Origin of the sequence: Gemmatimonas sp., assembly GCF_027531815.1 — a bacterium.
Classification (GTDB): domain Bacteria; phylum Gemmatimonadota; class Gemmatimonadetes; order Gemmatimonadales; family Gemmatimonadaceae; genus Gemmatimonas.
The window spans coordinates 1-57,671 of the sequence record NZ_JAPZSK010000014.1; the positions used below are offsets into that span (position 1 = coordinate 1).

A 57,671-nucleotide genomic window follows, 5' to 3' on the forward strand; every position below is an offset into this window, starting at 1 on the left:
TCAACACCCGCCGCATTCTCGAGCCCTTGGGATATGTTTCCCCTGCGGAGTTCGAGGATCAGTATTACCGCACCCAAGCGGCTCCTGCGGAGCGCTTGGCACTCAACTAACCGAGTCTCCACGAAAGCCGGTGCGGTTCAGAATGACGGAAGCTGTACGGGGCGTAATCTAGAACGCCCGGGAAGTCATCTCCCGGGACAGGTTGCGACCATGGTGCAAGTGTAGCCGCACCCCCTGTGGATCGTCACTATTCGCAGACTCTCCGCCACTTCGGCGAACGCCGATCATCCCGTGACCACGCCCGCACAGTTCCATCACGACGCCGCCCCCGACACCGCCGTTCCCGCACTCCCGGGTGACGGGGGCATGTGGGTGCGCCCGGTACTCACGCGGCTGGCGATGGCACTCGGCCGACGGCGCGCGTACGGTCCCGCCCACCCGATGGTCGTGGAGGCGGAAACGGCCCTCGCCGACGAGCTCACCACCCTCGTACACACCGGCCGCAGCATTGCCCTTGGCGTGGCGTACCGCGAGCTCCTCGTCGACGGCGCCCCGCTCACCTCCGCGGGAGCGCTGGGACGGGACCTCGCGGAACGGCTCTACCGGCGCGGCATCGGCGCCGTCACGATCCAGCGCGGCGTCACCGCCGACGGCGTGCGCACCATGTTGGGGTGGATCGCCCAGGAGGGCGACGCCGACCGCGAGGAACCGCCGCCAGAGGTCGTCGGCTTTTCGGTGGGGCGCGTGGCCTACGATCGCCTGGCCCTCTCCGATGACGAGACCGTCAAGGCGGAGGTGGACGCACTGTGGCGCGCCCTGGCCGAAGTCGCCTTCGACAACGACCGCTCCTGGCAACAGCAGCACCGGAAGCTGGAAGACGCCACGCCGGAGGAGGTCGCCGACTCCATCCGGCGGCACCTGCGTCGGCGCGGCTATGCCGAACGGGTGGGGTTCGTGCTGGGCAACATGGCCGGGCAGGTCGGCCGCGCCGTGCCGGCCGTGCGCGATGAAGTGGGAGCGCGCCTGCAGGGGCTCATGCGCCGCTTGGGCGGACAGTCGATCGCTACCGTCCTGCACGCCGTGGGGAATGGCCGCGAGCAACGCCACTTCATCAAGAACATGGCCGACGCATTGCCGGTGAAGGCGGTCGTGGAGTGGATGGAAATGGCTGCCCTGGCCAGCGACCAGGAGCTGTCGCACCACCTGCTCCGCATCCTCAGCAAGCTGTCGGTGCACGGGGGAAACCGTCGCGGGCGTCCGGGCGCACCCGACGTCTTTCTCGATTTCACCCGGGATCTGGTGGACGGATGGGAGCTCGGCGATCCCAACCCGGAGGAGCACCTGGCGCTGCTCGACCAGATCGCCATGATTGGCGCGGCCGTGCCCCGGGCCCTTCCGGCGGGGAGCGCCACCATGGGCGAGGCGAGTCTCGTCGGCAGCGCCGCCGAAGCTGCACGCCTCGTGCAGATGGCCTGTGAAATCGATGAGGCGGGCGCGGACGCACTCGCGGCCGTCGAAGCCCTGGTGGCGGCCCGGCACACGCAGCGCGTGCTCGCCTGGCTGGCTGTGGCCCCCGGACCCGCAGCGGCCACGGCGCTGCGGGCGCACCTGCTGAGTCCTGCCGCCATCATGGGCATCCTGCTGTGCGATCCCCTCGATACCACCGCCGCGCGCCTGGTGCTCGACGAGGTGGATTCCAGCAGCGCACCGACGTTGCTCGACGCACTGCAGGCGGCGTCCTCCCGCGTCGCCCGCCGCATGATTTACGAGCGGCTGCGGACCGAGGGCACGGCACTCTTCCCCGAGCTACGACGCCGGCTCAATGGCGCCCCGCCCTGGTACTTCGTGCGCAACCTGCTGGCCCTCATGCGCGACATCGGCGTGCGCCTGGGTGGCGCCGACGGCGGGTTGTGGATCTCCGATGTGGCCGCGTTCCAGAGCCATCCGCGCGAACAGGTGCGCATGGAAGCGCTGCGCATGCTGGTGCACGACCTGCGATCGCGCGAAGCGGCCATCTGTCGAGCCCTCGACGATGACAGCCCCAGGATCGTGACCGCCGCCGTCGACGCGGCGGTCGCCATGGTGCAGGGCACCACCGGCCCCCATGAACCACACGCCACCGGCGAAGTGCCGTCGCGGGTGGTGCTCACCCGCGACATCGCCACCCGGCTCATGCGGGTGGTGGACCGGGCGGATGACGATGCCCTGGTGCAGGTACGCGCCATCCGCGCGCTGGCGGCCGCCAACGGTCCCACCGTGCGCAGCTGGTTGCTGCAGCGCGTGACCAAGCGCTCGCGCCTCCTGCGGCGCCTCAAGCTGGCCAGGCCCTCGCAAGCGGGATTCACCGCCGTCGACATCCTGCGCGCCCAGTATGCCGATCACCCCGAGGTGCGCCGCGTACTGACGCTCGTGGAGGAGCAGTGGGCCCCTCGTCGTGCCCGCGGCGATGGCCGCCCGGTGCCACGCCCTGCGGGCAACAGCACGTGGGAGTGACGTGACCCCCACCGCGCGCTTCCTCGTGGCCGTGGGGCAGGCACTCGCAGCCATGGCACTCTACGCCATGGGGCATCCCGCGCGCACCCGCGCGCGCGAACGGCTGCGCGACGCCCTGCTGCACGCCATTGCCGAACACGGAGCCGTCCGCCTGTCGTTCATGGAGCACGACGTGATCTCCTTCACTGGGGTGCTGTCGGAACTGCGAGGCTGGGACTGGACGGGCCGGTTCATGGGCGCCGGAATTGGCCGCCTCGAAGTGGATGCCGTGCCGGTGCCCACCGACGACGATCTCGAGATGCTACTCGAGGCGCTGCACGCACGTCTCACCGCACCGGCGGGTGCCGAATTCGCCCCTTTTGCCGAGCGCGGCGTGAGAATCGGCCCCCTTGGCGTCATCGCAGTAATTGACGACGCGGAGCAGGTCGATCTGGTGGACGCCCTCGCTGCAGCCACGCTCTCCCCGGAGACGGACTGCGTGCGCTGGATTCACGATCAGGTGGCACGCCAGAGTATCGTGCCCATGGCCGAGGTCGAGGCGGTGATTCACGGGCTGGCCGTGGCCATGCACCACGATCAGCGCATCGTGCTCCCGCTGCTCGAACTCAAGACCCAGGACCAGTACACCACCACGCACTCGTGCAACGTGGCCATGCTGACCATGGGTCTCGCGGAGGAAGTGGGGTTGAGCAGCGGTGATGTGCGCGCGATCGGTACGGCCGCGCTGCTGCACGACATCGGCAAGGTGCGCGTATCGCTGGACGTGCTGGTCAAACCCGGCAAGCTCACCGACGACGAGTATGCCGAGATGAAACGGCATACGGTAGAAGGCGCGCGCATCCTCTCCGCGCGCGGGCGCGGGCATGCCCTGGCCGCCATCGTTGCCTACGAACATCACGTGTGGGAGAATGGACAGGGTGGCTACCCCGTCTTCCGCTACCAGCGCCAGTGTCATTACGCGAGCCGCCTCGTGCATGTCTGCGACCTGTACGACGCCCTCAGTACCGATCGTCCCTATCGCAAGGCGTGGGCGCGCCACCGCACCCTCGACATGCTGCGTGGCCAGTCTGGAGTGGAAGTGGATAGTGAGCTGGTGGACGCCTTCATCCGGCTCGTGGAACGCACCGGTGAACAGCGACAGCCCCTATCGGAAACACCGCAGGATGACTGGAATGCTGCGCTCAAGCGTACCGCCCAGGACCTCACTGCCCCCGGCACGCCGGTCGCCTGAGCCCGTTCGGCGCGGCGCCTTGGGTCCGTTGGCGCTGACCGGCCCCCCCGCCGTCAGGATCGACCGCCGTTTGCGTTGCAGATTCGCCGGAATGGCGTCGATATAGCAGAGACCAGCCATGTCGTCCGCTTCATCTTCCGCTCCAGTCGCTGCGCCGCTCACCACGACGCTGTCGCGCCTCATGCTCGCCATTGCCCGACGTCGAGCATACAGTGACGGGCACCCCATGGTGACCGAAGCCGACGCGCTGGTGGCCGACACCCTCGGTCCGTATCTCGAGGCGCACGGGTCGCTGTCGCTGGCCGTGGCCAGCCGCGAGCTGCTGGTAGACGGTAAGCCGGCCCCGGCCGGCGCGGTGGCGAAGGAGCTGGCAATCCGGCTCCATCAGCTCAACATCGGGGCGGTGCGCATGCACCCGGGGATGTCACGTGAGGCCATCTCCACCTTCGTAGCGCTGCTCGCCCGGCGCGCGGCCGACGTCCGCCCGCACGACCCGTTTCCCGACATGCCCGGTATTGCCGTGGGGCGCCTCGATTTCGACGCCCTTGGCCTCGCCGACCAAGCATCGGTCCAGACCGCCAGCACGCAACTCTGGCGGACACTCGCCCAGCGCGTGCTCGCTGCCATGGGCGCCGACGCCGGCTCCGGGGCGGACGCCGAGGGCAGTACCCCCACCACATTGGGCGCCGCGCTGTCCCACGCGTCCGCCAATGACGGAGCGGCCCGGCAGGCCTTCGAAGCGCTGAACGGCATGGCAGAGCAGGTCCGCATGGCCCCGCGCCGCGTCCAGCACGAGATCGGCGACCAGCTCCAGGCGCTGCTCTCGGCCACCGAACAGAGCGCCATGGTCTCCGCACTGCGCGCCGGCTCCGGTGACTCACGCGCCCGCCTGGTGGCCAACATGGTGGACGTGCTGCCGGCGGCGGCGGTCGTACAGTGGCTCAACTCCGCGGCCAAGGCGTCGGGCAGGGACCTGTCGCCGCACCTGCTGCGGCTGCTGTCCAAGATGTCGGTGCACTTCCGCGGGCGTCGCCCGGACGTGGCAGCCGAGGAACTGCGCGCGGCCGCCCGTGAGCTGGTCGAAGACTGGAATCTGGCCGAGCCCAATCCCGCGGAACACGCCCTGTTTCTCGACACCCTGGCCCTATGGAGCGCGCACGGCGAAGGCCACGCAGGGTCCGGTCGAGACGCCACCCTCGACCCGCGCACAGCGGAGGCGAGTCGCCTCGTGCAGATGGCCATCGAGATCGACGTCGTGTCGGAGGACCTGTCGTTGGCCGTGCAACGGCTTGCCGACGACGGCCATACCGCCGCCGTGCTGTCATGGATCGAGCACAGTGCCTCTCCCGCGCTGCGGCACCGCTTGCGCTCGCTCATGCTCACACCGGCCTCCATGCTGCAGGTGCTGCTGGCTACCCCGTTCGATGCGGTCGAAGCCCAGCGACTGCTCGATGCCACGCCGGCCGACGCATGCGATGTGCTCCTGGAGGCGCTCGAACGGTGCGAGTCGCGCACCGGGCGCCGCCTCATCTTCGACCGGCTGCGTACCATGCCGTCGAGTATCGCCACGGACGTGTGCGCGCGGCTCAGCCGCCCCACGCCGTGGTTCTTGGCGCGCAATCTGCTGGCCCTGCTGCGCGATCTGTCTCTGGCGGATCCCGAAGTGGTGGAGCGTCTCACGCCAGGACCACTCCTGTCCTTCCAGCGACACGAGCGGGCCGCCGTGCGCCGCGAGGCGGTGCGGCTGCTGGTGCAGTTCCCTGCGGCCCGGGCGGCCGCCTTGCGCCGCGCGCTGGACGACGCGACCCCGGATGTGCAGCATACCGCCATTGACGCTGCGTATGCGTGGCGCTCGCAGCCCTGGGCGCCCGACGTGGCGCAGCGGCTGCTCGGGCTGGCCGCCAATGACGCGCTCGACGTGGCCTTGCGTGAGAAGGCGCTGCGCGCCGTGGGCGCGACCGTGATCCCCGAGGTGCGTAGCTGGCTGCTGGCGCACGTGAGTCGCCGATCGGCGTTACGCAGCGCCGCCAAGCTGGCCGCCATCACCCCCACCGTGCGCGCGGCGCTCCAGCTGTTGGCCAGCCGCTGGAACAACGATGCCGAGGCGCAGCCGGTGCTCACCCTGGCCCGCAAGGCGAATCTTGTGGGAGGGGAGGCATGACCACCGCCGCACCGTCCGACACCCGCCCGGTGGTGGAGTGGCTGCTCAGCTTGGGGCAGGCGCTGTCGGCGCTGGCTTTGTATGGCAGCGACCATCCTTCACAGACGGCCAGCTGTGCGCGAGCGCACGAGAAGCTCCAGGCGGCGCTGGCGGTGTGGCCCGGCATGCGCATCACCCTGCTCGACGACGACCTGGTCGTGGGGCGACAGGTACTCATCGAGATGCGGCGGTGGGAGCTGGGTGGACGGCTCTCGCGTGCCGGCGTCCAGCGCATTGAAGTCAACGGCCCCCTCGTATCCGCGACGAGCTTCACGCTCTTTCTCGACCACCTGCACCGGGCGCTTCTACCGGCGGCCGCGCCGCTGGCGCAAGCCATCGTGCTTGACGGCCTGCAGTTCGGCCCGGTGGCGCTGCTGGCCACCACTGAAGCGGACACCCTTTCCTCGCTCGCCGCGGCACAGGACGACGCGGACGCCCCCCAGCTCGCGCAATGGCTGGAAGACGGACTGGTCGAGGAGCTCGACACCTTCAGCTGGATCTCGGCGGAGGTCGCCGCCACCCGCCGCGTCCCCATGCGGGAGGTGGAAACGGTCATCCGCAGCCTGTCGCTGGCCATGCAGACCGAGCAGGATGCATTGTTGCCCCTGGTGAAGCTGAAGTCGGTGGACCAGTACACCACCGTGCACGCCTGCAACGTGGCCATGCTGAGCATGGGCTTGGCCGAGTCGTTGGGGTTCGGGTCCAGGGAGGTGCGCGCGGTAGGAACGGCAGCGCTCCTGCACGATATCGGCAAGGTGCGGCTCCCCGCCGAGCTGCTGTCGCACCCGGGGGCACTCAGCACGAGGGAGCAGGAAATCATGCGCACGCATCCGGTGGAAGGGGCCCGTCTGCTGGGTGAGCGTGGCGCGGGGAACGCCCTCGCGGCCATCGTGGCCTATGAGCATCACATCTGGGCCAACGGCGAAGGCGGGTACCCGGGGTACACCTTTCCGCGGCGCCCGCACTTCGTGAGCCGGCTGGTGCAGGTGTGTGATGTCTACGATGCGCTGTCCACAGAGCGGCCGTACCGCGCCGCCTGGCCGCGCGCCCGCACGCTGCAGCACATGCGGCTCCAGGCAGGACGTGAGCTCGACTACGAGCTGCTGCTGGCGTTCTTCGACCTCATCGACCGCGCCGAACAGCGACGGGGTAGTACCGACTAGGCCGCGGCGTCTGGGAACGCTATCCCCGGGCGCGCCGTATTGTGGGCGATGGCCCTTCTCCAGATCGCCGACGTCACGGCTCAGCTTTCCGGCAGCCCCGCTGCCGCCCTTCCGCTCCTGTTCGGCGCGGGGGTTCTCACGAGCCTCACGCCGTGCGTGTACCCCATGATTCCCATCACCGCTGCCATTGTCGGCGGACAGTCATCATCGGAGCAGCTTGGCGTCACTACCGCGTCAAAGTGGCGACCGCTTGGCCTTTCGATGGTGTACGTGGTGGGACTCGCCAGCGTCTACGCCGGGCTCGGCCTGCTCGCCGGCCTCACCGGCACCATGTTCGGCACCGTGTCGGCCAATCCGTGGGCGTACTTCACCATGGCCAACCTGCTGCTCATTGCCGGCCTGTCCATGCTCGACGTCATCCCCGTGCGTGTGCCCACCGCGCTCATGCAGCGCGCCGCCAACGCCGGTACCGGCGGACGGGTCGCGGGCGCCTTCATCATGGGGGCCGCCTCCGGTCTCGTGGCAGCCCCCTGCTCCGCCCCCGTCATGGCCGCCGTGCTCACCTGGGTCTCCACGACCCGCTCGGCGCTGCTCGGCTTCACCTACCTCTTCACCTTCTCCCTCGGGATGTGCACGCTCCTCGTGCTCGTGGGGATCTCTGCCGGCACACTGTCGCGATTACCGCGCGCTGGTGCGTGGATGCTGACAATCAAGAAGCTGTTTGCCTTCGTCATGATCGCCATGGCCGAGTACTATTTGGTGAAGATGGGGCAGGTGTACTTCTAGGCCGCCCCTGCGGCACAGCCGACCAGTGCTGGGTTATGAGTTCGAGTGTCGGGTTTCGAGCTTTACACCCGGAACGCACAACCCGAACCCAGAACCCATGACGACTCTGTTTCGCACCGTGCGCCACGCCGCCATCCTCGTGGCCGTGGCCGCCGCCCCTGCTCTGGCCCAGGATCTGGGCATCGCCGTGGGCGAACAGGCCCCGGGCGGCCCGCTCGAGACGCTCGCCGGTCAGGCCGTCGATCTGTCCACGTTCCTCGGCAAGCAACAGCCCACCGTGATCGAGTTCTGGGCCACCTGGTGCGGCAACTGCAAGCAACTCGAGCCCGCCATGCGGGCCGCGCACGCCGCGTACGGCAAGACCGTGCGCTTCGTCACGGTGGCCGTGTCGGTCAACCAGTCGGTCGAACGCGTCAGGGCCTGGCAAGCTGCCAACAAGATGCCCGGTGAACTGCTGTACGATCGCAAGGGCACCGTGAGCGGTGCCTATGACGTGCCTGCCACGAGCTACGTGGTCATTGCCGACAAGAACGGCAAGATCGTGTACACCGGCGTGGGCGGTACGCAGAATCTGACGGCGGCGATCAAGAAGGCCATGTAACGCCGCCGCACGACGCCCACGCACATCGCTGTAACGTGTTACATTTTGGGGGATTGGAAATCCAGTCCGAACCGGCAGTTGAGGCGCGGTGCCTCCTCCCGGCTTCCCGCCTCCCTCCTGCTGTGAGACCCGTGTGAGTACTCCTCAGACGCCCACCATTCGCGACGTCGCCAAGGCAGCCGGTGTGTCCATCGCCACCGTGTCCCGCGTCCTCAACGACGCCGCCCGCGTCACCGAAGACACCCGGCACCGGGTGCGGGCAGTCGTCGACAAGATGGGCTATGCCCCCCACGGTGGCACCCGCAGCGTGATGGTCCGGCGCACGCGCACGTTGGGGGTCCTCCTGCCGGAGCTGTATGGCGAGTTCTTCTCCGAGTTCATACGCGGTATCGACGAGACCGCCAAGAAGCATGGCTTCCTGACGCTCGTCACCAGTGCCCGGCGGGAGGCCCACGAAATCGCCGCCGCCGTGAGCAACATGCGGGGGCGCGTCGACGGCTTCCTTGCGGTGTCGCCCTCGGTGGCCGCTCGCGCAACACTCGCCGAAGTGGCTGAACGCTATCCCACCGTCCTCGTGGGCGCCGGCAGCGATGTCGGCGACTTTGCCGCCCTGTCGGTGAACAACTTCCAGGGCGCCGCCACCATGATGAAACACCTCCTGTCGCTGGGGCATCGCCGCATCGTGTTTCTGCGCGGCCCGGCCGGTCAGGTGGATGCCGGAGAGCGCCTCCACGCCGTGCGGGAAGTGGCCAACTGGTACGACGACTGCGACCTCATCGAGCTGGCCGGCGAGTTCCGCATGGATACCGCCTACGAGGCGGTCGCGCAGCTGCTGCAGAGTGGCGAGCGTCCCGATGCGATCTTCGCCGCCAACGACACGATGGCCATCGGCGCCATCTCCGCGGTGCGCGACGCCGACCTGCGCGTCCCCGACGACATCGCCATTACGGGGTTCGACGATACGCCCATGACGCGCTTCCTGTCGCCACCGCTCACCACGGTGCGCATGCCCATCTACGCGCTCGGCGAGCGCGCCGCCCTGCGCCTCATCGACACGTTGCGCGGTGGCGGCACCGCGGTGCCGGCGAACCACGAAATCCTGCCGGCGCAGCTGGTCATCCGCTCCAGCTGCGGCGCGGCCCGCAAGATGATGGAGGCCGCCGACAGCTGACGGGCCTTGCCCATCGGGCCTTGCCCATCGGGCCTTGCCCCGCCGGAGCGCACGGCGAGGTGCAGACCGCGGTAAGCATTGCGTAACGGCCGACGCCCGCAATTGACGGGCGTCGGATGAGCGGGGACGTTATGGCATGCCCACCGCCGCACGTCCCCGCGCTGCGTTTCCGCATCGCCCGCTCATCATGATGGCCACTGCCCTGCTGGGCACTGCCACGGCATGCACGCGCCCAACGGCCACACCGGCAGCCACGTTCTCCGGCGCCGCGCGCGCGTTCGAGATCATCGGCCATCGGGGCGCCGCAGGGCTCGCGCCGGAAAACACGCTCGCCTCCTTCTCCCGCGCCTGCGCGGTGGGAGTGGACGGTATCGAGCTGGACGTGCACCTGAGCGCCGACGAGCATGTCGTGGTGCACCACGATTACGCGTTGCACCCCGATCTCACGCGCGACCGAGCGGGCGCGTACAGCATCACGGAACCGCGCCCGCTCCTGCGCACCCTGCCGTTGCCGGCCCTGCGGGAGTACGACGTGGGACGGGTGCGCCCAACCAGCGAGTCCGCAGCGCGGCATCCGGAGCAGCGTGCCGCCGACGGGGCGCGTATTCCCACCCTCGACGAAGTCATCACGCTGTTCCTGCGTGATTGCGCACCGCCCACCCGCCTGGTGGTGGAGATCAAGACCGATCCCACCCAACCGGCCGTCAGTGCCGCGCCGCAGCAGCTGGTGGCGCGTACGCTCGACGTGCTGCGCGCGCGCAAGGTGACCAATCGCACACAGATCATCGCGTTCGATTGGCGCGTGGCCATGCTGGTGCATCGCGACGCGCCCGATATGCCCACGAGTATCCTCACCGGCGAAGGGCGCACCGAAAAGGACGGGAACACCGTGCAGATCGGCCGCGTCGGCGCATCGCCGTGGATGGGCGGGCTCGACGTGGATGATTTCGGTGGGTCGGTACCGCGTGCCATTCGCTCGGCCGGCGGCCGCAATTGGTCGCCGAACGCGGCGAGCCTCACCCGTGAGCGCCTCGTGGAGGCCCACCGGCTGGGGGTGCGTGTCTATCCCTACACGGTCAACGACACCACCGAGATGCGACGCCTGCTCGAGCTGGGCGTGGACGGCATCACGACCGATCGCCCCGATCTCCTGCGCGCGGTCGTCAGCTGCGACGCCGCGCCGACGGCACCACACCCGTCGTTTCCGTGCTCGGCTCGACGTAGCGCGCGTTGAATTCCGCGACGCGGCCACGATAGCCCACCGTCACCCCATCGTCGGCCAGCAGGTCGGCCTGCGTCCGCCCGGACGCGTCGAAAAGCACACGGCCGATTGCCCCGCGATGCGCCAGTACCCGGTGCCAGGGTACCGACTCGCGATCGGGGTCGAAGCGACGCGCGAGCAGGAACATGACATGCCGCACCGGTACCCCAAGGAAGGTGCTGATCGCATCAACCGTGGTGAGGCGACCGGCTGGGATGGAGCGCACCACGGCCAGGACGTCGGCGTTCATGCGCGTGTATGTGGCCTTGATCGCGAGCGCGTGGCCGAACAGCGAGGCACGCGCATCGAGCATCATCATGCTCATGGAAGCTTTCCAGCGTCAGACAAACGGAGGGCGCCATGCAGGCGGGCGGGACCCGGTGTCCCGGGCGCGCCTATGGTAGGGCGGGCAGGCGCGTTCGTGCAACAGGGAACGCTGCGGGTCGTCCCGCATTCGACCGGTTCCGTCAAGGTTCTGCCGCTTTGTTACAGGACAACAACCAATACCGGACCTCGGGTCAGCCGAATCAATTCCCATGCGTCCCAATGATTTAGGTCCGTGTCACCCGCCGCTGGCGCAATGCCTCGTATACGGCAATGCCCACGCTCGTGGACAGGTTGAGCGACCGGATGGGTGGCGAGGCGGACATGGGAAGCGTCACGAAGCGTTCCGCGTAGCGCTCGTGCAGCGCGGGGGGCAACCCGCCCGTCTCGCGCCCGAACACCAGGACCGTGCCCTCGCCGGTCGCCAGCGGCGCATCCCAGAACGGCTGCCGTCCGCGAGCGGAAAAGAACCAGGGGTCGCCGAACTGTGGCAGCGCCGCCTCGAAGTCGGCCCACGTCTTCCAGACACGCAGATCCACGTGCGCCCAGTAGTCGAGCCCGGCGCGCTTCACTTCGCGCTCACCCAGGGAGAAGCCGAGCGGTTCGATGAGATGGAGCACCGCACCGGTCGCCAGGCAGGTGCGCCCCGCGTTGCCGGTGTTCCAGTGAATTTCGGGGTGGACCAGCACGACGTGAAGTGACATGGTGTAATGGTGCGCCTGCGCCCCCGTCCCGCCAATACGTCATCGTGAATCCGCCCACCATCGTCTTTTTCGATGGCCTGTGTGGGCTGTGCAACGGCTTTGTCGATTTCCTGTTGCGGCACGATCGCGCGCACCGGTTGCGCTTTGCACCGCTGCAGGGCGCTACCGCGGCCGCGTACCCCGGCCTCCCGAGCGGCATGGACACTGTCGTGGTGGTGCACCACGGTCGTGTGCTGCTGCGCACCGATGCGGCGCTGCTCGTGCTCCAGCAACTCGGCGGCCTGTTTGCGTTGAGCCGCGTGCTCACTGCCGTCCCGCGGACGTGGCGCGATGCCGTGTACCGCGTGATTGCCCGGCATCGCTATCGCTGGTTCGGACGCCGCGCGCAGTGCCGCCTGCCTGCGCCGCACGAGGCCCTGTGGTTTCTCCCGTAGCCTCCGTGTGCGGGCGCGACCTTCGGGAAGCGCCGCGTCCTGCCGCGCGCATCGGCGTCAGCGGTGGTGCTTGAGCACGTAGGCCGCCTCAGCTTCGAGCCCATCCACGAGGGCGTCGATGTGCGAAACGTCGGTCCGCGCGTTCATCACCGTGATGCGCAGCACGCGCCGTCCGTCGAGGGCGGTGGCCGTAATCCACCCACGTCCGCTGCGATTGTAGCGCTCACGCAGCGCGTTGGTGAGCGCGTCGCGCTCCTCGGGGCTCACGCCCGGCACGTTCCAGGCAAAGCACAGGATGTTGCTTTCCGGCTCGTGCAGCGGCGTGAACAGCGCATGGTCGGCCAGGCGCGCGTACAGCGTCTGCGCCATGTGGCAGAGTCGGTCGTACAGTGCCGCGAGTGCATCGGCCCCGTAGCGTTCGAATGCCACCCACAGCTTGAGCACATCGGCACGCCGTGAGCACTGGAAGCTGCGCGGCCCCATGTCCCACGCGCGCGCGTCGTCGTTCGGGGTGAACAGATAGGGAGCCTGCTGCGAGAAGGCGGCGTCCAGGTCGTGTTCCTCACGCATGAGCAGCAGCCCCGCCGCGAGCGGCAGCAACAGGGTCTTGTGCGGATCCCAGGCCACCGATCGCGCGCGCGCGATCCCGCGTACCCGGTGCGCGTGCGTGCGTGAAAGCAGCGCCGCCCCGCCATGTGCGGCGTCTACGTGCAGCCACAGCGGCTCGCCCCGATCGCCGAACTCGGCGCAGGCATCGGCCACCGCGTCGAGATCATCGAACGCCCCGGTGGCGGTGCAGCCGGCGGTGGCCACGACGGCCATCACGCGCTCCCCGCGGGAGCGCAACGTGGCCAGCGTATCGCGCAGCGCCGGAACGCTCAGGCGGTGCGCCTCGCTGCGCACCGTCACCACCCGCTCCATGCCCAGCCCCATGTTGCCGGCGGCGCGCGCCACGGCGTAATGCGCATGCTCACCACACACCAGCACCGGTGGATCGGCCCCCACGCCGCGGCTCCACACGTCGGGGATGGCGCGACGGCGCGCGGCCAGCAGCGCGGTGAAGGTGGCCTCGGTGCCGCCACTCGTCATGGTACCACCCGCACGCGAATCCCAACCCAGCAGGTCCGTCATCCACTCCACGACCTGATGCTCGAGCGGCGTGAAGGAGGGAGACATCTCCCGCACCGCCATGCTCTGATTCAGCGCGCTGATCAGCGCATCCGTCCACACGGCCGCCGGCAGGGGCGCCGACACCTGATGCCCGATGTACATGGGGTGCGCCAGACGGTTCACGTCTTCCAGCAGCAACGACGACAGCCGCCGTGCCACATCGGCCAACGGGCGCGACCGGCGCGGCATCGACTCCTGCAACCGGCCGGCGATGACCTCGGCGCTATGCCAGGTGGAGACTGGCCCCTCCCCAAGGCGCGTGCCGGTCAGGTAGTCGGCGGCCAGCGCCAGAATCGGGCGCGCCGCCTCCAGGGAGGTATCGGCTTCCAGCAGGGCCAGTGCCTCGAGCGCCGCGTCGTCGGTCATGGCCGTACGTTACCGATGCTACCCGCCGTACGGAATGAGCCGGTAGTGATGGGGATCCCAGCGCCAGTGCCGCACGGTGGTGTTGTACACGCCGCCAATCCAGCGATCGATCCCGTTCACCTTCACGAAATCGGCGCGATCACGCACCATGTCCTGCCCCAGCGGGGTCAGCTGCACGGTGCGCTCCCAGAAGGCCTTGCCGTCGGTGTCGCGCAGCGGCGCAATGACCCGCGAGCCATTCACATGCGTGACCAGCGGATGCGCGCAGTCGCTGAGCCGCTGCACATACCACGCGAAACTCCAGTCACCCAGCCACACCCACGATTCCGCGCTCTGGTGCGCCGCAAACAGCTTGGCCAACGGGAGCGCCCCGGGCGACAACGCTTCGCACAGTTGCCGCTCGCAACGTGACAGCCCGGCCTGTGTATCGGGGTACTCCTCCAGCTGCCGTCGCAGCGCCGGCGCCAGATGCGGCAGCCGCACCGCGTCGTCGTAGGCGTAGGCGCGCGCCCGCACCTCGCGATCGATGCGATCGGTCACCGCAAGCAACGCCTCCGGCGTATCGGCCGTGAACGCATCCCACGTCGCGCTGGCGAGCGCGAAATCCCCAGCGGTCACCTGACGGCGTGCCTCGTACAGCGGCACGAACTTCTCGGGCTGCAGCGGACCAAGAAAGCAATCGGCCGGCGCGATCGTCACCGTGGGCCGCTCGGCGAGCGGACGGCGCGCCACCCGGGCCATCACCTGGATGAGCTGCAGCTGGTCGAAGAGGTCGGGCTCGAACCACAGGACGAGCTCATCCGTGGCCCCCACACCGTCGAGCCGGGCATCGCGCTCGGCAAAATCGGCGACCGCCGAGGACTGACTCTGCCAGCCGCGGCTGGCCAGGAATTCCCCACGCACGCGCCGAAAGGCGGCGAGATCGTGATCCGACGGGACCGGCCCGTCGTGGAGCATATCGCGCCACGACAGCAGGTCGCCGGGCAGCCCCGAACGGGCCAAAGCGGTCACGGCGTGATCGCCGTTGGTGAGGTGCAGGGTCAGCATGAGTTCGCGTAAGTTGCAGATATCTTGTCCCGCCCCGGTCCGGATCGCTAGTCACAACGCGTGCGGTCCGAGCCGTCGGCGGACGTGTACCCCCGGTGCATCCAACGACATACTCGCCGACCGATGTCCGAGACCCGCGTCGTCAGTCCAACTGCTCCCACCTCGGTCACGAACACCGACGCCCTCGCGGCCGGTACCCTCGAGGAGGTCGATCTCGAGGCCATGCTCGGCACCGGCACCGCCATGTGGGCCGTCGTGTTCGCCGGCGGGATCGGCACGCGTTTCTGGCCACTCAGCACGCCGCGCCGGCCCAAGCAGGTGCTGGCCCTCGTGAACGAACGGCCGCTCATCGCCGATACCGTGGCGCGTCTGGCCCCCCTGGTGCCCGCCGAACGGGTGCTTGTGGTGACGAGCGCCGACATCGCCGATGCGCTGCACGAGGCCATTCCCGAGGTACCGCGCAGCAACCTGCTCATCGAGCCGCGGCCGCTCGGTACCGCGGCCGCGCTGGCGTGGGGGGCGCAGGAAGTCTCCCGACGGGCGGGACCGGACACGGTGTTTGTCGCGCTGCACGCCGACCTGGCCGTGGGGTACCCCGAGGTGCTGCGCGACAGTCTCCGCCGCGCCGCCGCCATTGCCGCGGCCGACAGTGCGCTGGTGGCCCTCGGCGCCCGTCCCACCCGCGCCGAAACCGGCTTCGGCTATCTCCAGCCCGGCATGCCGCTCGACCCCCTGCAGTCGCGCGCCGAAGGTGGTGCCTGCCGCGTGGAGCATTTCGTGGAGAAACCGGGCGCGGCGTTGGCCGACGTGCTCATCGAGCGCGGCGCACTCTGGAATACGGGCATCTTCGTGTGGCGCGCCCGCGTGGTCCTGGACGAACTCGACCGGCACACCGCCGAGGTGCGGCACGGCCTGCCACTGCTCGCCGCCGGGGCCATGGAGCAATTCGCCGAGCTGGTGTCGAGCGTCTCCATCGACCGTGGCCTGCTCGAACGTTCTCCCAACGTGGTGGTGCTCCCCGCCGACATGGAGTGGGACGACGTCGGCACCTGGGCATCACTGCGCCGCGTCCGCGAACTCGATGATACCGGCAACGGCGTCATGGGCCAGGTGCACTGCGTCGACTGCAGCGGCAATGTCATTCATGCCGACGGCTGCTGCGTGGTGGCCTATGGCATCAGCGGTATGATCGTGGTCAGCATCGACGGACTCACTTTCGTCACCACGCAGGATCGCGCCACCGAACTGGGGCCGCTGCTGAACGCCCTGCCGGGGAGCCTGCGCTTCAACCCGGGTGGGCACTGAGGGCAGACAGGCCGGATTGCTCGGAGGTCGGACGCCGGAGGTCGGATGTCGGACCCCGGAGGTCGGACGCCGGAGGTCGGATGTCGGACCCCGGACGTCGGAGGTCGGACGCCGGAGGTCGGATCCATGCCGGAGGTCGGAGTCCCGATACCGCGTTCGGAGATCGGAAGCCGGAGGGGCGAATGCCGCACCCCCTCCGACCTCGGACCTCCGAACGCCGTGTCCCATCTCGGACATCCGGCATGCATCCGACGTCCGACCTCCGGTCATCCGATACATCCGATACATCCGATACATCCCGGGTCGGCACTGAGGGCAGACAGGCCGGATTGCTCGGAGGTCGGACGCCGGAGGTCGGATCCATGCCGGAGGTCGGAGTCCCGATACCGCGTTCGGAGATCGGAAGTCGGAGGGGTGAATGACGCATACCCTCCGACCTCGGACCTCCGAACGCCGTGTCCCATCTCGGACATCCGGCATGCATCCGACGTCCGACCTCCGGTCATCCGATACATCCGACATCCGATGCAGCCGGGCGTCGGCTCACTCTCCCCGAAACACCGGCGTCCGCTTCTCATGGAAGGCCATCATCGCCTCCCGCACGTCCCCGCTGGCAAAGCAGGTGCGAATGTGCGTCAGCTCCTCGCGCAGCTGCTGATCGAGTGATGCGTCGGCGCTGCCCAGCAGCAGCCGTTTGGTCAGCGCGAACGCCAGCGGCGGCCCGGCCGCCAGACGCGCCGCGTAGGCGGCCACGTTGGCGGCGAACTCGTCGGCCGCCCACACGTGGCTTACCAACCCCATGCGTTCCGCCTCGTCGGCGCTGATGTCGCGGCCGGTGAGCACGAGGTCAGCGGCGCGGGCGTGTCCCACCAGCCTCGGCAGGAACCAGGTCACGCCGGCATCGGGGGAGAGCCCGCGCCGCACGTAGCCGGCGGTGCATGAGGCGGTCGCGCTCATCACGCGCAGATCGCAGGCCAGCATGAGACCGAAGCCGGCGCCGGCTGCCACCCCATTCACCGCGGCGAGCACCGGTTTCTCGCATTGCGTCACGGCGTGCACCCACTCGCCGACCCAGTGGTACGGATCGAGCCGCTCGGCACGCGACGCGCCAGGCGTGGCCGGCTCACCCAGATCGAGCCCCGCGCAGAACCCGCGACCCGCACCCGTGATCACCACCACCCGCACCGCATCGTCACGCGCCGCCTCGCGCAGCACGCGAGGCAGCGCCACCGCCAACCCGGGATTCACCGCATTCAGCTTCTCCGGCCGATCGAGCGTGATGGTGCGCACGCCGGCGTCGGTGGTGATCTGCAAAGGCTGGTTGTTGTGCATGCGTGTGAAGGGGTCGTGGTGAGGAGGGGCGAAACGCGTTCCGCCATCAGTTCTAGCGCTCGGTCTGCGATTCTGCACGCCAGTTGTCTGCAATCACGAGGGAATTGCGCGCCCCCCACTACCATCAGCGCGGGTCCGCTCGCTAGATCACACCGCATCTCCCCGTGGTACTGATCGTCCCTGCCTGATTCGTCTGCTCCCGCCCCATGGCCCCGTCCCGTTCCGCTGCGGCTCGCGCCGCCGACCCGTCGGTCGAAGCTCCCAGTCCCATCTCCTGCTGTGATGCGCTGGCGCGCACTGCCACCGAAACGTGCCGGCAGCACGAGCGCCTGGCGCGCCTCATGTCGCTGGGCGTGGCACAAAGCGAGTTGGAAGCGGCGCACGCCATGGTGGACACCATCGATTTGGCGCTCGCCGAAACGGTGCGGGATTTCGAGCGGGTGTGCGCCACGATTCCCGTGACCGATCAGGCAGACCTGCGGCATGCGGCCAACGCCATGTGGCTGTCGGCACGCGAGTATCTGCGTCGGCACAGCATCGCGGAGAAGGCCTCCCAACAGATTGCCCAGCGCGATGCCGACACGCTGGGCGACTTGCAGATGGAGTACGAGCTCGAGGCGTCGGCGCTGCTGGGACTCAAGCAGGCGACCGCGACCTACCAGAAGCTGCGCCCTGATACGCGCGGCTGAGATTGGCACCTTCGGTGGCCGTGCCCGCGAGCGGCAACCGAAAGAGCAAGGAGCTCGGCTGCGGGTCGCGTGTCAGGTACACCTGCAGGGTATCGATGATCGCCGGTGCCGCGACCCGAACCGCGAGCAGTTCCCGCTCGTGTCTGGGCGTGAGCGTGGGATAGAAGGTGAGCGTGCAGTGCGGCGAAAACAGAAAGCGCGAGCGCTTGAAGGGCAGCCCGCTGCGCGCGATGCGCTCGTGCAGGGCACGCAGCGGCCCGTTGGGATCGAGCGGCAGGGAAATGATGTCGGTTTGCATGAACCGATGCGGCGCGCCAAAGGGCAACTGCATGGGCGGTGTGCTGGAGGCAATCGGTTCCAGTGCCGCGCGAATGCGTTCGACCGGCGTGTCGGTGGGGATGGCCCCCACCCCCGAGGATCCCACCAGCGTCACATGCGGCGGGGTCAACCGGGCCAGCTTCGGATCGTAGCGTTGCTGAATGGCGCGTACGGCCGCACCGGCTTCCCCGGGAAGCTCGGCCAGCACGAAGATTCCGAACGAAGCGGGCATTCAGGCAACATAGTGCCCTCACGAAGCCCTCGGCCGCGTGGTAACTTCGCCGCATGGGCGAAGCCATGATGGTCATCCGCGAGTATGTCAATGAAATGGAAGCGCTGGTCGCGCGCAGCGTACTCGAGGCGCACCAGATTCCCGCCGTGGTGCTGCGCGACGACGCGGGCGGCATGCTCCCGGCCATGCGGCTGATCTATCCCGTGCGGTTGGCGGTGCCGTCCGCCGATGCCACGCAGGCGCTGCGCATTCTCGACGCGCCCTACGAGCCCGACGACGACCAGCCGTACGGCACCTCGTTCGATTCCTCTCCCAACCGCTGATCGCGGCGCCCCGATCACGGTTGGCGTCAGGCTCGCTCGCGACGTGCTCCGGCCAGCCGTATGCTAGCTTTCGGCCATGTCCGTCGTCCCGGTCGACACCACGTATCCTGAGGCCGCCGTCATCGCCGACGCCGCCGCGCGGCTGCAGGCGGGCGAACTGGTCGCGTTTCCCACGGAGACGGTGTACGGCCTCGGGGCCAACGCCCTCGACCCGGCTGCGGTTCAACGCATTTACGCCGCCAAGGGACGCCCCGCGTGGAACCCCGTCATTGCGCACGTCCCCTCCATTGACGCGGCGCGGGCCCTCGCTCGCGAATGGCCGGCCAGCGCCCAGATGCTGGCTGAGGCGTTCTGGCCGGGGCCACTGACGCTGGTGGTGCCCAAGGCGGCCCACGTTCCTGCGGTGGCCACGGCGGGACTCGACGCGGTGGCCGTGCGGGTACCGGCGCACCCCGTGGCGCTGGCACTGCTGCGCGCGGCAGGCGTGCCGATTGCGGCGCCGAGTGCCAACCGCTTCACGCAGATCAGCCCCACCACGGCCTGGCACGTCGTGCAGTCGCTGGGCGATCGGGTACCGCTGGTGCTCAACGGCGGCCCGTGCAGCGTGGGCATCGAGAGCACGGTGGTGGACTGCACGGGCGAGGAGGTCATCATCCTGCGTCCGGGCATGCTGGGCCGCGAGTCACTCGAACGCGTGCTGGCTCCGCTCGGCATGCCCGTGCGGCATGCGGTCCGACGCATTGCCCACGACCTGACGGCGCTGCCCCAAGGCCCCGATGCGATCCCACGGTCGCCAGGCATGGCCGATCGCCATTACGCCCCCCGCGCCGATGTGTGGCTCTTCGACACGGCACAGCGTGCGGAAATCGAGGAAGCGCTCGAGCGCTGGCATGCCGAACGGCAGCGCGACGACCAGGGCGCAGTGCCCGTGCACGCGCTCGTGCGCACGGGCCCGCTGGGCCACGGCGACCGCTTGCTGCCCGATCACGTGCAGCAGCGCCGCATGCCAGACGATCCGGCCGCCTATGCGCGCACCCTGTATAGCGCACTGCACGATGCCGATCAGGCGAACGCAGGGCTGATCCTCATCGAGGCGCCACCAGACGCGCCCGGATGGGACGGTGTACGTGACCGCCTCACACGCGCGGCCCGGTAGACTATGTTTCGCCCATGCTACCCATCGACCTGACCGGCAAGCGCGCCCTCGTGGCGGGTGTCGCCGATGACAACGGCTTCGGCTGGGCCATCGCCAAGGCGTTCGCCGAAGCGGGAGCCAGCGTGTGTGTCGCCACCTGGCCGCCGGCGCTCAACATCTTCCTCAACCTGTTCGAACGCGGGAAGCTCGAAGAGAGCCGGGCCATGCCCGATGGCTCCAAGCTCACCTTCGAGCGTATCTATCCGCTCGACGCCATGTTCGACGCGTTCGACGATGTCCCGGAAGAGGTCCGCGAGAACAAGCGCTACAAGGATCTGGGTGACTATTCCATCAGCGGGGTCGCCAATCGTCTGGTCGCCGATTTCGGCGAACAGCCGCTCGACATCGTCTTCCACTCGCTGGCCAACGGGCCCGAAGTCAAGAAGCCGCTGCTCGAAGTGAGCCGCGCCGGCTATCTCGCGGCCTCCAGCGCCAGTGCGTATTCGCTCGTGTCCATGGTGCAGCGGCTCGGGCCGCTCATGCGTCAGGGCGGGGCATTCTGCTCTCTCACCTACATGGCCAGCGAAAAGGCCATCCCGGGGTATGGCGGCGGCATGTCGTCGGCCAAGGCCCAGCTCGAGAGCGATACCCGGCTGCTCGCGTACGAGGCCGGGCGCCAGTGGGGCCACCGCGTGAACACCATCTCGGCGGGCCCGTATGCCTCACGCGCGGCAAGCGCGATCGGCATCATCGAGAACATGGTGAAATACTGCACCGCCAATTCCCCCATCCCCGAAGAGCTGTCCGCTCGTGAGGTGGGGACCACGGCGGCGTTCCTCTGCAGCCCCCTCGCGAGCGGCATCACCGGATCCACGGTCTACGTGGACAAGGGCTACCATGCCATGGGCATGGCGGTCGCGCCGCCGAGCGAGGATCGCACCCCGCGCTGAGTCCTGCCGCGTGCCCGACTCGCTCAGCACCCCCAGCGACTCGTCGCCGGCCGTCGACACGCTGACGGCCGCGCGGGGGCTCGGGCTGCGTGCACGCCTGCTGCTCATGGTGCTGGTGGCGCTCACGCCACCTACCATCATTGCCGTCTTCTTCGATGTGCGCGCCAGCGGGTCGTACCGCGTCGCGCTGCTGGCGCTCTCGCTGGCGCTGTCGCTGGGGCTCGCCTACGCGGTGGGCTCCATGATCGTCACCGCCGTCGAGTCACTCACCGCCGATGCGCATGCCCTCGCCGCCGGTGTGAGCGGACACCGCTCCACCATTCGCTCGAGCGACGAGATCGGGCTGCTGGCGCTGGCGCTCAACCAGATGGCCGATACCGTCGAGCGTCGCAATGCGGCCCTGGCCGACAACGAGCGGCGCTATCGCTTCCTGTTCGAATCCAACCCGCTCCCCATGTGGGCGTGGGACGCCGAGACGACGAACATCCTGGCGGTGAATGAGGCCGCCATTGAGAAATACGGATACGATCGCGACACCTTCCTGTTCAAGCGCATCGTCGATCTGCTCGACCCCGAGGAGCTGCCGCGTTTCAGCGGCGCCCGGCTCCCCTTCTCCGAAGCACGTCAGACCGCCGGGACCTGGATGCATCGCACCGCCGTCGGGCAGCGCATCGAGATGGAGGTCATCACCACCAGCTCGCGTCGGCTGGGGCGCGCCAGCTGGCTGAGCGTCGGCATCGATGTGACCGCGCGCCGCGAGGCGGAACGCGCCCTGTCGCGCAGTGAGGAGCAGCTGCGGCAGTCGCAGAAGATGGAAGCGATCGGCACCTTCGCCGGTGGCATTTCCCACGACTTCAACAACCTGCTCACCGGGATGCTCGGGTATTGCGACCTGCTCCTCACGCAGCTGCCCGCCGACAGCATGGTGCGCGAGGACGTGAGCGAGATTCGGACCCTCGCCGTACGCGGCACCGAGCTGTCGCGCCAGATTCTCGCGATGAGCCGCCGGCAGATGCTGCAGCCGACGATGCTCGACCCCAATGAGATGGTCCGTGGCCTCGACCGTCTGCTGCGGCGCGTCATCGGCGAAAACATCGAAGTGGCCATCGAACTGGACAGCGCCGTGGGCACGGTGCACGCCGATGCCGCGCAGCTGGAACAGACGCTGCTCAACCTCGTGAGCAATGCCCGCGACGCCATGCCGCAGGGTGGTCGAGTCACGATCGTCACGGCGGTGCTCGACGCGACCGAAATTCGCCGGCTGCGCCTCGATAAGCAGCTGGAATGGATGGCGATTCGCGTGCGCGACGAGGGCATGGGGATGAGTGAGCAGGTGCGGCAGCACATCTTCGAGCCGTTCTTCACGACCAAGCCCAAGGGCAAGGGCTCCGGGCTGGGACTCGCGCTGGCGTCCAACGTGATGGATCAGCTGGGGGGCGAGATTCGTGTGGACTCCGCCCCGGGAGAGGGCACCACCATGCACCTGCTGCTGCCACGACGCGCGGGCACCGTCGCGGTGGCCACCGTACTGGATGAGCCGCCGGAGCAGCTCGACGGACAGGAGACCGTGCTGCTCAGTGAAGATGAAGCCGCCGTGCGCACCGTGGCCGTGGCCGCGCTCGAGCGGCGAGGCTATCGTGTGCTCGCCGCCGCCGATGGCGAGGGAGCGCTCGCCCTGTCGCACGCCTTCCCTGGGCCCATCGATCTGCTCGTCACCGATGTGGTGATGCCGGGGATGAACGGGCGCGAACTGGCCGATCGCCTCACCCGGAGCCGCCCCGGCATACAGGTGCTGTACGTCTCCGGCTACACCGAAGACTCCGAATTGCTCGCCGGGTTGACCGCCGAGACACGGTCACTGCTCCCCAAGCCCTTCACGTCACTCGATCTGGCCCGCCGCGTGCGCGCCGCACTCGACGGGGCCCGGGAGTCACGCCGCGCGCCAACCGGGTAACTGCGCCGTGATGAACTGGATCCTGCTGGTCATGGCCGCCATCGTGGCGGTGGTGCTGGCCATGCTGGTCGGTGGGGCCATGTCACCGAGGGAGCGCGTGGCCACCCGCGCATTGACGACCCCCTGCCAGGCGGCCGATCTCTTTGCCCGGCTCCGGGCCGCCGACGGCCCGCCGCGGTGGTGTGCCGACCTGCCCGCCATGCGCGTGGTGCACGAATCGCCGCCAACGACCGTGCAGTTCGAACTCGTCACCGACGACGGCGCCCCCATGGGCACCTGGACGGTGCACGTCACCGAGATGGCGCAGGGCAGTAGGGCCACCATCGTCGAAGCGGTCGCGGTGCCCAACCTGCTGGTGCGGTTCGTGCGCAGCATCGGTGGCAACGGCGCGCGGCCGGAACGCTTTCTGTTGGCCGTGGCCCGCGAACTGGGTGTACCGGCCACCGTGGATACGCCCACGTCGTCGTGAGCAACGACGCCGGCGACATCGCTCCCGCACGATGGCGCATGCTGTGGCTGGTGGCGCTGGCCGAGCTGCTCGGCATGTCACTGTGGTTCGCCGCCAGCGCCGTAGCGCCCCAGTACCAACAGCAGTGGGAGCTGACCGCTGGCGAGACGGCATGGCTGACCACGGCGGTGCAACTGGGCTTCGTGCTGGGCACCGCCCTGTCGGCGCTGCTCAACCTGGCAGACCTCGTGCCGGCCCGCCGACTCTTCGCGACGAGCGCCGCGGGTGCCGCCGTGGCCAATCTGCTGGTGCTCACGGCCGACTCCCTCGCAGAGACGTTGCCGTGGCGCGTGCTCACGGGGCTCTGTCTGGCCGGCGTGTATCCGCCGGCCATGAAGATGATCGCCACCTGGTTTCGGGCGAGGCGCGGGTTCGCCGTGGGGGCCATCGTGGGAGCGCTCACGGTGGGCAAGGCGCTCCCCTATCTGGTGAAGGCGCTGCCCGGGGCAACGATCGGCTACGTCACCGTGGCCGCCTCCGGGGCCGCCCTCGTCGCCGCCGGCCTCGTGTGGTTGGGCTACACCGAGGGGCCATACGCCTTTCCGGCGCGCCCCTTTTCGTGGCGTCTCGTTGGCGAGGTCGTTGGGCAGCGTCCCTGGCGTCTCGCCATGGGGGGCTACCTCGGCCACATGTGGGAGCTGTATGCAGCCTGGACGTGGCTGCCGGTGTTCGTGGCCGCCAGCATGGCGGCGCAGCAAGGCCATCACGAAGCAGCCAGCGCGCCGGCGTCCGTTGTGGCCTTTGCCGCCCTCGCGGTGGGTGGCCTCGGCTGCCTCTGGGGCGGTGCAGTAGCCGACCGGCGCGGGCGCGCGTGGCTGGTGAACCTCTCCATGGCCATCAGCGGCGCCTGTGCGCTGCTCATCGGCCTCACCTTCGGCCGCTCGCTGTGGCTCCTCGCCCCTGTCGCGCTGGTGTGGGGGTTCTTCGTCATCGCCGACAGCGCGCAGTTCTCGGTCATGGTCACCGAGAGTGTACCGGCCCACGCCGTGGGCACGGCGCTCACGCTGCAAACGTCCCTTGGCTTCCTGCTTACTGCCGCGGCCATTCAACTCGTGCCCGTGCTTGTGGCGCGCGCGGGGTGGTCGTGGGCGTTCCCCGTGCTGGCGCTCGGCCCGGCGGTGGGCATGGCGAGTATCCGGCGATTGGCCGCCAACAGTGCATCGCGCACTGACCACTGAAGACGCCAACTGGGAACTGCAAACTCCCCCGGACATCACGTGATCTCCGGGGGAGTTTGTCGTGTGCCGTTCGCGTTGTCAGTGGTCAGCAACGCGCGGCGCGCGAACTACCACCGCGTACTCGTCACCTCGTCCTCGGCGCTGGTCTGCCGTGCCTGCGGGGTATCGGCAGGCTTCACTTCAATGGCCGGGTGGCCGTGCTTCTTGAGCAGCTCGTCAATGGGCGGGATGAGCTCCTGATACGTCTTCCGCAGCTCCACCAGATACCCCTCGAGCTCCTTGGTCAGGAGGTCGAAGACCTGCTGCGACTGCTTCGTGGGACGCGCCTCGGTGCTCCCCACCACACCCGCCAGCGCCGCAATCTGGTTGTTGACCTTGATGGGGAAGTTGAGCGGGTCCTGTCCCGACTGGTTCTTCACCTGGTAGATCTCTGCCTCCATGGCGCTGATCTTCGTGTCGAGCTCCTTCACGAGCTGCGCGTACTTCGCGGAGTCCGCGCCCACCTGCGTCATGCGCGCCTTGGCCTGATTGCGCACGTTGCGCACCGTGCGCACGGCGTCGTTGGCGTCGGTCGTGCGGTCACGGATGGCCATGAGCAGCTTGTACTGCGCCACGAGGTCGAGCGGCGTCGCCTCGCTGCGCGGGTCCTTCTTCACGAGCAGCTTGGCATCACCCGCGGGCGCCCCGTCCACCAGCAGCCGCACCGTGTAGTTGCCGGGGAGCACCAGCGGCCCCGTCGTCACACCGGCCCAGAGAATCATCCCCGGGAAGGTCGTGGCGTCGCCTTCGCGCAGATTCCACGAGAAGGTGTTCATGCCGGCGGCGTTGGTGGGCGGCCGATCGCCAGCCACCGCCCGACGGCCACCGCCACCGGCGGTGGGTGCCGCCTCGTCGCTCGAGAAGGAGCGCACCGTCCGCCCGGTGCTGTCGCGGAATTCAACCGTGACCTTGTTGGCCTTGTCCTTGAGCCAGTAGTACACGATCGCGCCGTTGGGCGGGTTCTGCCCCACGGGGCTCGACGACTGCCCAATCTGGAAACCGCCGCCCCAGTTGATGCGATACGACGGCCGCGGAGTGAACAGGTGGGCGCGCTTCGCGATCACCTCGGCCGACAGCTGCCGCAGCACGCCGATGTCATCGATCACGTAGAACGACCGCCCGTGCGTGCCCGCGATGAGATCGCCGTCTTTGATGGCGAGGTCGTGCACCGGCACGATGGGCAGGTTGCGCTTGAGCGAGAACCAGGTGGCGCCATCGTCGAGCGATGCCCAGATGCCGCGTTCCGTGCCCGCAAAGAGCAGCCCCGGACGCGTGTCGTCCTCACGGATGACGCGCGTGAACTCGGTGCGCGGAATGCCCGCGTCGATGCGCGTCCACGTGCGGCCGAAATCGGTGGTCTTGAACAGGTACGGCTCCTGATCGTCCATCTGGAACCGGTTGGCCGCCACGTAGGCGGTGCCGGCGTTGAAGTGGCTCGCCTCGACGATGGAGACGCGAGCCCACTCGCGCTCCTTGAGCAGCGGCGGCGTCACATTGGTCCACGTGGTGCCGCCATTGCGCGTGAGGTGCACCAGTCCGTCGTCGGTCCCCGCCCAGATCGTTCCCTTCAGCACCGGCGACTCCGACACCGCGAAGACGGTGCCGTAGGTTTCCACACCCGTCTGGTCCTTGGTGATGGGGCCGCCCGACGGGCCCAGCGTACGCGGGTCGTTGCGCGACAGGTCGGGGGAGATGGCCGTGTAGCTGTCCCCTTCGTTCGTGGTCTTGAAGAGCACGTTCGAGCCGACGTAGACCGTCTTGGGGTCATGCGGGCTCACGAAGATGGGGAAGGTCCACTGCATGCGGTACTTCGCGTCCTTCGCGTCGTGCCCCATGGGGTTGAGCGGCCACGGATTCACGTCGCGCTCGAGCCCCGTGCGCATGTCCTTGCGCGTCAGGAAGCCGCCGTAGCTGCCGGCGAAGACGATGTCCGGCTTGTCGGGGAGCGCCGCGATGAACCCCGACTCGCCGCCGCCAGCATCCTTCCACATGTCCATCGTGATGCCGCCGCGCGCGCGCGAGGGGCCGCACAGCGTGCTGTTGTCCTGCTGCGCCCCGCAGATCTGGTACGGAAAGTGATTGGTGGTCGTGACGTGGTAGAACTGCGCCGTGGCGAAGTCCTGCGCCGTCCACGTCTTCCCGGTGTCGGTGCTCACACTCGCGCCGCCGTCGTCTGCTTCGATCATGCGCCCCGCATCGTCGGGGGCAATCCACAGGTCGTGTGAATCGCCGTGCGGCGGGTTGAGATTGCTCCACGTCTTGCCGGCGTCCTTCGACACCTGGAACTGCACGTTCGACGCGTACACCACGTCGGGGTTCTTGGGATCGGCGTAGATCTTGGAGTAGTACCACGCCCGCTGCCGCAGCTTGCGCTCGTCATTCACGCGCTGCCAGGTGGCCCCGGCATCGTCGGAGCGATACACGCCACCCTGATCGGCTTCGATGAGCGCATACACGCGCCGCGGATTGGCACCGCTCACGGTGATGCCGATGTTCCCCCACAGGCCGGTGGGGAGACCGGGGTTCTTGGTGATCTCCGTCCACGTGTCGCCGCCATCGATGCTCTTGAACAATCCCGAGCCCTTGCCGCCGGAAACGAGCATCCACGGCTTGCGGTGCGCCTGCCAGAAGCCGGCGTAGAGCACGTTGGGATTGCTCGGGTCCATGACCAGGTCGGCGGCGCCGGTGCTGTCATCGCGGAAGAGGATCTTCTGCCACGACTTGCCGCCGTCCTTGCTGCGGAAGAGACCACGCTCGGCGTTGGGGCCCCACACGTGCCCCTGCGCCGCGACGTACACGAGATCGGGGTTGGTGGGGTGCACGCGCACCTTGGCGATCTGCCGGGTGTCATTGAGGCCGATGTTGGTCCACGTGCGGCCGCCGTCGGTAGTCTTCCACATGCCGTCGCCGTGCGACACGTTGCCGCGAATGGCAAACTCGCCGCCGCCCACGTACACCACGTCCGGGTTGCTCGGCGCCACGGCCACGGCGCCCACCGTACCGCCGAAGTGGCGGTCGGTCATGGGGAGCCAGCTTTCGCCGCCGTCGGTGGTCTTGAAGACCCCGCTGCCGGTGGTGCCCATCCAGTATTCCTTGGGGCGCGCCACCGAACCGGCGACAGCCACGGAGCGGCCGCCGCGGTAGGGGCCGATTTCGCGCCAGCGGATGGCGGAGAGGGCCGCGGTGTCGAAGCCGGCGGCCAGCGACGCGGGGGCGGCGGCGCGAGCCGAGGCCGGACGGGCGGCCGGCCGGGCGGCCTGTGCCGCGAGCAGGCCGGGAGCGAACAGACCGGCCGCGAGTGCGAGACCGGTGAAGCGAGTGGACGGCACGAACGCAGCTCCTTCAGGTGGGGCGTTAAGGCGTCAAGAACGATCCTTCACATATGAGAGGCAGCCACGGGCGCCGCAAGCGGGAGCGGGAGTCCGTCAGACGGCGCGATTCAGGGGTAGCGTGGGGTGAAACCGGCCTCCGGGGGCTAGCGTAGGATGCTATTGAAGTGATATCACTTCAATACCACATCCAACCGGTCCCCTCCATGCTTCGCGAAATCTCTGTCAAGCCCACCAACGGCCTCCTCGCCGCCGTCATTCTCATGGCGCTGCTCGCCGGCGGCGTCTACGGCTTCTACATCGGCGCCCGCGCCAACGATTTCGGCCTCGCCATCCCCAGCATCATCGTCGGGACCCTGTTCGGCCTCTGCCTCCCGGGGCTCTTCACCGTGGAGCCCAACGAGGGGAAGGCGCTCACCCTCTTCGGCACCTACAAGGGTACCGTACGTGAGCCGGGGCTCTGGTGGGTCAATCCGTTCATGTCCAAGACGGCCGTGTCGCTGCGTGTGCGCAACTTCGAAACGAACAAGCTCAAGGTGAACGACGCCTACTCCAACCCGGTGGAGATCGGGGCCATCGTGGTGTGGCGGGTGGTGGACACCGCCGAGGCGCTGTTCGAGGTGAACGACTACGTGCAGTACGTGGCCGTGCAGAGTGAGAGCGCACTGCGGGCCCTCGCATCGCAGCACCCCTACGATGCGCACGGCACCGGCGAGATCGCGCTCAGCACCAACCAGGACGAAGTCAACAAGGGACTCGCCAAGGCCCTCGTCGACCGGCTGTCGAAGGCCGGAGTGGAAGTGATCGAGGCGCGCATCAGCCACCTCGCTTACTCTCCGGAGATCGCGGCGGCCATGCTGCAGCGGCAACAGGCGAGCGCCATCGTGGCGGCGCGTCAAACCATTGTGGAGGGGGCCGTGGGCATGGTGGAGCTGGCCCTCGCGTCGCTCAAGGAACGCGACATTGTGGATCTTGATGGTGAACGCAAGGCGGCCATGGTGAGCAACCTGCTCGTCGTGCTCTGCTCCGAACGGTCCACGCAACCGGTGGTGAACACCGGCTCGCTGTACACGTGACCATGCCGTTGTCCCCCAGGCTGCACGCGCCCCCCTTCCATGGCTGACCGCAAGTCGTTTCTGCTGCGCGTCGACCGGGAGCTGCTGGATGCCGTGCAGCGCTGGGCGAACGACGATCTGCGCAGCCTCAACGGGCAGGTCGAGTTCCTGTTGCGGCGTGCGCTTCGCGAGGCGGGGCGCGCGCCGAAGGGGCGGTCATCGGCTGATGTGGCTCCTGCACCTGATCCATCCGACATCACCGAACCCGACGCATCATGATCCATTCCTCTCGTCCCGCCCGGCAGTGGCGTGCCGTCTCGCTGTGCCTTGGCGCGCTGGCGCTGGTGCGCCTGGCCGGCCTGCTGCCGGCGCGACTGCATGCACAGCAGGCGCCCGTCACCTTCGTCTACCTGCGCGGCACCGACACCATCGCCACCGAGACCGTCGTCCCGGGCGACGGGGTGGTGAAGGGGTCGCTGGCGTACCGCGGGCAGCCGCGCGTGGAATGGGAGCAGCTGCGCACGCCGCTCCGCCTCACCCTCACGGTGTTTGCGGCCGGCAGTGCGGCCGACGCGGCGCCGGTGCAGATCGCCAGCTTCGCGCCGCGTGGGGACTCCATGGCGGTCGAGGTGGGGATGCGCGGCGCCATGCGTCCGCAGATGGTGGCCATTCGTCCGGGCGCCGTGGCGCTGCTCAACAGTTCGCTCATGCACAGCGCCCTGCTCACGCAGCTGGCGCGCGAAACGGCGCGCACCGTCCTGCCGGTGGTGCTCGCGCAGGGCGCGCAGGCATTCGACGCCACCATCACACGGCAGGGTGACACAACCACGATGGCGATGGCCGGCATGGCCATCATGATCATCGGGCGCGATGGTATTCCCGACGAGGTGCGGGTGCCGATGCAAAACCTGCGCGCCGTACGGGCCGGGGGGCCGGTATCGCTGGCGCCGGCGGCCCCCATCAGCTACGACGCGCCCGCCAACGCCCCGTACACGAGTGAGCACGTCATCATCCCCACGCCGCGCGGCTACACGCTGGCGGGTACGCTCACCAAGCCGAACGTCGCACGGGGCAGCGTGCCGGTGCTGGTTACCATCAGCGGCAGCGGACCGCAGGATCGCGATTCGCGCCTCCCGGGCATCAGGGACTACGCGCCCTTTCGCGACATCGCCGACACGTTGGGCCGGCGCGGCATCGCCGTGCTCCGCTACGATGATCGCGGCGTGGGCGAGAGCGGCGGCCGGGCGTCGCGTGACAGCGCCACCAGCGAGGACTTCGCCGACGACGTGCTGAGCGTGGTGCAGTACCTGCGCAGCCGCCCCGATGTGGATGGCACGCGCATTGTGCTCGCCGGGCACAGCGAGGGTGGCCTCATTGCGCCCCTCGCGGCCGTGAAGGACGCCCGCATCCGCGCCATCGCGCTGCTGGCCGGACCGGCGATCACCGGCCGCAAGGTGCTCGAGTACCAGAACGAGAACGGCATCCGGGCCGCGCCGGTCACCGAGGCGCAACGGGATTCGCTGCGCCGTACGGTGCCGGCCGCCCTCGACTCGCTGCAGCGCACCAATCGCTGGATGCGCTACTTCATGACCACCGATCCCCTCGTGACGGCCCGTCGCGTGACGCAACCGGTGCTCGTACTGCAGGGCGACACCGACATGCAGGTCACCCCCGAGCAAGCTGAAACGCTCGCGGCGGCACTGCGCGGCGCGGGCAATCGTGCCGTGACGCTGCGCCGCTTTCCCGCCACCAATCATCTCTTCCTCACCGACTCCAGCGGATCGCCCACCGGCTATGCGGCGCTCACCGACACGAAGGTCCGTGCCGAGGTGCTGGGGGCCTTGGTGGAGTGGACGCTGCGCGTGACGCGCTGACCGCGCACACCCCTTCGCGCCGTTCTCCAATGACCCCGCTTCGCACCCTGGTATGGCTGGTCCTTGGCGCACTCGTCATCGGCGCCGTGTTCGCGTATCCGCAGCTCCCCGCGTCCATTCCGCAGAACATCGGCGCGGATGGGCGCGCCGGCGGCTTCGTACCCCGCTCGCCGTACGCGTGGGGGATGCCGGTGCTGATCGCCGTGGCCATCTTCGCCGGGCTCGAGTGGATCCGCACGCAGCTGCCGCATCGTCCGGCGCTGTTCAACTTCTCGGGGAAGGAGCAGCTGCAGCGGCTCCCCGTGGAGTATCGCGGTGGCGTGATCGCACGCATGCAGCGCTTCATGGACGTGGTGAATCTGCAGGTCGTGTGCACCTTCATGCTTGTCCAGTGGATGCTCTGGTGCGGCGCGCACGGAGCAACGAGCGAGACGCTTACCGTGGCCCTGCTGGTGCTCTCGCCCGCCATGATCGTGGTGGCCGGCCTCGGCGTGAGTGGCATCCAGAACGAGCTGGATCGCGCGCAGCGTGCATACGACAGCCGACGACATCCGCAGCGCCCCTGACGACGGCCGCGCGCCAGTTGCATCCCACGCGCCGCCGCTGCTTCGTATGCGCATGCTGCGATTTCTGCCCCCGCTGCTGCTGCTCCTGGTCTCCACCCGCTCGGTGGAGGCACAGGTCGTGCCCACCGACAGCGCCGCGGTGATCTACGCCTACATCCAGGGCGCCGACACCATTGCCTTTGAAGGCGTGCGGCACGAGTCCGCCTCGCTGCGCGGCGTGCTCGTTGCCCCCGGTCGCCCGCGGCTGGTCTGGGAGCATCAGCTCGCCGAGGGCGCGCCCACGTTGCTCAGTCTGGCGATCTATCCCCCCGGCGGCGCGGGGAGCATCCTCCCGCTGCAGGAAACCGACTTTCTCACGGTGGGGGACATCGTCTTGGTCACCACCACCAGGCAGGGCGAGCGCACGGCTCAGCCGCTCCCCACCACCCCGGGCGCCATCCCCTTGCTGGGGCGCTCGATGCTGCACACCGCCTACCTGGCGTGGTTCGCCCAGCAGGCGCACCGCGATTCCCTCACCCTGTTCATCACCTCTTCGGGGAAGACCGTGCACGCCGCCACGACCGTACGCGGCGAACAGATTTCGCTCATGGTGGACGGCCTCGAGATCATCACCACCTGGAGCGAGGGCACGCTGCTGACCGTGTCCGTCCCGTCGCAGGCGCTGAAGGTTGTGCGGCTTGCTCGTCAGGCGGGGGAGGACGCTGGGGGGCCGGTGGCGGCCGGTGGCGGACGTTCGGACGTCGGATGATCGGATGCGTCGGAGGTCGGACGTCGGATGAATGCCCGAAATCGGAGTCGGGAAACGGCTTTCGGAGGTCGGAGGTCGGATGCTCCCCCTCGTGCGTCGGGGTGATGACGCGGGCGTGGATTCGGTGAGGGGGAATCGTGCGCGTGCTCTATCGTGGGGCATGCCGCACAATCCCTATCGACTGCTGGTGGTGCAGCGCGCCGATGCGCTCACGGTGGTGGTTCACGCGTACGCGTCGCGGCACCGTCGAAGGCTCGCGGATTTCTGGCCGGGACTGCGCAATCAGCTCGTGCGCGCGTCGGCCTCGATTTCGCTCAACCTCGGTGAAGCCTGCGGATACCATTCGCCGCCGCGTGTCATTGCATTCCTCGAGACGGCCATTGGCTCATGCAACGAAGTCGAGCGCATTCTCAGCCTCTGTGCCCGACTCGGAGTGCACGATCCCCGCCTGTCATTCATCGTCAGCGAAATCGCTGGTGTACGCATGATGCTCTACGGCCTCCGCCGCCACCTGAAGCAGTCATCCCCTCCGCCGCCCTCGTAGCATCCGACCTCCGACCTCCGAAAGCCGTTTCCCGACTCCGATTTCGGGCATTTATCCGACATCCGACATCGGACATCCGACCTCCGACGCATCCGATTATCCGACGTCCGACCGTTCCGATCTCCAAGCCAGCCTCACGCCGAACGCTCCCGCCGTCACCAAGAGTGGCGTGTTCAAGGTGCACCAGGTGGGATCGCGTCTCTATTTCGAGATTCCGCGCCGTGAACTCGGCAAGGACTACGTGGTCGTGACCACGCTCGCCGGCACCCCCGACGAGATCGGCATCCGTGGCACGCAGGGCGGCAACAACCTCGTGCGCTTCGAACGGCGCGAGAATCGGCTCTTCGTGCGCGAGGCGGCGTATCGTGACATCATCGCCGACACCGCGTCGTCGCAGCAGCTCGCCGCGCAGCTCATCGGCGTGACCAGGATTCTCGCCGCACTCAACGTGGACGCGTACGGCCCCGACAGCGCGGTGGTGGTGGAGGTCACCCGCATGTTCACCGGCGGCGTGCCCGAATACACCGCCCTCGGGCGCCGCGCCACGGTCGACGCGGCGCGTTCGTACGTCGAGAAGTTCGCGGCCTACGCGAAGAACGTGAACGTCACGGCGGTGCAGAGCTTCACGCCGCAGGGTGGCGCGCCCGGCGCCGGCTTCCCCGGAGCCCCGGGGGCCGCCAACGCCAACGCGCCCACCACGGAGATGTACACCTTCTCCTTCGCCAAGCTGCCCGAAGACCCCATGAAGCCGCGTCTGCTCGACGAGCGCGTGGGCTACTTCGGCGTCACGCAGCGCGATTTCAGCGGCGCCACGCAGCGCGTGGAGAGCAAGCGCTACATCGGCCGCTGGCGCCTCGAGTGCAGCGACAAGAAGGTGGGCAGCCTCTGCGTGCCCAAGAAGCCCATCACGTACTACCTCGATCCCGCCACGCCGGCGTGGATCAAGCCGTGGATCCGCAAGGGCATCGAAGACTGGCAGGTGGCCTTCGAAGCCGCCGGCTTCCACAAGGGCATCGTGGCCGCCGAGCCGCCCGCCAACGACCCCGACTTCTCGGGAGAAGACGCCACCGTGGCCATGGTGCGCTGGCTCCCCAGCGCCACCGAAAACGCCGTGGGGCCGTCACTGCGCGATCCGCGCACCGGCGAAATTCTCGACGCCGACGTACAGACGTACCTCAACGCGATGAACCTCAATCGCTCGTGGTACTTCACGCAGGTGGGACACCTCGACAAGCGCGCGCAGAAGCTCCCCTTCCCCGACACGCTCATGGGGCGACTCGTGGAATACGTGACCGCCCACGAAGTGGGGCACACCCTGGGCTTCCCGCACAACTTCAAGGCCAGCTCCATGTATCCCGTGGACTCGGTGCGCAGCCGCACGTGGGTGAAGAAGATGGGGCACACGCCCACCCTCATGGACTACGCGCGTTTCAACTACGTGGCGCAGCCCGAGGACAACATCGACCTCGACGATCTCATCCCCAAGGTCGGGCCGTACGACACGTACGCCGTGATGTGGGGGTACACGCCCATCCCCAACGCGAAGACCCCGGAAGACGAAAAGCCCACGCTCGAGAAGTGGACGCGCATGCAGGACAGCATTCCCTGGTACCGCTTCGCGAGCGATGCCGGCGCGGGCGGCGCGGATCCGGGTGAGCAGTCCGAAGCGGTGGGTGATGCCGACGCCGTGCAGGCCACCACGCTCGGCGTGAAGAATCTCAAGCGCACGATGGCCATGCTGGAGAGCGCGACCGCCTGGAAGGAGGGCACGACCTTCGACGATCTCGAGGAGTTGTACGGCCGTCTCGTTGGCCAGTGGGCCACCGAGATGGGGCATGTGGCGCGCGTGATCGGCGGGCAGTACAAGCAGGAGAAGTACGTGGGGCAGAAGGGGCCCGTGTACCGCCCCGTGGAGCCGGCGCGCCAGAAAGCGGCGCTGCAGTTCCTGCTCGACCACGCGTACACCACGCCCACGTGGCTGCTCGACCAGAACATTCTCCGCAAGCTCGAGCCAAGCGGCAGCCTCAATCGCGTGGGCAACGCGCAGGCGCGTTCCCTGGCGAGTGTGGTGAGCAACGAACGGCTGCAGCGCATGCTTGAGTTCGAGGCACTGGCGGCGCGCAACGAGGTGTACTCCATAGCCGACATGCTCGCCGACCTGCGCGCGGGGATCTGGAAGGAGCTCCAGACCGGCGCCCCCATCGACGCCTTCCGTCGTCGGTTGCAGCGCGTGTATCTCGAGGCCATGGCCAGCAAGATCAACCCGCCGGCGCAGGCCGCGGCGCCGCAGGGGCCCGGCGGGGGCCGTGGCGCCGCGGCCCCCGTGGGCACGGCGGACTTCCGCCCCATCCTCAAGGCGGAAATGCGCGCCCTCGACGCCGATCTCGTGGCCGCGATCGCCCGCACCGGCGACCGCATGAGCAAGGCGCACCTGGAAGACGCACGCGACCAGATCCGGAAGATGCTCGACACGGAGAAGTAGGGTCGCCGCGGACCCCCGTATCACGGCGGCGGGCGACCCGCCGCCGTTTCGTGGCACGCCGGGCGGTGAGACTGTGACGAAAACGCTCGTCGTAGTGACAAACGGCGAAATCGTGACTCAAGTCACGAGCAGGTAGGGACGAAACGAAATGGCGAAGTATTTCATCTCATTCGCCATCGCTCAGGAGTGTCCATGTTCCGTCGCGCCGCTACCGTCCTTTCGCTGTGCGCCCTCACCGCTGCCACCGCCTGCTCCGAATCCGGCAGCCCTGTCTCCCCTACCGAAGACACCGCCGTAGTCCGCGCCATGGTGATCGGTGGCGACAACCAGCTCATTCCCGTCATGCAGGAAGGGCTGGATACCTTGGCCGTGCGCTTCTACGTACCCTCGGGCGCCCCGGTGGCCGGCGCGACCGTCACCTGGACGCTGAGCGGCGACGGGCGCGTCACCGCGGTTTCGGCGCAGACCGACGCCGCCGGTGTGGCCCGCGCCGTCTTCCAGGCCGGGTCCAAGGCGGGCACGGCGACCGTCACGGCGGCGCTGGGCAGCGACGACGTGGAGTTCGTCCTTCGCGTGCAGGCGGCCGATCCCAGCAAGCTCGAAGCCATGGCCATGACGACCGATACGCTCTCGGCCGGCAAGCCGTTCAACGGGGCACCGGTGCGCGTGCTCGATCAGTACGGCAACCCGGTCTCGGACGTGCCCTTGACCGCCACGATCTTCGCGGCTGACAGCGACGAAGCGCAGGCCCAGCTGTCCCTCGTCGCCAATGCGGAAGGCATCGCGCGACTGGGAACGGACCTCGCGCTTCCCGCCGGTACGCATCGTTTGGTCTACGCCTTCGGGGAACATACGGTCACGTACCAGCTCGTGGTGATGCCGCCGCAGGACTGACCACCACGAAAGACGAAGCGCGCGAGGGCGGCGGCGCGGGCACCTGCCTGCGCCGCCGCCTGCCGTTTCTGCCCCACCCTGACGGACGCCCACTGCCCGTGGGACGGCGAGGGCCGTAGACTCCAGTGTCCCGCCGCCGCTGCGGGCATTCTTCCCACCCCTCGTCAGGTCCAATGCGCCTCCGCACCATGCCGTTTGCGGTGGCTGGCCTCGCGATCGCCGCCTGCTCGCCGGCCAAGAAGCCGACCGCGGCGCCGACGCCCGCCAACCGCCCCACCACCAACGCCGCGCCCAACCAGCCGCCCGCGCCAGGCCAGCCCGCCCCCGGGCAGCCGGCGCCGGGACAGCCCCCCGCCGGCCTCCCCAACATTCCCGGCCTCGCCGGCGCACTCGGCGGGCAGGCCGAGCCCAACCCGCGCCCCTACGCCACCGTCGTCACGCCGCGCGCGCGCAGCAAGCAGGGCGTTTTTGCCGTCCATCAGGTGGGGTCGCGTCTCTATTTCGAGATTCCCGCCGCGCAGCAGGGGAAGGACTTCCTCGTCACCACCGTGCTCGCCGGCGCCAGCGACGCGATCAACGGCAGCCTGTACGGGCCCGAGCGCGTCATCCGCTTCGAGCGGCGTGACAACCGCATCCTGGTGCGTGAAGCCACGTATCTCAACGTGGCCAGCGACAGCACGCAGCAGTCGCGGCAGGCGATGAACCTCATCTCGTTCTTCCCCATCGTCGCCACGCTCAACGTGGAGGCGTACGGCAAGGACAGCGCCGCAGTCGTGGAAGTGACGCGCATGTTCACCGGCGGCGTGCCGGAGTTCACCGCGCGCGGTCGTCGCGCCACCGTCGATGCGAATCGCTCGTTCATCGACAAGTTCAGCGCCTTCCCGCGCAACGTGAATGTGACCGCCGTGCAGACGTACACCGCGGCGCCGGGTGGCGGCATTCCCGGCCTCCCCATTCCGGGGCTCGGCGGCGGCAGCGGCAACGCCACGACGGAGGCCTACACCTTTTCGCTCGTGCGTCTGCCCGACGAGCCCATGATGCCGCGCCTCTACGACCGGCGCGTGGGCTACTTCGTCACGCCCAAGCGCGACTTCGGCTCCAACGAGCAGCGCGTGGTCTCGCGCGACTACATCAAGCGCTGGCGTCTCGAGTGCAGCGACCAGAAGGTCGGCGCCCTGTGCGTGCCGAAGAAGCCCATCACGTACTACGTGGACCCCGCCACACCGTCGTACCTCAAGCCGTTCATTCGCGCCGGTATCGAGGAGTGGCAGGAGGCGTTCGAAGCGGCGGGCTTCGCCAAGGGCATCGTGGCCGCCGACGCCCCGGCCAACGACCCCGATTTCTCCGGTGAAGACGCGAGCGTGACGATGATCCGCTGGCTCCCGTCCCCCACCGCCAACGCGCAGGGACCAAGCCTCGTGGACCCGCGCACCGGCGAGATTCTCGACGCCGACGTGCAGATGTACCACAACATTCTGGACCTCCAGCGCGAGTGGTACTTCTCGCAGGTTGGGCACCTCGACAAGCGCGCGCAGCGCTTCCCCTTCCCCGACACGCTCATGGGGCGGCTCGTGCAGTTCGTGGTGGCGCACGAGGTGGGGCACACGCTGGGCTTCCGCCACAACTTCAAGGGCAGCTCCATGTACCCGCTCGACTCCATCCGGAGCCGCAGCTGGGTCACCAAGATGGGGCACTCGCCCAGCATCATGGACTACGCCCGCTTCAACTACGTGGCGCAGCCCGAGGACAACCTGCCGCTCGAAACGCTCACGCCGAAGGTGGGACCCTACGACAAGTTCGCGACCATGTGGGGCTATGCCCCCATTGCCGCCGCGCGCACGCCGGAAGCGGAACTGCCCAAGCTCGACGAATGGGCACGCCTGCAGGACAGCATCCCGTGGTATCGCTTCTCCGATGACGCCAGCGCCGGCCAGGCCGATCCGGGTGAGCAGACGGAATCCGTGGGCGACGCCGACGCTGTACGCGCCACCACGCTGGGCTTCAAGAACATCGCCCGCATCATGAAGCTGGTGGAGCCCGCCTCCACCGCCGACAAGACCAAGGACTTCTCGCTGCTCAAGGAGACCTACGACGGCGTGATCGGCCAGTGGACGCTCGAAGCCAACCACGTGACCAAGATCATCGGCGGCGTGGACCGGCAGGAAAAGCGTGTGAGCCAGAGCGGGCCGGTGTGGACGCCGGTGCCGCGCGCGCGCCAGAAGACGGCCATGAAGTTCCTCAACGACGAGGTCTTCACCACGCCGGCGTACCTCACCGACGTGTCCATCCTGCGCAAGCTCGAGTCCGACGGCAACATCGGACGCGTCGCCGGGGCCCAGGCGCGTGTGCTTTCGAGCCTCGTGAGCAACGCCCGCCTGCAGCGCATGATCGAACTCGAGGCCACAGCGGGCAGCAAGGCGTCGGTGTACTCGCTGGGCGAGATGCTCACCGACCTGCGCCGCGGGCTCTGGAAGGAGATCTACGCGGGGCAGGCTGTCGATGCCTATCGCCGCCGGCTGCAGGCCACGTACCTCGAGGCCATGGCGAGCAAGATCAAGCCCGCCGCACCCAGCGCGCAGGACGTGGCGCTCGCGGCGTTCTTTGGTCCCATCGTGAACACGCGCGACTTCCGTCCGCTGCTCAAGGACGAAATGCGGACCCTCGACCGCGAGCTGGCCGCGGCGATTGGCCGCACGGGAGACCGTGCCACGCGCGCGCACCTGCAGGACGCGCGCGACCAGATCGAGGCGATGCTCGACACGGGCAAGTAACCACGAGACACTGCCGCCTTGGCAGGGCTTGGGGCCGGGCTCCCACGGGGTCCGGCCCCAGGTACGTCATGCATAGGCGCCGCCCGCGTTCACGACCGCTGGCCGTCGGCACGTGATCGTTCCTCGGCGTTACGGCGTTGGCACCGCCTTCGCACCACGGCGGCGCCCGCGGCCCACGGCCTCAACCCGGTGTGTGAAGCGCGTCATCGCCCGCTCCAGTGCCACGACAGCCAAAGGGTGTGATTCACCTCGTTGGCCCGCCGCGCCGCCAAGGCGTTGTACAGGTTCATGTAGCCCACTTCGGCGCGAACGCGGGGCGAGAGCGGTACCCCGACCCCCACCGTGGCCCGGTTCTGGCCGATCGTGAAGGTCTGGGCCCCGCCCCCCAGCGGCATGAGCAGTTCGTCCCAAACGAAACCGATGAGCGGGCGCCCCTGCAGCGTGAGTGACCCCAGGTTGGCCTGCGCTCGCGGCATGTACCGCAGGCGATTCTGGTAGGCGGTGGGGCCGGCCTCGCGGTCGTCGGAGCCCATCACCGCCAGGAGCGGATGGATCCACCGCTGCTCCAGACGGTAGCGATGGCTCATGGTAAACGGACCGGCGCGGTGACTCAACGAGATCTGCTGCCAGCTGCGGTGCTCGCGGGTGGATGTGGCTGCAGGCAGGTTGCCGTACGGGGCCGTGGCGATGTACGCGTACCCTCCGGCCACTCGGACCCCCGGCGCCAGCGTGACCTGCACGCCGGGGCGCAACAGCAGTTGCTGCGGATCGGCGCCGAGGTCCATGCGCCGCCACGACCCATCGAACCAGAGGGCGGTGCGCTTGGTTATGGGCTCGTCCACGAAGGCGCCCACCCACAGGGCGTCCTGATGCCGCGTAATCCAGGGCTGCGCGCCGGCAGGAGCGGCGGAGAGGGCGACCAGCAGCGCCAGCGCGCTACCCTTTCGGATAGAAATAGGGGGCATTCGTGATCAGGTGCGGGAAACATCCGACGATACCTCGGCACGCCGCGCCGCGCGCCGCAGGGAGTCTCGGTCGCTCCGGGCGCTTTTTCAATGCGGCGCCGGGCGGAACGTAACGGTGAAGCCGCCGAGCGGAACCGCCACGTGGCACGTAGAATCGGATGTGGCGGCGACCCGCCTGCCCCCGTCGGCTCTTCCGCTCATCCGTCATGTGGATTGTTTCGCTGGCCCTGCGCCGGCCGTACACGTTCATCGTCGGCGCCCTGCTGGTCGTGCTGGTCGGCGTGCTGTCGGCATGGCGCATGGCCACCGATATCCTTCCGGAGCTGGACATTCCGGTGGTCTCGGTGATCTGGTCGTACAACGGCCTGCCGCCGGAAGAAATGGAACGGCGCTTCGCCACGCCCTTCGAGCGCTCCCTCACCACCACGCTCACCGGCATTGAGCACATCGAGTCGCAGTCGCTCGCCGGCATCACGGTGGTGAAGGTGTTCTTCCAGCCCGACGCCTCGGTAGAAAGCGCGGTGTCGCAGATTGCCGCGCAGTCGCAGACGATCCTGCGCATCATGCCCCCGGGCGCGAGTGCACCGCTCATCATTCGCTACAACGCCGCCAACGTCCCGGTCCTGCAGCTTGCACTCGGTGGTGACTCGCTCTCCGAGCAGCAGCTCAACGACCTGGGCACCAACGGCATCCGCACGCGCCTCGCCACCGTGCGTGGCGCCAGTGTGCCGCAACCGTACGGCGGGCGCTCACGGCTCATCAATGTCGATCTGGACCCCGTACAGCTGCAGGCGCGGGGGCTGTCGCCCACCGATGTGTCCGACGCGATCAGCGCGCAGAATCTGGTGCTTCCGGGCGGCACCGCCAAGATCGGCGAACGCGAGTACGCCGTACGCCTCAACGGTAGCCCCGGTGCCGTCGAGGCGCTGAACGATCTCCCCATCCGCGTGGTCAACGGAGCCCTCGTGCGCGTGCGCGACGTGGCGCAGGTGCGCGATGGCTATGCGGTCCAGACCAACATCGTGCACCGCGACGGCGTACGCGGCGCGCTGGTGACGGTCCTCAAGTCCGGCGGCGCCAGCACCATCGACGTGGTCGATCGGGTGCGCGAAGCGCTCCCCGGCATCCTCGCCGGGCTGCCCTCGGCGCTGAAGGTGGATGTGCTCGCCGATCAGTCGCTCTTCGTGAAGGCGGCGCTCGAGGGGGTCGTCATCGAGGCGCTCATTGCGGCGTGCCTCACGGCCGCCATGATCCTGCTGTTTCTGGGGAGCTGGCGCAGTACCCTCATCGTGGCCCTGTCGATCCCGCTCTCCATTCTCGTGAGCGTCACGGTGCTGGGCGCGCTGGGGGAGACCCTCAACGTGATGACGCTGGGCGGACTCGCGCTGGCCGTGGGTGTGCTGGTGGACGATGCCACCGTGGGGATCGAGAACATCCACCGCATGCAGGAGCACGAACCGGACATCGAGACCGCCATCATGCAGGGCGCCGGACAGATTGCCCTGCCCACGTTGGTGTCCACCCTCGCCATCTGCATCGTCTTCGTTCCCATCTTTTTTCTCAGCGGCGCGGCCGGCTCGCTCTTCCGCCCGCTGGCCATGGCGGTGGTGTTCGCGATGCTCGCGTCGTACGTGATTTCCCGGACCCTCGTGCCCACGCTGGTGAAGTTCGCGCTGCAGCGCGAGCGCACGCTCGAGGCGCGACACGCCGCGGCGCGGCACGCCGCGGCGCCGCAGCGGCCGGGGCCCTTTGCGCGCGTGCACCTGGGCTTCGAGCGCTGGTTCGAGGCCCAACGCCTGCGCTATCGCGACGCCCTCGCCGGTACGCTCGCCCGCCCCACCATGCTGGCGGGCACAGCGCTGCTGGTGCTGCTGTCGGCGGGGCTGTTGGTCCCGTGGCTGGGGCGCGATTTCTTCCCCCAGGTGGATGCCGGGCAGATCCGGCTGCATCTGCGGGCCCCGGTGGGGACACGTCTGGAGGAGACCGCCCGCATGGTAGCGGCGGTGGAGGCGCGCATTCGCACCATCATCCCCCCCGAGGATCTCGGGACGATCCTCGACAACGTCGGCATCGCCTCCACGAGCCTCACCAATCTGGCGTTCAGCGACAACCCCACGACCGGTGTCACCGATGCCGACCTGCTGCTGGTACTCACGGACACGCGTCGCGGTACCACGGCCGGCTATGCCAGCGAGATCCGGCGCGTATTGCGCGATGAGTTTCCCAATGTGCTGGTCTTCTTTCAGTCGGCTGACATCATCGGCCAGATTCTCAACGCGGGACTCCCGGCGCCGGTGAACGTGCAGGTCGCGGGAAGCAACCGGGCCGAGAACATCGTACTGGCACGCGCCATCGAGCAGCGGGTGCGCCAGATTCCCGGCGCGGTGGATGTTTACCTGCAGCAGCGGCTCGAAGCACCGCAACTCAACATCACCGTCGACCGCACACGCGCCAGTTCACTGGCCCTTACGCAGCGCGAGGTGGCCAACGACCTGCTGGTATCGCTCGCGTCAAGCGGGCAGGCGCAGCCCAACGTGTGGCTCAGTCCGCAGAACGGCGTGCAGTACACCGTGAGCGTACAAACCCCGCAGTATCGCGTCGCCTCGCTCGAGACCCTGGGGCAGACCCCCGTATCCGGCGCGGTCGGCGGCACCCCGCAGGTGCTTGGGAACCTGGCCACCATTTCGCGGGGTAGCGGCATGGCGGTCGTCAGCCATTACGATGTGGCGCCCGTCTACGATGTCTTCGCCAATGTGCAGCATCGTGACCTGGGGTCTGTCGCGGCGGACATCGACGCGGTGCTCGACTCACTGCGCCCCACGCTGCCCAAGGGTTCCACGCTGATCATGCGCGGACAGGTGGCGAGCATGCGCGAGTCATACCGCGGGCTCGCCACCGGGCTGCTGTTCGCGGTGGTCCTCGTGTACCTCATCATGGTGGTGAATTTTCAGTCGTGGCGTGACCCGTTCATCATCAGCAGTGCGCTGCCGCTCGCGCTGGCGGGCGTGGTGTGGGCGCTTTTCGCGGCGGGCAACACCATCAGCGTGCCCGCGTTCATGGGCGCCATCATGAGCGTGGGCGTGGCCACCGCCAACGGCATTCTCGTGGTGTCGTTCGCCAACGAACGCCTGGCCGCCGGGCTGAGCGCCTGCGACGCAGCGGTCGAGGCGGCCAGCACGCGCCTGCGCCCCGTCATCATGACGGCCGCCGCCATGATCGTGGGCATGATTCCCATGGCGCTGGGCGTGGGCGAAGGCGGCGAACAGAACGCCCCGCTGGGCCGCGCCGTCATTGGCGGTCTCGCGTTTGCCACCGTGGCCACACTGACGGTGCTGCCGCTGGTGTACAGCCGGCTGCGCGCCGGCCACGCCGCGCACGCGGTGCATCCGGCACCGCCCGACGGCATGGTGCCACCCACCCTTTCGGCCCCGGTGTCCCGATGATCGTTGCCTCACGTCCTTCCCGGCGGCGGCAGGGCCGGGTCCTGTTCGTCGTGCTGGCTGTGCTCTTCCTCGGGTTGCTGGCAGCCGGTGCCCTGCCCCGCCTGGCACAGTCGAAAGCGCGTGAGGCCGAACGGAGCCAGGTGAACGCCGCGCCAACAGTGTTCACGGAAACCGTGCGCGCCGACACCACCAGCACGCCACTCGAATTGCCGGCGTCGGTGACCGGGTTGCACGAAACCCCCATCTTCGCGCGCGCCAATGGCTTCGTCCGCTCCCTGCGCGTGGATATCGGCTCCACCGTGCGCGCCGGGGACACGCTGCTCGTGCTCGACATGCCCGAAGTGCGTGAGCAGGCGCGTCAGGCGGCCGCCGTGGTCGAGCAGGCGGAAGCGGGCGCGGCGCTGGCCGCCACGACGCTCAAGCGCTGGCAGTCGCTGGCGCAGCAGGGGGTCGTCACGCCGCAGGAGCTGGACGAACGACAGGCCCAGGCCAACGTGGCCGATGCGGCGCTGCGCGGGGCGCGCGCGAACGTGGCCAGCCTGCGCGAGGTGCTGCGCTTTGGCGCCGTGCTCGCACCCTTCGCGGGGGTGGTGAGCGCGCGCACGGTGGATCTCGGCGCACTCGTGGTGGCCGGCGCCGCGGCCGCGGCGCGGCCGCTGCTCACGCTCATCCAGACGGATACGCTGCGCGTCATGCTGCAGGTGCCGCAGAGTGCGGCCTCCCGCGTGCGCGCGGGGCTGCCGGTACGGGTCATGGTCCGGGAGACCGGCGATAGTGCCATTACCGGGGTGGTCGCGCGTACCGCCGGCGCCATCGATCCCGCCACCCGCACGCTGCTCACGGAGGTGCACGTGATCAACCGTACCAGGCGGCTGCTCCCCGGCATGTTCGCGCAGGTGGCCTTCATCGTGCCCGTCGGCGCCCCGACGCTGCGCATTCCCGCGATTGCCCTCATCGTGCGCGGAGAGGGAACCCTGGTGGCGCGGGTGCAGGACAACGTCGTGCAGCTGGTGCCCGTCACGCTGGGACGCGACTTCGGCACGTCGGTTGAAGTGCTGGACGGCGTGGCCGCCGGCGATGCGCTCGTGGTGAATCCGGTGGAGTCGTTGAGCGACGGCCTGCGCGTGCGCGCAATAGCGCGCGGTGCCGGCAAGACCGGCAGCGACGCGGCCAGGTAATGGCCTCCCGCGGCACGACCGCCGACACCGCAACGCGTGGCGCAGCTAGAGATAGCGGGTAATGGGGTACCGCTTGGACGCCCGCACGCGCGCGTACCACTGGGCCGGCCGGTACAGCACGGCGAGCGTCACGGCCACGAACGGAAAGGTCAGCCAGAGCGGGTAGCTGAACTCCGCCGGGATGCCGGTAATGGTTGCGCGAAAGTCGAAGGCTGACCACGGATACCCGGCCGCGAGCGCCATCAGCAACCCGGCCGCATGCAGGAAGTACAGATGCGCCAGGTACAGGAACATGGGGACCTGCCCGAGCGTGCGCAGCGGCGCCGTCCAGGCCGGCGTGCCGCGGTCCCACCATGCCAGCAGCAACAGCGCCGGTCCCACGGTCATGAGCACGAAGCTGAGCGACATGGGGTACTTCGTGGTGTTCAATGCCGCCATCACGTTACCGGCCAGGCTCGCGCCGTACGTGGCCACATGCAGATCGCCGTACACATTGCTGCTGCGCAGCACCACGAAGAGCGCGATCATGGCGGCGCCGCCGCGCATCAGCCACACGGCACGCTGCGCCGGGGCCACCGTGCGGTACCAGCGGCCAAGCGCCTCGCCGAGCAGCACCAGCCCGATCATGGGCAGCACGGGGTACGATGTACGAACGGCCGCATCCCCCCACAACGGCATCACCTGGCGATCGTGCAGAATGGCCCAGCTCCAATGCAGCCACGGGGGCGAAGTGGGATGCCACGCGTCCAGCGCGTTATGCCCTGCCACACAAAGCAGACCCACGACGACCCGTGCCTGCGCGGGCACCCGCTGCAGGAGGCCGAGCACGATCAGGCTCACGCCGATCCCCCAGATCACCTGCGCGTAGCGCAACGGCCAGACGAACGAGAAGGTCCACGCGAACTGGATGACGGTGAACTCGAGCGCGATGAGAACAAGTCCGCGCGTGATCGTTGTCCACTGCCAAGCCGGCATCGGCGCGCCAGCCCGCGCCTGAAGCCCCACGGACATGCCGGCCAGCAGGGTGAACACCGGGGCGCAGAAGTGCGTGACCCAGCGCATCCAGAACAGCAGCGGCGAGATCCCCTCCAGCACCATCGGATCGGCAACGCCTGGCCCCCGCGCATATTCGCGCGCATGATCGAGCACCATGATCACGATGACCAGCCCGCGCAGGACGTCGATGGCGTCTGCGCGCTTCCGGGTCTCGTCAGTCACTCAGCGGTCGAGCGTGAGCGTCAGGAACAGTGCGCGGGCGGAAGCGGGCGAATGCAGCGTCTGGGCGCCGTCCCACCACACGTACTCCATGTAGCGGTCGAACAGGTTGGTGACACCCAATCCCACGGCGGCCGCACGCCAACGCCACGACACGTCGGCGTTCACGGTGTGCATGCCGCCCCACCGGCCGCGGTCGTTCTGCTGCGTGAGGTGATAGTCACCCTGGGCGTAGGCCCACGCCGAGGCCGTGATGCCGGCACGCGGCGCCCATTCCGCGCCGTACTTGACCGTCCACGACGGCACGTGGTTCAGCAGGTTCCCCTTCACGGCGGCGTTGCGCGCACCAGGTTCGGTGAGCTCCGCTCGCTGCGACGTGCCGGCCACCCAGAACTGCACCGCGTTCGAGACGCGCAGAGTGCTTTCGACATCCAGCCCCGCACGGCGGGTGCGTCCCACGTTCTCGCTATCACCCGAGTTGTCGAAGCGCAACCGCACCTCGTCGGAGGCGCGCTGTTCCCAGTAGCCCGCGCGCACCGACCAGGCGCTGGTGGGCTGGGCCACGAGACCCACTTCGGCACCATCGTTTACCGACGCCCGCAGGGGCGCCCGGCCATACGCGGCCACGCCCGTACCGATCTGGAAACCGCGCCCGTAGTTCGCGTAGGCACTCAGACGGTCATTCATGCGGATGCCCGCGCTCAGCTTCGGTTGCGTGATCGTGCCGTAGTCGAGGATGGGCAGCGTGCTGGGCGCCGGCAGGTTGTTGGTGAACGACCCGCGCAGCTGATCGGCGCGAATACCGGCCGACAGCGTCAGCCATTCCGTGGGCGCCCCGCTCGCCTGCACGAACGCGCCGGCATTGTCGAGGGAGAAGTCGAAGTCGCGCAGCGTGGCCTGCCGCACGCGCTCGAGCGTGCGAAAGCGGAACTGCTCGTTGCGCTGCTGCTGCACATCCGCACCGCCGGTCAGCACGAACTGCTTGGCCGCCAGTCGGGCCGGACGCCACGTGGCCGTGGCAATGGCACCCGTCTGGCGCTCGTCTTCGATGCGCTCCTGCTGGGCACCGGCCGCCGTGAAACGCACGTAGCGAATGCGATCGAACCGCTGCGTGTAGGCCTTGAGCGACCAGACCAGCGTCGCCGTCTGGCGCACGTCGAGATGCAGGCTGCCGTGATCACTGTCGACGGTGCCGCCGTCGGTCGACGAGAACGCCGGGGAGAACTGCGGCGTGCGGCGCGACTCGTTGCGCGTCAGGTAGCCCGGCGCGTCGGTGTCCAACCGATGCGTACGGGCAATGAGGCCCACGCGTACTCGCGCACTGTCGGACGTGTAGAACCACTTGCCCGACGCGGTCCACTTGTCGGAAGCGGAGTTGGCGCGATACCCGTCCGACCGGCGGGCGCCCGCGAAGAGCGTCTGACTGAAGCCGCCGGCCGTGACCCCACCGAGGACCTGCGCCTCCTGTGTGCCGAACGAGCCACCCTGCAAGCGCGAGGTCACGTAGGTGCCCGTCGCCTGCGCCGTCTCCACCGACACGTTCCCGGCGAGGTTGAACATGCCGAACCGTGGGTCGTTGGTGCCGCGCACCACGTCGATGCGCCCGATTTCCAGCGGGAACAGCGCGTTCATCTCGCTGACCCCGCTGTTCAGGTTTGACGGGATGCCATCGATGAGCAGCTTGGTGCTGGCGATCTCGCTTTCGGTATTGAAGCCGCGAATGCCGATGTCACCCGACACAATGCCCTGGTTGAACTCGGCGCGATACACGCCGGGGACCTTGCGCAGCAGTTCCTGCGCAAAGGCCACGTTTTCGCGGGCAATCTGATCGCCGCCGAGCACCGAGACCGCGCCCAGCAGCGCATCGGCGCCGGGATGCAGGTCACGCGAACCGGTGGTGCCACCAATGACCTGCACCGTGCTCAGCTGCTGCTGCCGAACCAGGCGCAGCCGGACCGGCGCGTCGCCCGTTGGCACCGTGACATCGAGGACGGCGGCCACGAACCCGATGGCGCGCGCCTGCAGCGTGAACCGCCCCAGCCCGGGCGCCTCGATTGCAAAGCGCCCCTCTGCGGCCGTGCGCCCCAGGACGAGGCGACCATTCGGATCGGTCAGGCGCAGCTCGGCCCCGACAATCGGCTTGCCGTCTGGATCGACCACCTGGCCGCGAATCGTCAGCCCCGAGATTCCCGCGACCGGGGACGGAGCCGTTTGGGCGTATGCAGGGGCAGGGGCAGCGGCAGTAGCGGCGGCGGCAACAACGACCGCGCCCAGGGCACGGAGAAAGCGCGATTGCGGATACACAGGGGGGATAAAAAAGGAGACAGATGATAACGCGGGGAGCGTATCAGTAGCCGGCCCCTATGTCCACTCCGATTTCTGGAATGCAGGCCATCCCCCCTCGCTGCGGCCCGACGCCGCACAGGACGTGGCATCCCCGGGTGCGGCCCCACCGCGATGCCGGCGCGCGGGGGGCCGCAATCCTATGCCCCTGCAACTCACCCCGTCCGTCTGCGTAGGTTGCGACAAATGAGCCTGCCCGAATCCAGCGCCCCCGACGATCTGGCCGCCTTCCGCGCCGCCCTGCGTGGCCAGTATGCCATTCAGCGTGAACTCGGGCGGGGGGGCATGGGGATCGTGCTCCTGGGCCGGGATGAGCGGCTCGACCGCTTGGTCGCCATCAAGGTGCTGCCGCCGCACCTCGCGGTAGACGGCGACACGCGGGAGCGCTTCCTCCGCGAGGCCCGCATGGCCGCGCAGCTGTCGCACCCCAACATCGTGCCGGTATATCGCGCCGATGAGCTCGGCGGCTACGCGTTCTTTGCCATGGGCTTCGTGGACGGCGAAACGCTGGGCGATCGCATCCGTGATCGCGGCACCCTCCCGGCCGGGGAGGTCGTGCGCGTGTTGCGCGAGGTGGCCTGGGCGCTGGCGTACGCGCATGCCCGCAGCATCGTGCATCGGGACATCAAGCCGGACAACATCCTGCTCGAACGGGCGTCGGGGCACGCGATCGTGAGCGATTTCGGCATCGCGCGCGCCGACTTCAATCCCGCGCTCACGCAGGACGGCCTCGTGTTGGGCACGGTGCACTTCATGAGCCCCGAACAGGCGAGCGGGGAAACGCTCGATGGCCGCAGTGACCTGTACGCGCTGGGTTGCATCGGCTTTCTCGCGCTCGCGGGGCGTCTCCCCTTCGAGGGGACGAGCCCGCAGGGGATCCTCGTGTCGCATGCCACCAAGGAGCCACCGAGCCTGCGGAGCGTGGCGCCCGGCGTGTCGCCAGCGCTGGCCGCCGTGATCGATCGCTGCCTGCGCAAGCGTCCCGCGGAACGCTTCGAAAATGGCGAGGCACTGGCCGAGGCGCTGGGGAAGGCGCTGCAGACCATGGATACCGAAGAATGCGATACGCCAGGCACCGCGGTGCTGTCGAGCGCTGAAGCCGCGGCCGTATGGCGCCGGGCCGCCGAGCTGCAGGCCGAGGCCGCCGAGCGCCTCGAGCAGCGCATGCGCACCGGCACCGAGACGCCGACGCTCATGCCGGGTACTACCGCCGGCACGATGGACAGCGCCGAGATGGGGACGGAACCCCGCGATGCCTACCGGCTGCGGGATGTCGAAGCGGCAGCCGTTGAGGCCGGCATTTCGCAGCGCTATGTCGCGCTCGCCCTCGACGAACTCCGGGCTCAGCCCGGTGCGGTGGCCGTCGCGCCGGACATCTCCGCGTTCAAGGAACGCTTCGCCACCCGCCTCCTCGGCACCGCGCAGCGCACGCTGTCCGTGACGCGCCGCTTCGCGTTGCCGCCGAGGGCAGCATTGTCGGCGCTGGGTCGCACCTGGCAGGGCTTCCCGTGGTCGCTTACCCTCCGCGATACCCTCGGCGGGCACCCCCTCGACGGTGGGGTCATGGTGTTCGACCTCCCCGGGATGACCTCAAACACCGACTACAAGTGGACGTGGACGCGTTACGGCGTCTACGTGCCGCAGGTGCGAGCGTCGCTGGCTGCGGTGGCCGGTGATTCGCGCGCCTGCGAGGTCACCATGGCCATCGACCTGCGCGCTGGCCTCGGGGTGAACCTGTGGGGCTACGGCCTCGTGGCCGGGGGCGGGGCCGGTCTGGCGGGGCTCTTGGGCGCCGTGGCCGGTAAGGCCGCCCTGGGACTGGCCGGCCTCACCCTCTTGGGCCCGGCCGCCGCCGCCGCGATCGTCGGCGGGGCGGCGCTGGCGGCGAGCAGCGGCCCGCTCTACCGGTGGGAGATCCGGAAGGCCGAGGCCGAGCTGCGTTCCGCCCTCGCCGCCATCGATGCCGGACTGCGCGCGCTTGACATCTTCGGTGAAGCCCCGCCGCCGTTGCCGCCACCTGCCAGCCATGGCGGGGGCGACCTGATCGGAATGGTCTGAGCAGGCGACGACTGGATTTTCTCTTATCACTGAGATACATTACACTATCTCAACCCGGAGTCACCCGTGTCCATTCGTCCCGTCAAGCGCATCGTCACCGCCCAGCCCACCATGGAAGGGGCCGGTGTACACCTGCATCGTGGGTTCGGGTTCGGGGAAACCAGCGAAACCGATCCGTTCCTGCTTTTCGACGATTTCCGCGGCGACGACCCGCGGCAGTATCAGGCGGGATTCCCCTGGCACCCGCATCGCGGCATCGAAACCATCACCTACGTCCTCGCCGGCAACGTCGAACACGCCGACTCCCTGGGCAATCGCGGCCTGCTCGGCGCGGGCGACGTGCAGTGGATGACCGCCGGCAGCGGTATCATCCACCACGAAATGCCGCAGGGCGACGCGCAAGGGCGCATGCACGGCTTCCAGCTGTGGGCCAACCTGCCCTCGGCGCAGAAAATGGTGGCGCCGCGCTATCAGGATGTGCAGGCCAAGGAGATCGCGGAAATCATCGACGATGACGGCACCACGGTGCGCGTGATCTGCGGAGAATTCTGGGGGAAGCGCGGTCCCGTGGATGGCATTGCCGCCGACCCCTGCTACCTCGATGTGTCCGTGCCGGCCGGCGTGAGGAAGTCACTGCCGGTGGACGCGTATCGCAGCACCTTCGCCTACATTTTTCAGGGCAGCGGCACGTTCCGGCACGCCTCCGATCCCATGGGCGTGCTCACCGAGCGCACCGCGGGCAACGACGACGACCTGGTGCGCGACCGCAGCGGCAACCGATCACTCATTTTCTTCGACACGGGCGATGACGTGGTCGTGCGTGCCGGCGAAGAGGGGATCCGCTTCCTGCTGGTCAGCGGCACGCCCATCAAGGAACCCGTCGCATGGTATGGTCCGATCGTGATGAATACCCAGGCCGAGTTGCAGGAGGCGGTGCGCGAACTGCGCGCGGGCACGTTCATCAAGCATTGACGCCGTTGGTTTCTTCCCCTTGACCGAACATCATGGTTCGCCTCTCCCTCCCCATGGCGCTCGCGCTTTCGGCTTGCACGGCGCTCGCGCAGGATGCACCCAAGAAGAACCTCGAGTTCTCCGGCACCGCCGGCTTCGCCCAAACGAGCGGCAACGCGAGCGCCATCAGCACCAACTTCGGCAACAAGGTCAAGTACACCGCCAAGGGGTGGACGCTCAACGAGGATCTCGCGTTCTTCTACGGCGAAGCCAATGACGACGTGAACGCGAACTTCTGGAACGGCGGCCTGCGCGCCGAACGGGCGCTGCATCCGCGTCTGGGCGTATTCGTGGCCACGCGCTTCGATCGCAACGTGCTGCAGGGGATCGCCAGCCGCTTCGAGGAAGGCTTCGGTCTCGACGCCAAGGTCATCGCCACCAAGCGCGATCAGCTCAACATGCAGTTCGGTGGCTCGCTCTTTCAGCAGCGCCTCACACCGGGGTCTACCGTGAGCGCCAGGCGCAATTTCCCGGCGGCGCGCCTGGGACTCGACTACAAGCACCTGTTCACCGACCTCGCCTACCTGCAGCAGACGGGGGAGTATCTCCCCAATCTCGCCGAAAGCGGTACGTATCTGGTCAACACGGAAACCTCCCTCGTTGCGCCGCTCTCCAAGCGCCTCGCCGTGAAGCTCGGCTACGTCATCCGGTACAACAGCGCGCCGCCGGTCCGCAACGACGTGCCCCTCAAGACCACCGACACGTTCTTCTCCAGCGGCATCACATTTTCCTATTGATATGCCGTCCTCGGCCCGGCGTTCGCACACGACGCCGGGCATGAGCGTACATTAGGCGCGCTGGCAGTTTACCTGCCCCCACTCCGGAGTTTCCCGTGGACGCGCCGCCAACCCCTTCCGATGCTTCGCCGCCGCGCGAATCGCACACGCGCGATTCGCGTACGGGCGATTCGCTCTCGCGACGCTCCCTGCTGCGCACCGGTGGTCTCCTCGCCGGGGCAGCGCTCACGCCGTCGTTGCTCGGCGCCGTGGCCCAGGACACCGTGCCCACGGCGGCGCCGCTGCCCGACCCCACGCGCACACCGGGTGCGCCCAGCGACTCGCTTGGCACCCGCTCCCCCTTCGAGACCCCGCGGCTCACGCCCGTGGGAGTCACCGGGGGATCGTCGTGGACGCCGCATCATCTGCTGCACGGTACCATCACGCCGGCCGACCTGCACTTTCAGCGCCATCACAACGGCATCCCGGCCATCGACCCGGCGCGGCATACCGTCACCATCCACGGCCTGGTCGAACGCCCACTCGAGTTCACCCTCGAGGAGTTGAAGCGATTTCCCTCCGTGACGCGCACCTGCTTCATCGAGTGTTCCGGCAATGGCGGGCGCGCGTGGAACAACCCCAAGCCCGAGATGTCCCCGCAGGTGGTGGACGGACTCACTAGCAACAGCGAGTGGACCGGTGTGGCCGTCTCCACGCTGCTGCGTGCGGTGGGCGCCAAGCCGAACGGAACGTGGGTCCTGGCGGAAGGCGGTGACGCCGCGGTGATGACGCGCAGCGTCCCCACCAGCAAGATGCTCGACGATGCGCTGCTGGTGTACGCGCAGAACGGGGAGGCGCTGCGTCCCGCCAACGGCTATCCGGTGCGACTGCTGCTCCCCGGGTGGGAAGGCAACATGTGCGTGAAGTGGCTACGGCGGCTCGAGGTCATGGACCAACCGGCCATGACGCGCGAGGAAACCTCCAAGTACACCGATCCTTTGCCGGGCGGCCGGGCGCGTCAGTTCAGCTTCGTCATGGACGTGAAGTCGCTCATCACCTCGCCGTCGTACCCGGGCACGCTTCCCGGTCGTGGGTGGCACGCCATTCGTGGCCTCGCGTGGAGCGGTCGCGGCCCCATTACGCGTGTGGATGTATCCACTGATGGTGGGCGCACGTGGCACGCCGCCGCACTCCCCAACGGCGCGCCACCGCTGGCGCACACGCGCTTCGAGTATCTGTGGCAATGGGACGGCACACCGGCGCGCCTGCTCAGTCGCGCCGTAGACCAGACCGGAGCCGTGCAGCCGACCGCCGACGAATTTCGGCGCGTGCGCGGTGACGCACCGGGGTACCACTACACCGCCATTCGCGCGTGGGACGTGGCCGCCGATGGGACCGTCACCTTTGGAGGGGGCTGATGCGCCACGCGTCTGCTGCCGCTCGTACCGTTGCCGTGGCTGGCCTGCTGTTCGGCTCAGCCATGACCGCCTGCACCGACTCCACCCCAGAGGCGGCACCGGCCGACCCCACCTACGGCCTGGGCCATGCACCGGCACCGGCTGCGCTCGCGGCCATCGACATCGATGTCGACCCCACGGGACGTGGACTGCCTGTGGGCTCGGGAAGCGTGACCAGCGGGGCCGTGGTGTACGCGGCGCAGTGCGCCTCGTGCCATGGCGCACGCGGCGAGGGCATCGCCCCATCGCCGGCCCTGGTGGGACGCACCCCCGATGTGGGCTACGACTTCTCCAAGGGCGAGCGCGCGCCGCGCACTATCGGCAACTACTGGCCGTACGCCACCACGGTGTTCGACTATGTGCGCCGGGCCATGCCGCTATCGTCGCCGGGGTCGCTGACCGCCAACGAGACGTACGGCGTGGTTGCCTGGCTCTTGCACCAGAACGGCATCATCGACTCGACCGCCGTGATGGACGCGACGAGCCTGCCGGCCGTGACCATGCCGGCGCGTCGCATCTTCGTGCCTGACGATCGCCCCGGCGGCCCGGCATTCCGCTGATACCGGAAACCTCGCGGGCACGGGCCGTCTTTCCCCTGTGCCATGCTGCGCACTACCGACCGCGGCCTCTATTGCGAGGCCGGTGACTTCTTCATCGACCCGTGGGCCGCCGTGCCGCGGGCCGTGGTCACGCACGCGCATGGTGACCACCTCACGTGGGGGTGCGACGGCTACCTCGTGAGCCACGACGGCGCCGGGGTGGCGCGGGAGCGCCTTGGCCGTTGGGGGAGCGGCGTGGACGCGGTGGCGTACGGGGAGACGCGCGTCGTCAACGGTGTCAGCGTCTCCCTGCACCCGGCCGGCCATATCCTCGGATCGGCGCAGGTGCGCCTCGAGTATCGCGGCGAGGTGTGGGTGGTGAGCGGCGACTACAAGACCGATCCCGATCGCACCTGTGCACCGTGGGAGCCGGTGCGGTGCCATACGTTCATCACGGAGAGCACCTTCGGCTTGCCGATTTACCGCTGGCCGTCGCAGCGCCAGGTCTTCGACGAGCTCAATCGGTGGTGGGCCGCCAACGCCGCCGAGGGGCGGGTGTCGCTGCTGTGCGCCTACGCGCTGGGCAAGGCGCAGCGACTCCTGTCGGGGCTCGATCCCGCCATCGGCCCCATTCTCACGCACGGGGCAGTGGAGCGCATGACGGCGCTGTATCGCCACGGCGGGGTGGCGCTGCCCGCCACCGTGCACACCACAGACGCGTTGCGCGCCAAGGCCACCACCGGCGCCATCGTCATCGCGCCTCCCAGCGTGACCGGCTCGACATGGCTGCGTCGCTTCGGCGAGGTGCGTACCGCCTTTGCGAGTGGCTGGATGCGCGTGCGTGGGGCGCGCCGCCGTCGCGGCGTGGATGCCGGCTTCACCCTCAGTGATCACGTGGACTGGCCGCAGCTGCTCGCGGCGATCGACGCCACGGGGGCAGAGCGCGTATGGGTGACGCACGGCTTCACCGGCCCGGTGGTCCAGTGGCTTACCGAGCGCGGCCTCGATGCGCGCGCCATTGCGACGCGCTGGGAAGGGGAGCGTGACGACGCGGCGGTGGACGCGGGCGACGACGATGCGCCGGCGGTCGCCGATGCATCTGCCGCACACGAGTCGGCACCGTGAAGCAGTTCGCCGCGCTGTACGATGCCATCGATGCGAGTACGGCCACCTCGTCGAAGGTGGCGGCGCTCGTGACGTTCTTCCGTGATGCGCCGCCCGCCGATGCCGCCTGGGCGGTGGCGTTCCTTACCGGACGCCGACCGAAGCGGCTCGTGAAGGCGCCCGACCTGCGGGCCTGGGCCGGAGATGCCGCGGGCGTTCCCCCCTGGCTCTTCGAGGAGTGTTACGCGCAGGCGGGAGACCTCGCCGAAACCATGTCGCTGCTCGTTCCCGAGGGCGAGCCCCGAGAGAGCGAGGGGCTGGCGTGGTGGGTGGAGCACCGCCTGCTGCCCCTCGCCACGCGCGATGCCGAAGCGCAGAAGGCCGACCTGCTCGACGCATGGTCCACGCTCGGCGGGTCGGAGCGCTTCGTGTTCAACAAGCTGCTCACCGGTGCGTTCCGGGTAGGCGTGAGCGATGGGCTCGTGGTGCGCGCCCTCGCCCAGGTGAGTGGTGTGAACGCGGAGACCATTGCACACCGCCTCATGGGGCAGTGGGAGCCGAGTGCAGCCTGGTACACGCAGCTGGTGGGCACCGAGACCACCGATGCCGACTGGAGCCGGCCGTATCCGTTCTTCCTCGCGTATCCACTCGAGGCCGAGCTGTCGTCGCTGGGCGAGGTCCACGAATGGCAGATCGAGTGGAAGTGGGATGGCATTCGCTGCCAGCTGGTGCGCCGTCGCGGGCGCACATTTCTGTGGAGTCGCGGCGAGGAGCTGCTGACCGGCCGCTTTCCCGAGGTGGAGTCGTGCGCCGAATGGCTCCCCGATGGCACGGTGCTTGACGGCGAACTGCTGGCGTGGCGTGACGGGCGTCCGCTCCCCTTCAGTGAGCTGCAGAGGCGCATCAACCGCAAGACCGTGGGCAAGACGCTGCTGGCCGATGTGCCCTGTGCGCTGCTGGTCTACGACTGCCTGGAGCAGGGCGGCATCGATGTGCGGGCGCACAGCATGACCGATCGGCGCGCCATGGCCGCGTCGTGTGTTCGTTCGTTGCCGAGCGGGGCGAGCATTGCCCTGTCGCCGGTGCTCGACCCGCCAACGTGGGAGGCGGCGAGTGCAGCGCGCGCCGATGCACGCGGCGCGATGGCCGAGGGGCTTATGCTCAAGCGGCGCGTGTCACCCTACGGCGTGGGGCGGCGTGGGGGCGACTGGTACAAGTGGAAGGTGAATCCGCTCACGGTGGACGCGGTACTGGTGTACGCGCAGGCCGGGCACGGCCGCCGCGCGGGGCTCTACACCGACTACACCTTTGCCATATGGGACGGTGACACCCTGGTGCCCTTTGCCAAGGCGTACAGCGGCCTCACCGATGCGGAGATCCGCCAGGTGGACCGTTTCGTGCGCGCCAACACGGTGGAGAAGTTCGGGCCCGTGCGCACCGTGAAGCCGGAGCTGGTGTTCGAACTGGCCTTCGAGGGCATTCAGCGCAGTACGCGCCACAAGAGCGGCATTGCCGTGCGCTTTCCGCGCATCGCGCGCTGGCGGCAGGACAAGCCGGCGCGCGAGGCGGACAGTCTCGAGACGGTGCGAGCGCTGCTGCATGACTAGGCCAGGGAAACGCGTTCACACAGAAATCCCCGCGGGCGGTGAGGGCATGGAGACCACCTCCGTGTCCTCATCATCCTCGGTGAGCTCCGTGTTGTACGCGTCCAATCACCGTGCCGGCGCCACACAGTGTGTCGAGGCGTGGTTCACCAACCGCGGGTGGAGTCCATTCGACTTCCAGCGTGACGTGTGGTCCGCCTACGCCAACGGCGAATCGGGGCTCATCCACGCGGCGACAGGCACCGGCAAGACGTACGCCGCATGGATGGGCGCCATCATCGAAGCGCTGGCCGAGCAGCCGCAGCCACGCAAGGCGCGCCGCCGCGCCGATACCCTGCCGCTGCGCGTATTGTGGATCACGCCGCTGCGCGCCCTCGCGGCCGACACAGAGCAGGCCCTCCGGCTCCCCATCGAGGAACTCGGCCTGCCATGGTCCGTGGAGTCACGCACCGGCGATACCTCGCCATCGCGTCGCGCGCGCCAGCGCGAACAGTTGCCCACCGCGCTCGTCACCACCCCCGAGTCGTTCTCGCTGCTGCTCTGCCGCAAGGACAGCGCGGAACTCTTTCGCGACCTGCGTTGCGTGGTGGTGGACGAATGGCACGAGCTGCTCTCCACCAAGCGCGGGGTACAGGTGGAGCTGGCCCTGGCCCGCCTGCGGCGCCTTTGCCCCGCCCTGCGCACCTGGGGCGTGTCGGCCACCCTGGGCAACCTGCAGGAGGCAGCCGATACACTGCTGGGCTTCGATGCCACGGGCGTGCCGCGCCCGTGCCGGCTCGTGCGCGGCGTGGTGCCGAAAACGGTGGAAATGGAAGCGCTCGTCCCGGAGACGATGGACCGCTTTCCGTGGGCCGGGCATCT

At 68.6% G+C, this 57,671-nt stretch carries 46 protein-coding genes (1 of these 46 running past the window's edge); 36 read left to right on the plus strand and 10 right to left on the minus strand.

The genetic code is table 11. From position 1 onward, the window contains the following. Positions 1 to 291: 291 nt before the first annotated feature. The 8 genes from O9271_RS15540 to O9271_RS15575 all read left to right on the plus strand — a co-directional run bounded on the left by O9271_RS15540 (position 292) and on the right by O9271_RS15575 (position 10,879). A complete protein-coding gene (locus O9271_RS15540; protein WP_298271648.1) occupies positions 292 to 2,493 on the plus strand; it encodes a hypothetical protein in 2,202 nt (733 codons plus the stop codon). Between the two features lies 1 nt (position 2,494). Next, the gene (locus O9271_RS15545; RefSeq protein ID WP_298271651.1) at positions 2,495 to 3,724 is read left to right on the plus strand and encodes an HD domain-containing protein; all 1,230 of its coding nucleotides are present in this window, start codon (positions 2,495 to 2,497) and stop codon (positions 3,722 to 3,724) included. Positions 3,725 to 3,842: 118 nt separating this feature from the next. Then, positions 3,843 to 5,885: a hypothetical protein gene (locus O9271_RS15550; protein ID WP_298271654.1), complete on the plus strand. Its 2,043-nt coding sequence runs from the start codon at positions 3,843 to 3,845 to the stop codon at positions 5,883 to 5,885. After that, positions 5,882 to 7,087: an HD domain-containing phosphohydrolase gene (locus O9271_RS15555; protein WP_298271656.1), complete on the plus strand. Its 1,206-nt coding sequence runs from the start codon at positions 5,882 to 5,884 to the stop codon at positions 7,085 to 7,087. The genes O9271_RS15550 and O9271_RS15555 overlap by 4 nt, the downstream gene beginning before the upstream one ends. A 48-nt stretch (positions 7,088 to 7,135) precedes the next feature. Further along, positions 7,136 to 7,873 (plus strand): cytochrome c biogenesis protein CcdA, encoded by a 738-nt coding sequence (locus O9271_RS15560; RefSeq protein ID WP_298271659.1) that lies wholly within the window; start codon positions 7,136 to 7,138, stop codon positions 7,871 to 7,873. 97 nt (positions 7,874 to 7,970) lie between these two features. After that, the gene (locus O9271_RS15565) at positions 7,971 to 8,474 is read left to right on the plus strand and encodes a TlpA disulfide reductase family protein (protein WP_298271661.1); all 504 of its coding nucleotides are present in this window, start codon (positions 7,971 to 7,973) and stop codon (positions 8,472 to 8,474) included. A 133-nt stretch (positions 8,475 to 8,607) separates the two neighbouring features. After that, on the plus strand, positions 8,608 to 9,645 hold the full coding sequence (locus O9271_RS15570; RefSeq protein ID WP_298271663.1) for a LacI family DNA-binding transcriptional regulator: 1,038 nt from the start codon (positions 8,608 to 8,610) through the stop codon (positions 9,643 to 9,645). 136 nt (positions 9,646 to 9,781) lie between these two features. Beyond that, positions 9,782 to 10,879, plus strand: a complete 1,098-nt coding sequence (locus O9271_RS15575) for a glycerophosphodiester phosphodiesterase family protein (protein ID WP_298271668.1) — start codon at positions 9,782 to 9,784, stop codon at positions 10,877 to 10,879. On the opposite strand, the gene O9271_RS15580 is transcribed toward O9271_RS15575, so the two are convergent. Further along, positions 10,809 to 11,225 carry an MGMT family protein gene (locus tag O9271_RS15580; protein ID WP_298271672.1) on the minus strand — a complete coding sequence of 139 codons (417 nt, stop codon included), beginning with the start codon at positions 11,223 to 11,225 and terminating at the stop codon, positions 10,809 to 10,811. The two genes, O9271_RS15575 and O9271_RS15580, sit on opposite strands and share 71 nt — an antisense overlap. A 232-nt stretch (positions 11,226 to 11,457) precedes the next feature. Further along, positions 11,458 to 11,934, minus strand: a complete 477-nt coding sequence (locus O9271_RS15585) for a tRNA (cytidine(34)-2'-O)-methyltransferase (protein ID WP_298271674.1) — start codon at positions 11,932 to 11,934, stop codon at positions 11,458 to 11,460. A 44-nt stretch (positions 11,935 to 11,978) separates the two neighbouring features. Between O9271_RS15585 and O9271_RS15590 the strand changes: the two genes are divergently transcribed. Then, positions 11,979 to 12,368 (plus strand): DCC1-like thiol-disulfide oxidoreductase family protein, encoded by a 390-nt coding sequence (locus tag O9271_RS15590; RefSeq protein WP_298271676.1) that lies wholly within the window; start codon positions 11,979 to 11,981, stop codon positions 12,366 to 12,368. A 57-nt stretch (positions 12,369 to 12,425) separates the two neighbouring features. Here O9271_RS15590 and O9271_RS15595 read toward each other — a convergent pair whose 3' ends face one another. Then, positions 12,426 to 13,904, minus strand: coding sequence for a pyridoxal-dependent decarboxylase (locus O9271_RS15595; protein WP_298271678.1), 1,479 nt, complete (start codon positions 13,902 to 13,904; stop codon positions 12,426 to 12,428). Between the two features lie 18 nt (positions 13,905 to 13,922). Then, complete coding sequence (locus tag O9271_RS15600) at positions 13,923 to 14,951, minus strand: hypothetical protein (RefSeq protein ID WP_298271680.1); 1,029 nt, start codon at positions 14,949 to 14,951, stop codon at positions 13,923 to 13,925. 123 nt (positions 14,952 to 15,074) lie between these two features. On the opposite strand from O9271_RS15600, the gene O9271_RS15605 reads away from it, so the two are divergent. Further along, entirely contained in the window at positions 15,075 to 16,256 is a 1,182-nt protein-coding gene (locus tag O9271_RS15605; RefSeq protein WP_298271682.1) for a sugar phosphate nucleotidyltransferase, read from the plus strand. 543 nt (positions 16,257 to 16,799) lie between these two features. On the opposite strand, the gene O9271_RS15610 is transcribed toward O9271_RS15605, so the two are convergent. After that, complete coding sequence (locus O9271_RS15610; protein WP_298271685.1) at positions 16,800 to 17,588, minus strand: enoyl-CoA hydratase-related protein; 789 nt, start codon at positions 17,586 to 17,588, stop codon at positions 16,800 to 16,802. Positions 17,589 to 17,794: 206 nt separating this feature from the next. On the opposite strand from O9271_RS15610, the gene O9271_RS15615 reads away from it, so the two are divergent. Beyond that, the gene (locus O9271_RS15615; protein ID WP_298271688.1) at positions 17,795 to 18,277 is read left to right on the plus strand and encodes a hypothetical protein; all 483 of its coding nucleotides are present in this window, start codon (positions 17,795 to 17,797) and stop codon (positions 18,275 to 18,277) included. Here the strand turns inward: O9271_RS15615 and O9271_RS15620 are convergent. After that, entirely contained in the window at positions 18,225 to 18,827 is a 603-nt protein-coding gene (locus tag O9271_RS15620) for a 2'-5' RNA ligase family protein (protein WP_298271689.1), read from the minus strand. The genes O9271_RS15615 and O9271_RS15620 overlap by 53 nt on opposite strands. Positions 18,828 to 18,880: 53 nt before the next feature. Between O9271_RS15620 and O9271_RS15625 the strand changes: the two genes are divergently transcribed. The 6 genes from O9271_RS15625 to O9271_RS15650 all read left to right on the plus strand — a co-directional run bounded on the left by O9271_RS15625 (position 18,881) and on the right by O9271_RS15650 (position 24,875). Further along, the gene (locus O9271_RS15625; protein WP_298271691.1) at positions 18,881 to 19,150 is read left to right on the plus strand and encodes a DUF2007 domain-containing protein; all 270 of its coding nucleotides are present in this window, start codon (positions 18,881 to 18,883) and stop codon (positions 19,148 to 19,150) included. Positions 19,151 to 19,226: 76 nt separating this feature from the next. Continuing rightward, the gene (locus O9271_RS15630; protein WP_298271695.1) at positions 19,227 to 20,306 is read left to right on the plus strand and encodes an L-threonylcarbamoyladenylate synthase; all 1,080 of its coding nucleotides are present in this window, start codon (positions 19,227 to 19,229) and stop codon (positions 20,304 to 20,306) included. A gap of 14 nt (positions 20,307 to 20,320) precedes the next feature. Then, positions 20,321 to 21,235 (plus strand): enoyl-[acyl-carrier-protein] reductase, encoded by a 915-nt coding sequence (locus tag O9271_RS15635; RefSeq protein ID WP_298271697.1) that lies wholly within the window; start codon positions 20,321 to 20,323, stop codon positions 21,233 to 21,235. A gap of 10 nt (positions 21,236 to 21,245) precedes the next feature. Further along, positions 21,246 to 23,189: an ATP-binding protein gene (locus O9271_RS15640; RefSeq protein WP_298271700.1), complete on the plus strand. Its 1,944-nt coding sequence runs from the start codon at positions 21,246 to 21,248 to the stop codon at positions 23,187 to 23,189. 7 nt (positions 23,190 to 23,196) lie between these two features. Further along, positions 23,197 to 23,658, plus strand: a complete 462-nt coding sequence (locus O9271_RS15645; protein ID WP_298271702.1) for a hypothetical protein — start codon at positions 23,197 to 23,199, stop codon at positions 23,656 to 23,658. Then, positions 23,655 to 24,875: an MFS transporter gene (locus O9271_RS15650; protein ID WP_298271704.1), complete on the plus strand. Its 1,221-nt coding sequence runs from the start codon at positions 23,655 to 23,657 to the stop codon at positions 24,873 to 24,875. Before O9271_RS15645 ends, O9271_RS15650 begins: the two co-directional genes overlap by 4 nt. Positions 24,876 to 24,982: 107 nt before the next feature. Here the strand turns inward: O9271_RS15650 and O9271_RS15655 are convergent, their stop codons facing one another. Then, the gene (locus O9271_RS15655) at positions 24,983 to 28,243 is read right to left on the minus strand and encodes an exo-alpha-sialidase (protein WP_298271706.1); all 3,261 of its coding nucleotides are present in this window, start codon (positions 28,241 to 28,243) and stop codon (positions 24,983 to 24,985) included. Positions 28,244 to 28,449: 206 nt separating this feature from the next. Here O9271_RS15655 and O9271_RS15660 point away from each other — a divergent pair, with 206 nt between their 5' ends. From O9271_RS15660 to O9271_RS15700, 9 genes are all read left to right on the plus strand, one after another. Then, positions 28,450 to 29,319: an SPFH domain-containing protein gene (locus O9271_RS15660; RefSeq protein ID WP_298271708.1), complete on the plus strand. Its 870-nt coding sequence runs from the start codon at positions 28,450 to 28,452 to the stop codon at positions 29,317 to 29,319. Between the two features lie 39 nt (positions 29,320 to 29,358). Then, positions 29,359 to 29,577, plus strand: a complete 219-nt coding sequence (locus tag O9271_RS15665; RefSeq protein WP_298271710.1) for a hypothetical protein — start codon at positions 29,359 to 29,361, stop codon at positions 29,575 to 29,577. Next, on the plus strand, positions 29,574 to 31,172 hold the full coding sequence (locus O9271_RS15670; protein WP_298271712.1) for an alpha/beta fold hydrolase: 1,599 nt from the start codon (positions 29,574 to 29,576) through the stop codon (positions 31,170 to 31,172). Before O9271_RS15665 ends, O9271_RS15670 begins: the two co-directional genes overlap by 4 nt. A 29-nt stretch (positions 31,173 to 31,201) precedes the next feature. Beyond that, on the plus strand, positions 31,202 to 31,738 hold the full coding sequence (locus O9271_RS15675) for a DUF1648 domain-containing protein (RefSeq protein WP_298271715.1): 537 nt from the start codon (positions 31,202 to 31,204) through the stop codon (positions 31,736 to 31,738). A gap of 52 nt (positions 31,739 to 31,790) precedes the next feature. Then, entirely contained in the window at positions 31,791 to 32,486 is a 696-nt protein-coding gene (locus O9271_RS15680) for a hypothetical protein (RefSeq protein WP_298271718.1), read from the plus strand. A 160-nt stretch (positions 32,487 to 32,646) separates the two neighbouring features. Continuing rightward, entirely contained in the window at positions 32,647 to 33,030 is a 384-nt protein-coding gene (locus tag O9271_RS15685) for a four helix bundle protein (RefSeq protein WP_298271721.1), read from the plus strand. 67 nt (positions 33,031 to 33,097) lie between these two features. Beyond that, on the plus strand, positions 33,098 to 35,512 hold the full coding sequence (locus tag O9271_RS15690; RefSeq protein WP_298272199.1) for a zinc-dependent metalloprotease: 2,415 nt from the start codon (positions 33,098 to 33,100) through the stop codon (positions 35,510 to 35,512). Positions 35,513 to 35,704: 192 nt separating this feature from the next. Next, the gene (locus O9271_RS15695) at positions 35,705 to 36,406 is read left to right on the plus strand and encodes an Ig-like domain-containing protein (RefSeq protein WP_298271723.1); all 702 of its coding nucleotides are present in this window, start codon (positions 35,705 to 35,707) and stop codon (positions 36,404 to 36,406) included. A gap of 173 nt (positions 36,407 to 36,579) precedes the next feature. Then, positions 36,580 to 39,177 (plus strand): zinc-dependent metalloprotease, encoded by a 2,598-nt coding sequence (locus tag O9271_RS15700; protein WP_298271726.1) that lies wholly within the window; start codon positions 36,580 to 36,582, stop codon positions 39,175 to 39,177. Positions 39,178 to 39,380: 203 nt separating this feature from the next. Here O9271_RS15700 and O9271_RS15705 read toward each other — a convergent pair whose 3' ends face one another. After that, positions 39,381 to 40,142, minus strand: a complete 762-nt coding sequence (locus tag O9271_RS15705) for a DUF2490 domain-containing protein (protein WP_298271728.1) — start codon at positions 40,140 to 40,142, stop codon at positions 39,381 to 39,383. A 206-nt stretch (positions 40,143 to 40,348) separates the two neighbouring features. Between O9271_RS15705 and O9271_RS15710 the strand changes: the two genes are divergently transcribed. Together O9271_RS15710 and O9271_RS15715 are read left to right on the plus strand one after the other, a co-directional pair. Next, positions 40,349 to 43,585, plus strand: coding sequence for an efflux RND transporter permease subunit (locus O9271_RS15710; protein WP_298271730.1), 3,237 nt, complete (start codon positions 40,349 to 40,351; stop codon positions 43,583 to 43,585). Further along, positions 43,582 to 44,763 (plus strand): efflux RND transporter periplasmic adaptor subunit, encoded by a 1,182-nt coding sequence (locus tag O9271_RS15715; protein WP_298271732.1) that lies wholly within the window; start codon positions 43,582 to 43,584, stop codon positions 44,761 to 44,763. Before O9271_RS15710 ends, O9271_RS15715 begins: the two co-directional genes overlap by 4 nt. Positions 44,764 to 44,808: 45 nt before the next feature. On the opposite strand, the gene O9271_RS15720 is transcribed toward O9271_RS15715, so the two are convergent. Further along, entirely contained in the window at positions 44,809 to 45,981 is a 1,173-nt protein-coding gene (locus O9271_RS15720; RefSeq protein ID WP_298271734.1) for a heparan-alpha-glucosaminide N-acetyltransferase domain-containing protein, read from the minus strand. Then, positions 45,982 to 48,282 carry a TonB-dependent receptor gene (locus O9271_RS15725; RefSeq protein WP_298271737.1) on the minus strand — a complete coding sequence of 767 codons (2,301 nt, stop codon included), beginning with the start codon at positions 48,280 to 48,282 and terminating at the stop codon, positions 45,982 to 45,984. 225 nt (positions 48,283 to 48,507) lie between these two features. Here O9271_RS15725 and O9271_RS15730 point away from each other — a divergent pair, with 225 nt between their 5' ends. The 8 genes from O9271_RS15730 to O9271_RS15765 form a co-directional block, all read left to right on the plus strand. After that, on the plus strand, positions 48,508 to 50,379 hold the full coding sequence (locus O9271_RS15730; protein WP_298271739.1) for a serine/threonine-protein kinase: 1,872 nt from the start codon (positions 48,508 to 48,510) through the stop codon (positions 50,377 to 50,379). A 66-nt stretch (positions 50,380 to 50,445) separates the two neighbouring features. Further along, positions 50,446 to 51,351, plus strand: a complete 906-nt coding sequence (locus tag O9271_RS15735) for a pirin family protein (RefSeq protein WP_298271741.1) — start codon at positions 50,446 to 50,448, stop codon at positions 51,349 to 51,351. Between the two features lie 32 nt (positions 51,352 to 51,383). Continuing rightward, on the plus strand, positions 51,384 to 52,127 hold the full coding sequence (locus O9271_RS15740) for a DUF481 domain-containing protein (RefSeq protein WP_298271743.1): 744 nt from the start codon (positions 51,384 to 51,386) through the stop codon (positions 52,125 to 52,127). A 95-nt stretch (positions 52,128 to 52,222) separates the two neighbouring features. Then, a complete protein-coding gene (gene soxC / locus O9271_RS15745; protein WP_298271745.1) occupies positions 52,223 to 53,524 on the plus strand; it encodes a sulfite dehydrogenase in 1,302 nt (433 codons plus the stop codon). After that, positions 53,524 to 54,123: a cytochrome c gene (locus O9271_RS15750; protein WP_298271747.1), complete on the plus strand. Its 600-nt coding sequence runs from the start codon at positions 53,524 to 53,526 to the stop codon at positions 54,121 to 54,123. Before soxC ends, O9271_RS15750 begins: the two co-directional genes overlap by 1 nt. A gap of 42 nt (positions 54,124 to 54,165) precedes the next feature. Next, positions 54,166 to 55,227: a ligase-associated DNA damage response exonuclease gene (locus O9271_RS15755; protein ID WP_298271750.1), complete on the plus strand. Its 1,062-nt coding sequence runs from the start codon at positions 54,166 to 54,168 to the stop codon at positions 55,225 to 55,227. Beyond that, positions 55,224 to 56,813, plus strand: coding sequence for an ATP-dependent DNA ligase (locus O9271_RS15760; RefSeq protein WP_298271752.1), 1,590 nt, complete (start codon positions 55,224 to 55,226; stop codon positions 56,811 to 56,813). The genes O9271_RS15755 and O9271_RS15760 overlap by 4 nt, the downstream gene beginning before the upstream one ends. Positions 56,814 to 56,874: 61 nt before the next feature. After that, on the plus strand, positions 56,875 to 57,671 hold the start of the coding sequence (locus O9271_RS15765; RefSeq protein ID WP_298271755.1) for a ligase-associated DNA damage response DEXH box helicase. Its footprint extends 1,798 nt past the window's final position; the window shows 797 of its 2,595 coding nt (coding positions 1-797); its start codon is at positions 56,875 to 56,877; its stop codon lies beyond the right edge, outside the window.

What these genes read in the sequence shown, in the direction of transcription:
- O9271_RS15550 (WP_298271654.1), top strand. Translation starts at nt 3,843, where the DNA reads ATGTCGTCCGCTTCATCTTCCGCTCCAGTCGCTGCGCCGCTCACCACG.
- O9271_RS15555 (WP_298271656.1), top strand. Translation starts at nt 5,882, where the DNA reads ATGACCACCGCCGCACCGTCCGACACCCGCCCGGTGGTGGAGTGGCTG.
- O9271_RS15560 (WP_298271659.1), top strand. Translation starts at nt 7,136, where the DNA reads ATGGCCCTTCTCCAGATCGCCGACGTCACGGCTCAGCTTTCCGGCAGC.
- O9271_RS15565 (WP_298271661.1), top strand. Translation starts at nt 7,971, where the DNA reads ATGACGACTCTGTTTCGCACCGTGCGCCACGCCGCCATCCTCGTGGCC.
- O9271_RS15575 (WP_298271668.1), top strand. Translation starts at nt 9,782, where the DNA reads ATGCCCACCGCCGCACGTCCCCGCGCTGCGTTTCCGCATCGCCCGCTC.
- O9271_RS15580 (WP_298271672.1), bottom strand. Translation starts at nt 11,225, where the DNA reads ATGATGATGCTCGATGCGCGTGCCTCGCTGTTCGGCCACGCGCTCGCG.
- O9271_RS15585 (WP_298271674.1), bottom strand. Translation starts at nt 11,934, where the DNA reads ATGTCACTTCACGTCGTGCTGGTCCACCCCGAAATTCACTGGAACACC.
- O9271_RS15595 (WP_298271678.1), bottom strand. Translation starts at nt 13,904, where the DNA reads ATGACCGACGACGCGGCGCTCGAGGCACTGGCCCTGCTGGAAGCCGAT.
- O9271_RS15600 (WP_298271680.1), bottom strand. Translation starts at nt 14,951, where the DNA reads ATGCTGACCCTGCACCTCACCAACGGCGATCACGCCGTGACCGCTTTG.
- O9271_RS15605 (WP_298271682.1), top strand. Translation starts at nt 15,075, where the DNA reads ATGTCCGAGACCCGCGTCGTCAGTCCAACTGCTCCCACCTCGGTCACG.
- O9271_RS15610 (WP_298271685.1), bottom strand. Translation starts at nt 17,588, where the DNA reads ATGCACAACAACCAGCCTTTGCAGATCACCACCGACGCCGGCGTGCGC.
- O9271_RS15615 (WP_298271688.1), top strand. Translation starts at nt 17,795, where the DNA reads ATGGCCCCGTCCCGTTCCGCTGCGGCTCGCGCCGCCGACCCGTCGGTC.
- O9271_RS15620 (WP_298271689.1), bottom strand. Translation starts at nt 18,827, where the DNA reads ATGCCCGCTTCGTTCGGAATCTTCGTGCTGGCCGAGCTTCCCGGGGAA.
- O9271_RS15625 (WP_298271691.1), top strand. Translation starts at nt 18,881, where the DNA reads ATGGGCGAAGCCATGATGGTCATCCGCGAGTATGTCAATGAAATGGAA.
- O9271_RS15630 (WP_298271695.1), top strand. Translation starts at nt 19,227, where the DNA reads ATGTCCGTCGTCCCGGTCGACACCACGTATCCTGAGGCCGCCGTCATC.
- O9271_RS15635 (WP_298271697.1), top strand. Translation starts at nt 20,321, where the DNA reads ATGCTACCCATCGACCTGACCGGCAAGCGCGCCCTCGTGGCGGGTGTC.
- O9271_RS15660 (WP_298271708.1), top strand. Translation starts at nt 28,450, where the DNA reads ATGCTTCGCGAAATCTCTGTCAAGCCCACCAACGGCCTCCTCGCCGCC.
- O9271_RS15665 (WP_298271710.1), top strand. Translation starts at nt 29,359, where the DNA reads ATGGCTGACCGCAAGTCGTTTCTGCTGCGCGTCGACCGGGAGCTGCTG.
- O9271_RS15670 (WP_298271712.1), top strand. Translation starts at nt 29,574, where the DNA reads ATGATCCATTCCTCTCGTCCCGCCCGGCAGTGGCGTGCCGTCTCGCTG.
- O9271_RS15675 (WP_298271715.1), top strand. Translation starts at nt 31,202, where the DNA reads ATGACCCCGCTTCGCACCCTGGTATGGCTGGTCCTTGGCGCACTCGTC.
- O9271_RS15680 (WP_298271718.1), top strand. Translation starts at nt 31,791, where the DNA reads ATGCTGCGATTTCTGCCCCCGCTGCTGCTGCTCCTGGTCTCCACCCGC.
- O9271_RS15685 (WP_298271721.1), top strand. Translation starts at nt 32,647, where the DNA reads ATGCCGCACAATCCCTATCGACTGCTGGTGGTGCAGCGCGCCGATGCG.
- O9271_RS15695 (WP_298271723.1), top strand. Translation starts at nt 35,705, where the DNA reads ATGTTCCGTCGCGCCGCTACCGTCCTTTCGCTGTGCGCCCTCACCGCT.
- O9271_RS15700 (WP_298271726.1), top strand. Translation starts at nt 36,580, where the DNA reads ATGCGCCTCCGCACCATGCCGTTTGCGGTGGCTGGCCTCGCGATCGCC.
- O9271_RS15705 (WP_298271728.1), bottom strand. Translation starts at nt 40,142, where the DNA reads ATGCCCCCTATTTCTATCCGAAAGGGTAGCGCGCTGGCGCTGCTGGTC.
- O9271_RS15710 (WP_298271730.1), top strand. Translation starts at nt 40,349, where the DNA reads ATGTGGATTGTTTCGCTGGCCCTGCGCCGGCCGTACACGTTCATCGTC.
- O9271_RS15715 (WP_298271732.1), top strand. Translation starts at nt 43,582, where the DNA reads ATGATCGTTGCCTCACGTCCTTCCCGGCGGCGGCAGGGCCGGGTCCTG.
- O9271_RS15730 (WP_298271739.1), top strand. Translation starts at nt 48,508, where the DNA reads ATGAGCCTGCCCGAATCCAGCGCCCCCGACGATCTGGCCGCCTTCCGC.
- O9271_RS15740 (WP_298271743.1), top strand. Translation starts at nt 51,384, where the DNA reads ATGGTTCGCCTCTCCCTCCCCATGGCGCTCGCGCTTTCGGCTTGCACG.
- O9271_RS15750 (WP_298271747.1), top strand. Translation starts at nt 53,524, where the DNA reads ATGCGCCACGCGTCTGCTGCCGCTCGTACCGTTGCCGTGGCTGGCCTG.
- O9271_RS15755 (WP_298271750.1), top strand. Translation starts at nt 54,166, where the DNA reads ATGCTGCGCACTACCGACCGCGGCCTCTATTGCGAGGCCGGTGACTTC.